The organism is Rhodanobacter sp. UC4437_H4 (genome assembly GCF_052978425.1).
The window spans coordinates 2,084,995-2,141,036 of sequence record NZ_CM129673.1 but is presented as its reverse complement, the minus strand read 5'-3'; the positions used below and the strand labels follow the sequence as shown (position 1 = coordinate 2,141,036).

The 56,042-nt window shown below is 69.4% G+C and carries 49 protein-coding genes and 1 riboswitch (1 of these 50 running past the window's edge); of the genes, 17 read left to right on the top strand and 32 right to left on the bottom strand.

What is annotated here, in order from left to right:
* The 7 genes from ACVCL3_RS09930 to ACVCL3_RS09900 all read right to left on the bottom strand — a co-directional run.
* Positions 1-597, bottom strand: partial view of a hypothetical protein gene (locus tag ACVCL3_RS09930; RefSeq protein ID WP_447101149.1) — the 5' portion only. It extends 417 nt beyond the left edge of the window; 597 of the gene's 1,014 nt are visible here — the first part of the coding sequence; it begins with the start codon at positions 595-597; its stop codon lies beyond the left edge, outside the window.
* 131 nt (positions 598-728) lie between these two features.
* On the bottom strand, positions 729-1,619 hold the full coding sequence (gene bioC, locus ACVCL3_RS09925) for a malonyl-ACP O-methyltransferase BioC (RefSeq protein ID WP_447101148.1): 891 nt from the start codon (positions 1,617-1,619) through the stop codon (positions 729-731).
* A complete protein-coding gene (bioH, locus tag ACVCL3_RS09920; protein ID WP_447101147.1) occupies positions 1,612-2,412 on the bottom strand; it encodes a pimeloyl-ACP methyl ester esterase BioH in 801 nt (266 codons plus the stop codon). The genes bioC and bioH overlap by 8 nt, the downstream gene beginning before the upstream one ends.
* Positions 2,409-3,155, bottom strand: a complete 747-nt coding sequence (locus ACVCL3_RS09915) for a sulfurtransferase (RefSeq protein ID WP_447101146.1) — start codon at positions 3,153-3,155, stop codon at positions 2,409-2,411. Before ACVCL3_RS09915 ends, bioH begins: the two co-directional genes overlap by 4 nt.
* A gap of 28 nt (positions 3,156-3,183) precedes the next feature.
* A complete protein-coding gene (gene bioF, locus ACVCL3_RS09910) occupies positions 3,184-4,383 on the bottom strand; it encodes an 8-amino-7-oxononanoate synthase (protein ID WP_447101145.1) in 1,200 nt (399 codons plus the stop codon).
* A 20-nt stretch (positions 4,384-4,403) separates the two neighbouring features.
* Positions 4,404-5,429, bottom strand: a complete 1,026-nt coding sequence (bioB, locus tag ACVCL3_RS09905; RefSeq protein WP_447101144.1) for a biotin synthase BioB — start codon at positions 5,427-5,429, stop codon at positions 4,404-4,406.
* A 104-nt stretch (positions 5,430-5,533) separates the two neighbouring features.
* Positions 5,534-7,516, bottom strand: coding sequence for a multicopper oxidase domain-containing protein (locus tag ACVCL3_RS09900; protein ID WP_447097509.1), 1,983 nt, complete (start codon positions 7,514-7,516; stop codon positions 5,534-5,536).
* Positions 7,517-7,656: 140 nt separating this feature from the next.
* On the opposite strand from ACVCL3_RS09900, the gene ACVCL3_RS09895 reads away from it, so the two are divergent.
* Positions 7,657-8,376: a ComF family protein gene (locus ACVCL3_RS09895; RefSeq protein WP_447101143.1), complete on the top strand. Its 720-nt coding sequence runs from the start codon at positions 7,657-7,659 to the stop codon at positions 8,374-8,376.
* 75 nt (positions 8,377-8,451) lie between these two features.
* Here the strand turns inward: ACVCL3_RS09895 and ubiA are convergent, their stop codons facing one another.
* The 3 genes from ubiA to ACVCL3_RS09880 all read right to left on the bottom strand — a co-directional run bounded on the left by ubiA (position 8,452) and on the right by ACVCL3_RS09880 (position 13,620).
* Positions 8,452-9,345 carry a 4-hydroxybenzoate octaprenyltransferase gene (ubiA, locus tag ACVCL3_RS09890; protein ID WP_447101517.1) on the bottom strand — a complete coding sequence of 298 codons (894 nt, stop codon included), beginning with the start codon at positions 9,343-9,345 and terminating at the stop codon, positions 8,452-8,454.
* Positions 9,346-9,538: 193 nt separating this feature from the next.
* Positions 9,539-10,927: a M28 family metallopeptidase gene (locus ACVCL3_RS09885; protein ID WP_447101142.1), complete on the bottom strand. Its 1,389-nt coding sequence runs from the start codon at positions 10,925-10,927 to the stop codon at positions 9,539-9,541.
* 158 nt (positions 10,928-11,085) lie between these two features.
* Complete coding sequence (locus ACVCL3_RS09880; protein ID WP_395121020.1) at positions 11,086-13,620, bottom strand: pre-peptidase C-terminal domain-containing protein; 2,535 nt, start codon at positions 13,618-13,620, stop codon at positions 11,086-11,088.
* Between the two features lie 756 nt (positions 13,621-14,376).
* Between ACVCL3_RS09880 and ACVCL3_RS09875 the strand changes: the two genes are divergently transcribed.
* Positions 14,377-15,555, top strand: coding sequence for a TIGR03862 family flavoprotein (locus ACVCL3_RS09875; RefSeq protein WP_447107257.1), 1,179 nt, complete (start codon positions 14,377-14,379; stop codon positions 15,553-15,555).
* A gap of 12 nt (positions 15,556-15,567) precedes the next feature.
* Here the strand turns inward: ACVCL3_RS09875 and ACVCL3_RS09870 are convergent, their stop codons facing one another.
* Complete coding sequence (locus ACVCL3_RS09870) at positions 15,568-16,335, bottom strand: glutaminyl-peptide cyclotransferase (RefSeq protein WP_447101140.1); 768 nt, start codon at positions 16,333-16,335, stop codon at positions 15,568-15,570.
* A gap of 16 nt (positions 16,336-16,351) precedes the next feature.
* Positions 16,352-17,731: an ATP-dependent RNA helicase DbpA gene (dbpA, locus tag ACVCL3_RS09865; RefSeq protein ID WP_447101139.1), complete on the bottom strand. Its 1,380-nt coding sequence runs from the start codon at positions 17,729-17,731 to the stop codon at positions 16,352-16,354.
* Positions 17,732-17,854: 123 nt separating this feature from the next.
* On the opposite strand from dbpA, the gene folB reads away from it, so the two are divergent.
* The 4 genes from folB (at position 17,855) to ACVCL3_RS09845 (ending at position 21,132) form a co-directional block, all read left to right on the top strand.
* Positions 17,855-18,214 carry a dihydroneopterin aldolase gene (gene folB / locus ACVCL3_RS09860; protein WP_395121318.1) on the top strand — a complete coding sequence of 120 codons (360 nt, stop codon included), beginning with the start codon at positions 17,855-17,857 and terminating at the stop codon, positions 18,212-18,214.
* A 147-nt stretch (positions 18,215-18,361) separates the two neighbouring features.
* A complete protein-coding gene (locus ACVCL3_RS09855) occupies positions 18,362-19,618 on the top strand; it encodes a mechanosensitive ion channel family protein (protein ID WP_447101138.1) in 1,257 nt (418 codons plus the stop codon).
* A gap of 4 nt (positions 19,619-19,622) precedes the next feature.
* Positions 19,623-20,111, top strand: coding sequence for a 2-amino-4-hydroxy-6-hydroxymethyldihydropteridine diphosphokinase (folK, locus tag ACVCL3_RS09850; RefSeq protein ID WP_447101137.1), 489 nt, complete (start codon positions 19,623-19,625; stop codon positions 20,109-20,111).
* 160 nt (positions 20,112-20,271) lie between these two features.
* The gene (locus ACVCL3_RS09845) at positions 20,272-21,132 is read left to right on the top strand and encodes a DUF6159 family protein (RefSeq protein WP_447097501.1); all 861 of its coding nucleotides are present in this window, start codon (positions 20,272-20,274) and stop codon (positions 21,130-21,132) included.
* 104 nt (positions 21,133-21,236) lie between these two features.
* On the opposite strand, the gene ACVCL3_RS09840 is transcribed toward ACVCL3_RS09845, so the two are convergent.
* Both ACVCL3_RS09840 and ACVCL3_RS09835 read right to left on the bottom strand, forming a co-directional pair.
* Complete coding sequence (locus ACVCL3_RS09840) at positions 21,237-21,983, bottom strand: pteridine reductase (protein WP_447097500.1); 747 nt, start codon at positions 21,981-21,983, stop codon at positions 21,237-21,239.
* Between the two features lie 54 nt (positions 21,984-22,037).
* The gene (locus tag ACVCL3_RS09835; RefSeq protein ID WP_395121029.1) at positions 22,038-22,721 is read right to left on the bottom strand and encodes a hypothetical protein; all 684 of its coding nucleotides are present in this window, start codon (positions 22,719-22,721) and stop codon (positions 22,038-22,040) included.
* 171 nt (positions 22,722-22,892) lie between these two features.
* Here ACVCL3_RS09835 and ACVCL3_RS09830 point away from each other — a divergent pair, with 171 nt between their 5' ends.
* Positions 22,893-25,070 carry a TonB-dependent receptor gene (locus ACVCL3_RS09830; protein WP_447101136.1) on the top strand — a complete coding sequence of 726 codons (2,178 nt, stop codon included), beginning with the start codon at positions 22,893-22,895 and terminating at the stop codon, positions 25,068-25,070.
* Between the two features lie 113 nt (positions 25,071-25,183).
* Entirely contained in the window at positions 25,184-26,371 is a 1,188-nt protein-coding gene (locus tag ACVCL3_RS09825) for a class I SAM-dependent methyltransferase (RefSeq protein ID WP_447097498.1), read from the top strand.
* Position 26,372: 1 nt separating this feature from the next.
* On the opposite strand, the gene ACVCL3_RS09820 is transcribed toward ACVCL3_RS09825, so the two are convergent.
* Both ACVCL3_RS09820 and ACVCL3_RS09815 read right to left on the bottom strand, forming a co-directional pair.
* Positions 26,373-28,598 (bottom strand): LTA synthase family protein, encoded by a 2,226-nt coding sequence (locus ACVCL3_RS09820; RefSeq protein WP_447101135.1) that lies wholly within the window; start codon positions 28,596-28,598, stop codon positions 26,373-26,375.
* Between the two features lie 59 nt (positions 28,599-28,657).
* Positions 28,658-29,893 (bottom strand): multifunctional CCA addition/repair protein, encoded by a 1,236-nt coding sequence (locus ACVCL3_RS09815; RefSeq protein WP_447101134.1) that lies wholly within the window; start codon positions 29,891-29,893, stop codon positions 28,658-28,660.
* 155 nt (positions 29,894-30,048) lie between these two features.
* Between ACVCL3_RS09815 and ACVCL3_RS09810 the strand changes: the two genes are divergently transcribed.
* Positions 30,049-30,987: a cupin-like domain-containing protein gene (locus ACVCL3_RS09810; protein WP_447101133.1), complete on the top strand. Its 939-nt coding sequence runs from the start codon at positions 30,049-30,051 to the stop codon at positions 30,985-30,987.
* A 12-nt stretch (positions 30,988-30,999) separates the two neighbouring features.
* Here ACVCL3_RS09810 and ACVCL3_RS09805 read toward each other — a convergent pair whose 3' ends face one another.
* The 3 genes from ACVCL3_RS09805 to trxA form a co-directional block, all read right to left on the bottom strand.
* A complete protein-coding gene (locus ACVCL3_RS09805; RefSeq protein ID WP_395121035.1) occupies positions 31,000-32,367 on the bottom strand; it encodes a glutamate--cysteine ligase in 1,368 nt (455 codons plus the stop codon).
* Positions 32,368-32,622: 255 nt separating this feature from the next.
* Positions 32,623-34,353, bottom strand: a complete 1,731-nt coding sequence (gene rho / locus ACVCL3_RS09800; RefSeq protein ID WP_447101516.1) for a transcription termination factor Rho — start codon at positions 34,351-34,353, stop codon at positions 32,623-32,625.
* 244 nt (positions 34,354-34,597) lie between these two features.
* Positions 34,598-34,924 (bottom strand): thioredoxin TrxA, encoded by a 327-nt coding sequence (gene trxA / locus ACVCL3_RS09795; RefSeq protein WP_008438536.1) that lies wholly within the window; start codon positions 34,922-34,924, stop codon positions 34,598-34,600.
* 383 nt (positions 34,925-35,307) lie between these two features.
* Between trxA and ACVCL3_RS09790 the strand changes: the two genes are divergently transcribed.
* The 5 genes from ACVCL3_RS09790 (at position 35,308) to ung (ending at position 40,474) form a co-directional block, all read left to right on the top strand.
* A complete protein-coding gene (locus ACVCL3_RS09790; RefSeq protein ID WP_447101132.1) occupies positions 35,308-37,032 on the top strand; it encodes a DEAD/DEAH box helicase in 1,725 nt (574 codons plus the stop codon).
* A gap of 116 nt (positions 37,033-37,148) precedes the next feature.
* Positions 37,149-37,826: a cell division ATP-binding protein FtsE gene (gene ftsE, locus ACVCL3_RS09785; RefSeq protein WP_136258070.1), complete on the top strand. Its 678-nt coding sequence runs from the start codon at positions 37,149-37,151 to the stop codon at positions 37,824-37,826.
* Positions 37,823-38,803, top strand: coding sequence for a permease-like cell division protein FtsX (gene ftsX / locus ACVCL3_RS09780; protein ID WP_447101131.1), 981 nt, complete (start codon positions 37,823-37,825; stop codon positions 38,801-38,803). The genes ftsE and ftsX overlap by 4 nt, the downstream gene beginning before the upstream one ends.
* A gap of 115 nt (positions 38,804-38,918) precedes the next feature.
* Positions 38,919-39,770, top strand: coding sequence for a response regulator (locus ACVCL3_RS09775; RefSeq protein WP_395121039.1), 852 nt, complete (start codon positions 38,919-38,921; stop codon positions 39,768-39,770).
* Positions 39,767-40,474, top strand: coding sequence for a uracil-DNA glycosylase (ung, locus tag ACVCL3_RS09770; protein ID WP_395121040.1), 708 nt, complete (start codon positions 39,767-39,769; stop codon positions 40,472-40,474). The genes ACVCL3_RS09775 and ung overlap by 4 nt, the downstream gene beginning before the upstream one ends.
* Here the strand turns inward: ung and thiD are convergent.
* Genes thiD through thiC form a run of 7 tightly spaced genes read right to left on the bottom strand, consistent with a single transcriptional unit; the run spans position 40,420 to position 46,624 of the window.
* Positions 40,420-41,253 (bottom strand): bifunctional hydroxymethylpyrimidine kinase/phosphomethylpyrimidine kinase, encoded by an 834-nt coding sequence (gene thiD, locus ACVCL3_RS09765; protein ID WP_447101130.1) that lies wholly within the window; start codon positions 41,251-41,253, stop codon positions 40,420-40,422. The genes ung and thiD overlap by 55 nt on opposite strands.
* A complete protein-coding gene (locus tag ACVCL3_RS09760; protein WP_447097492.1) occupies positions 41,250-42,236 on the bottom strand; it encodes a ThiF family adenylyltransferase in 987 nt (328 codons plus the stop codon). The genes thiD and ACVCL3_RS09760 overlap by 4 nt, the downstream gene beginning before the upstream one ends.
* Complete coding sequence (locus ACVCL3_RS09755; protein WP_395121043.1) at positions 42,233-42,841, bottom strand: thiamine phosphate synthase; 609 nt, start codon at positions 42,839-42,841, stop codon at positions 42,233-42,235. Before ACVCL3_RS09755 ends, ACVCL3_RS09760 begins: the two co-directional genes overlap by 4 nt.
* The gene (locus ACVCL3_RS09750; protein ID WP_447101129.1) at positions 42,838-43,608 is read right to left on the bottom strand and encodes a thiazole synthase; all 771 of its coding nucleotides are present in this window, start codon (positions 43,606-43,608) and stop codon (positions 42,838-42,840) included. The genes ACVCL3_RS09755 and ACVCL3_RS09750 overlap by 4 nt, the downstream gene beginning before the upstream one ends.
* A gap of 3 nt (positions 43,609-43,611) precedes the next feature.
* Entirely contained in the window at positions 43,612-43,809 is a 198-nt protein-coding gene (gene thiS, locus ACVCL3_RS09745) for a sulfur carrier protein ThiS (protein WP_447101128.1), read from the bottom strand.
* Complete coding sequence (locus tag ACVCL3_RS09740; RefSeq protein ID WP_447101127.1) at positions 43,794-44,780, bottom strand: FAD-dependent oxidoreductase; 987 nt, start codon at positions 44,778-44,780, stop codon at positions 43,794-43,796. Before ACVCL3_RS09740 ends, thiS begins: the two co-directional genes overlap by 16 nt.
* 5 nt (positions 44,781-44,785) lie before the next feature.
* Positions 44,786-46,624 carry a phosphomethylpyrimidine synthase ThiC gene (gene thiC, locus ACVCL3_RS09735; RefSeq protein ID WP_447101126.1) on the bottom strand — a complete coding sequence of 613 codons (1,839 nt, stop codon included), beginning with the start codon at positions 46,622-46,624 and terminating at the stop codon, positions 44,786-44,788.
* A gap of 69 nt (positions 46,625-46,693) precedes the next feature.
* A riboswitch (TPP riboswitch) is annotated at positions 46,694-46,794 on the bottom strand.
* A gap of 268 nt (positions 46,795-47,062) precedes the next feature.
* Here thiC and rpoH point away from each other — a divergent pair.
* Complete coding sequence (gene rpoH / locus ACVCL3_RS09730) at positions 47,063-47,923, top strand: RNA polymerase sigma factor RpoH (protein ID WP_447097487.1); 861 nt, start codon at positions 47,063-47,065, stop codon at positions 47,921-47,923.
* Positions 47,924-48,048: 125 nt separating this feature from the next.
* On the opposite strand, the gene ACVCL3_RS09725 is transcribed toward rpoH, so the two are convergent.
* From ACVCL3_RS09725 to ACVCL3_RS09715, 3 genes are all read right to left on the bottom strand, one after another.
* Entirely contained in the window at positions 48,049-49,335 is a 1,287-nt protein-coding gene (locus ACVCL3_RS09725; protein ID WP_447097486.1) for an NAD(P)/FAD-dependent oxidoreductase, read from the bottom strand.
* Between the two features lie 55 nt (positions 49,336-49,390).
* Entirely contained in the window at positions 49,391-50,746 is a 1,356-nt protein-coding gene (locus ACVCL3_RS09720) for a S41 family peptidase (protein WP_447101125.1), read from the bottom strand.
* 110 nt (positions 50,747-50,856) lie between these two features.
* Complete coding sequence (locus ACVCL3_RS09715; RefSeq protein WP_447101124.1) at positions 50,857-52,029, bottom strand: murein hydrolase activator EnvC family protein; 1,173 nt, start codon at positions 52,027-52,029, stop codon at positions 50,857-50,859.
* Between the two features lie 121 nt (positions 52,030-52,150).
* Between ACVCL3_RS09715 and ACVCL3_RS09710 the strand changes: the two genes are divergently transcribed.
* Both ACVCL3_RS09710 and ligB read left to right on the top strand, forming a co-directional pair.
* On the top strand, positions 52,151-52,924 hold the full coding sequence (locus tag ACVCL3_RS09710) for an NRDE family protein (RefSeq protein WP_447101123.1): 774 nt from the start codon (positions 52,151-52,153) through the stop codon (positions 52,922-52,924).
* Positions 52,925-53,024: 100 nt separating this feature from the next.
* Positions 53,025-54,704 carry an NAD-dependent DNA ligase LigB gene (gene ligB / locus ACVCL3_RS09705; protein WP_447101122.1) on the top strand — a complete coding sequence of 560 codons (1,680 nt, stop codon included), beginning with the start codon at positions 53,025-53,027 and terminating at the stop codon, positions 54,702-54,704.
* 3 nt (positions 54,705-54,707) lie between these two features.
* Here ligB and ACVCL3_RS09700 read toward each other — a convergent pair whose 3' ends face one another.
* The 3 genes from ACVCL3_RS09700 to ACVCL3_RS09690 are packed head-to-tail and all read right to left on the bottom strand — an operon-like array spanning position 54,708 to position 55,954.
* Positions 54,708-55,109: a YchJ family protein gene (locus ACVCL3_RS09700; protein ID WP_447101121.1), complete on the bottom strand. Its 402-nt coding sequence runs from the start codon at positions 55,107-55,109 to the stop codon at positions 54,708-54,710.
* A 37-nt stretch (positions 55,110-55,146) separates the two neighbouring features.
* A complete protein-coding gene (locus ACVCL3_RS09695; protein WP_447101120.1) occupies positions 55,147-55,743 on the bottom strand; it encodes a DUF938 domain-containing protein in 597 nt (198 codons plus the stop codon).
* 13 nt (positions 55,744-55,756) lie between these two features.
* On the bottom strand, positions 55,757-55,954 hold the full coding sequence (locus tag ACVCL3_RS09690) for a hypothetical protein (RefSeq protein ID WP_395121056.1): 198 nt from the start codon (positions 55,952-55,954) through the stop codon (positions 55,757-55,759).
* Positions 55,955-56,042 lie beyond the last annotated feature (88 nt).

The following is a 56,042-nucleotide window of genomic DNA, read 5'->3' as shown; positions in this document are numbered from 1 at the left end:
CTTGTCGATGGCCGCCTGGTCGGGTTCGAGCGGGACCAGCTCCACGAACGGCGCCTCCGCCACCACGGCGGGCGCAGGCGCCACCGGAGCCGGCGCCGGGGGCGGCAGGATGAATTCGAGATCCGGCTCGGGCGTCGGCCGCGCGGCGACCGCAGGCGGAGGCGCGGGTGCCGCCGTCGGCGTGACCAGCCTGACCGGCGCGACCTCGTCGAAAGCGGGGGCGCTCGACGCAGTCGCGGCCGCGGGCGTTGTCCGCGCCGCGGGCGGCGCCGTCTCCGCCGCCGTTGGCGCGGCCGGAAGGGGCGGCGGCGCGTAGGCCGACGGCGCGCGCGAGGCGGCGAAGTGCGCGCGTTCCTCGCCCTCGGTGACCGGTTCCAGTTCGAAACTGATGATGCGCTCGTGGGCATCCAGCGCCGCCGCCAGCGCGCGCTTTTTTCGCGGCGGCCCGCGCACCACCATGGTCAGCAGGATGCCGTGCGGGTCCTGGACCAGTCGCTGCCGCTGCAGGCTGAAACCGCTGGCCAGCACCAGCCGGCCCACTTCCATCAACAGGCCCTCGCGTCGTTCCGACAAGGCCTGGATTTCCAGCTCGATCATCAGGCCCCCCTGTATGCGTTGCTGGTCCACCGAGTTGTGGCCGATACCATGATCGCATCCGGCGCGAAAAAGCGTGCGCTGGTTGTTGAATCCGCGAAGTCAGCGCTGCATCGGCGCCCTCGGGGCATGTTTCATGCTTCGTCTTTCTGACGCCGCGAGCCGCGCAGCTTGTCGATCGAGAAGCTGGCGATCTCCATGCCGCCCACGCGTCGCGGCTGCCCCGTCGGCGGGCCCCATGCATGCGCGCTGACCACCTCCCAGGTGGCCGGGATGCGGCCGTCGCGGCGCATGGTTTCGTAGGCGGCGAGCATGCGCCGGTAGCGCGACTTGCCGGTCAGTCCGCGCTCGCGCTGGCGGTCGGCATTGGTGGCGCCCAGGCCTTGCAGCTCTTCCAGCAACTTGCGCGGCTCGCTGTAGGTCAGGGTGTAGCGGAACACGTCCAGCACCGGGTCGCGCAGACCGGCGGCGAGCATCGCGTCGCCCACGTCGTGCATGTCCAGGAAGCGGCTCACGTGGGCGCGCTCATCCGCCGCGGCCCAGGCGGCGCGCAGCTCCATCAGGGTGTCGGGGCCGAAGCTGGAGAACGCCATCAGCCCGCCGGGCTTGAGCACGCGCATGCATTCGCCGAACAGCGCGGGCAGGTCGTCGATCCACTGGAAGCAGAGGTTCGAATGCAGCACGTCCACGCTGTGGTCGGCCAGCGGCAGCGCGCATGCCTCGGCGCAGACGCGGTCGAACGGCCGGCGCCAGCTGCTGTGCCGTCTCGCCGCGCGCAGCATCGGCAGCGCCAGGTCGAACGCGATCACCTCGGCCTTGGGATAGCGCCGCTTGAGCGCGGCGGTGCCGCGGCCGGTGCCGGCGCCGATGTCGACCACCCGCTGCGGCGTGTCGAGGTAGAACGAGAGCCGCTCCAGCAGGTGCGTCTGCACTTCGCGTTGCAGCGCATCGTGCTTCTCGTAGGTGGTCGCCGCACTGGCGAAATTGCGTCGCAGTTGGCGTCGGTCGAGTTGGAACTCACTCATGGGCAAGGCTCGCGCTGGCCCGGCCACCGTGCCGGGCGAACAAGGGTTGCAGCGCCGCGACCACCGCGGCGGCATGGCTGAAGAACGGCGCGTGGCCGGCCTGGGCGATCTCGTGGCTGTCGCCGCCGCACTGGCTCGCCGACCAGGTCATCGCCTGCGGTGGCACCAGCCGGTCGCGGCGCCCGGCGATCCAGGCGCTGGGTACCGCCAGGTCGGGCAGGGCGGCGCGGCGGTCGCTGTCGTGCAGGATGCGGATGCCCTCCTGCAGCACGCGCGCGTCCGGTTCGCCGCGGGCGAACACCAGCTCGCGCAGATGGCGCAGCTCGCCGCGCGGGTCGGCGCTGCCCATCGCCTCCAGCGCCAGGAAGCGCTCGATGGTGGCGTGGTAATCGGTTTCCAGGTCACTGGCCAGTTGCTGCACCAGCGCCGGATCGCTGCCGTGCGGCCAGCCGGCGTCGCGCACGAATTTCGGTGTGGCGCACAGCATCGCCAGGCCATGCGCCTGATGCGGCAGGTCCAGCGCCGCGGTCAGCGCGATCAGCCCGCCCAGCGACCAGCCGAGCCAGAGCGCCGGCGGCGTGGCGGCGGCGATCGCGGCGGCGCAGGCGTGCGGTTCCAGCGGCAGGCCGCAGTCGCGCGAACGGCCGTGGCCGGGCAGGTCGACCACGTACATCGTGCACTGCTGCTCGAGTGCCTCGACCAGCGGCGCCAGCACGCCGCCGTGCATTGCCCAGCCGTGCAGCAGCACCAGCGGCAGCGGACCGTGGCCGGCTTTCCCGATGAAGAGGCTCATGCGCCCGCCTCCGGCGGAAGCGGAAGCAGATCGGCACCCACGGCGCCGCGTCCGTCGAACACGAAGCAGCCGCCCTGCCAGTGCGTGCCGTCGGTGAGTTCCAGGTATTTCAGGATGCCGCCTTCGAGCTGGTGCACGTGTTCGATGCCCAGTTCCTGCATGTAGATCGCGGCCTTCTCGCAGCGGATGCCGCCGGTGCAGTACGGCACCACGGTCTTGCCGGCGTAGCGTGTGCGGTCGGCGGCGAGCGCGGCGGGGAAGTCGGTGAAGCGGGCGATGCGATAGTCCACTGCCTGCGCAAAAGCGCCGGCGTCGGTCTCGTAGTCGTTGCGGGTGTCGAGCATCACCACCTCGCGGCCGGCGTCGTCGCGACCCTGGTCCAGCCAGCGCTTGAGCGTTGTCGCATCCACGCCGGGCGCGCGGCCCTCGGCGGGGCGCAGCGCGGGCAGGCGCAGGGTGATGATCTCGCGCTTGAGCCGCACGCGCAGGCGGCCGAAGGGCACGGTGTCGGACAACGATTGCTTCGCTTCCAGCGCGGCAAAGCGCGCGTCCTCGCGCAGCCAGGCCATGAAGGCGTCGGTGGCCGCGCGGGTGCCGGCGAGAAACAGGTTGATGCCCTCGTGTGCCAGCAGCACGGTGCCCTTGAGCGCCAGCGTCTCGGCGCGTTCGCGCACGCGCTCGCGCAGCGCGGACAGGTCGTCCAGCGCGACGAAGCGGTAGGCGGCGATATTGACGACGTTCATGGGGGAAAAGGCACAAGACAACGCGTCATTATACGGGGCCGCTCGCGCGCGGTTCCTGCGGCAGATCAGCCAGCGCGTCGAGCAGCTCATCCACCTGCGTTTCCTCGTGCGCCGCGGAGAGCGTGATGCGCAGCCGCGCCTGGCCGGCGGGCACGGTCGGCGGGCGGATGGCGACGACCAGCAGGCCGCGGCGCTCCAGCGCCTGCGCCGCGGCCAGCGCGGCGTCGGCGCCGCGCAGCAGCAGCGGCTGGATGGCGCTTGCCGAATCCGTCAGCGGCAGGCCGAGCTGCGCGGCGCCGGCGCGGAAACGGGCAATCAGCGCGGCCAGCTTGTCGCGCCGCCAACTTTCGCTCCGCGCCAGCCGCACCGCCTCCCGTGCGGCCGCGGCCAGCGCCGGCGGCATCGCGGTGGTGTAGATGTACGGCCGCGCGAACTGGACCAGCCCTTCGATCAGTGCCGCCGGCCCGGCCACGAAGGCGCCGCTGCAGCCGAGCGCCTTGCCCAGCGTGGCCATCAGCAGCGGCACTTCGTGCTGGCCCAGCCTGGCCGCGTCGAGGCTGCCGGCGCCGTCGTCGCCAAGCACGCCGAAGCCATGCGCGTCGTCGACCATCAGGGTGGCGCGTTCGCCGGCGCACAACTGCGCCAACTGCCGCAGCGGCGCGACGTCGCCGTCCATGCTGAACACGCCGTCGGTGGCGAGCATGGCGGCCGCCCCGGGATGGGCCGCCAGCTGGCGCGCGGCGGCGGCCACGTCGGCATGCGGATAGCGCTTCAGTTCGGCGCCGCTGAGCCTGGCGCCATCGAGCAGGCAGGCGTGGTTGAGCTTGTCCTGCACGCAGACGTCGCCGCGTGCCAGCAGCGCCTGCATCACGCCCAGGTTGGCCATGTAGCCGGTGGAGAACAGCAGCGCGCGCTCGCGTCCGGTCCACGCGGCCAGGGCTTCTTCCAGTTGCGCGTGCGCGGCGCGGTGGCCGCAGATCAGGTGCGCCGAGGTGCTGCCGACGCCCTGCTCGCCCGCAGCGCGAGTGAGCGCGGCGACCAGCGACGGGTGCTGCGCCAGACCGAGGTAGTCGTTGCTGCAGAACGAGAGCAGGCGCCGGCTGCCGCTTTGCAGCCAGGGGCCGTCGACGTGGTCGATGGTGCGCAGGCGGCGGCGCAGGTCGGCGCGCTCGCGCTCGGCCGTCTGGACGGCCAGCCGTTGCAGGAGGTCGGGGCGGAGCGTGCTCACGGTTCGGACAGGCTGAGGCGCTATGCCGCCGCACCGCAGCCGCAGCCGCGGTCGCAACCCGCGTTGCCGTGGTCGTCCATGGTTTCGCTCTCCGTGACGTCCATCGGATGCAGGTCGAGCCGGCGGAACAGCGCGCGGTCGGCTTCCACGTCCGGGTTGCCGGTGGTCAGCAACTTTTCGCCGTAGAAAATCGACCCGGCGCCAGCGAAGAAGCACAGCGCTTGTACCGCGTCGTCCATCTGCTGCCGGCCGGCGGACAGGCGCACGATCGAGCGCGGCATCAGAATGCGCGCCACTGCGATCGCGCGCACGAACTCGAACGGGTCCAGCGGTTCGGCGTTGGCCAGCGGCGTGCCCGGCACCGGCACCAGCTGGTTGATCGGCACCGAGTGCGGGTGCTCGGGCAGGTTGGCCAGTGCCTGCAGCAGGCCGGCGCGCTGCTCGCGCGTCTCGCCCATGCCGACGATGCCGCCGCAGCAGGTTTTCAGGCCGGCGTCGCGTACCTGTTCCAGCGTGGTGAGGCGATCCTGGTATTCGCGGGTGTGGATGATCTCGCCGTAGAACTCCGGCGCGGTGTCGAGGTTGTGGTTGTAGTAGTCGAGGCCGGCGTCCTTGAGCTGCTGCGCGTGGCCGTCGCCGAGCAGGCCCAGGGTGGCGCAGGTTTCCAGGCCCAGGTCCTTCACCGCGCGCACGATCGCGGCGACCTTGGGGATGTCGCGGTCCTTCGGCCCGCGCCACGCCGCGCCCATGCAGAAGCGGCTGGCGCCGGCGTCGCGGGCGGCCCTGGCGCGCGCCAGCACCTCGTCGACCTCAAGCAGTTTTTGCGGCAGCACGCCGGTGTCGTAACGCTGCGCCTGCGGGCAGTACGCGCAGTCCTCGGGACAACCGCCGGTCTTGATCGACAGCAGGGTCGACACCTGCACCGCGTTCGGATCGTGGTGTTCGCGATGCACGCCGTGCGCGCGATGCAGCAGGTCGTTGAACGGCAGCGCGAACAGCGCGGCGACCTCGTCGCGGCTCCAGTCGTGGCGGATGGCAGCGGGCATGGCGGGCTCCTGGGTCAGAGGCCGCGCAGTGTGGGCGGCGTACGCCGCTTCGTCAACCTTGGTAACTGTGTTTCAGGTTGACGAAGCGGCGGGTGCCCGCGTTGCTACTTGCTGCCGTCGCGCACGGCCTTCACCTGCTCCGCGGTCACCGGCTTGGCCTGGTTGCCCCAGGAGGTGCGCTCGTGGTTGGCGATGTCGGCGATGTCCGCGTCGTTGAGGGTGGCGGCGAACGGCGGCATCGCGCTGGGGTAGCTGACGCCGTCGATGGCCACGCCCTGCAGGCCGTGCAGCATCACGTCCAGATGCTTGGTGGGGTCGGCATCCAGCACCGCCGGGTTGCCCTTGAGCGGCGGAAACGCACCGGGCAGGCCCAGCCCCGTGGGCTGGTGGCAGGCGGCGCAGTAGGTCGCGTAGAGCTGCGCGCCGTGCGCGGGATCGAACGTGTACGGGCCGGTGGCGGCCGGTGGCGGCGCGGCGTTCGCATCCACCGGTGCCTTGGTGATCTGCGGCTTGGCAAGCGCCTCGCCTGGCGTGGCGATCTCCAGGATGCCCTGCGCGCCGAGCACGGCGTGCGCCATCGAGTGATCCACGAACGGATAGTGGCCCGCCTCGTCCAGGGTGAGGTCGAACACCGCGCCCTCGCCCGGCCCCACCGAGTAGGTGGAGACACCGTCGATGGCCTGCGCCGGATTGCCGCCGGGATAGACCTTGTCGAAGATCGCGCCGATCACGTGGAACGCGCTCCACAGGTTCGGACCGGCGTTCACCACATACAGGCGAACCAGGTCGCCCGGTTTGGCGGTCAGTGGATGCTGTGCGTACTGGAACGCGGCGCCGTTGAACACGACTTCATCCGGGCGGATCTGCTGCATCTTCTCGTAGCTGCCCGCCATCAGCGTGCCGGAGACCTGCTGGGTGTACCACTCGCCCTGCACCAGCACGTAGCTCTCGGCCGCCGGCGGCAGCGGCTCGGCCGGGTCGACGATGATCGCGCCGTACATGCCGTTGCCGATGTGCAGCAGCACCGGCGGCGTGCCGCAGTGGTAGAGGAAGGCGCCGGGCACCTTGGCCACGAACGAGAACTTGATCGACTCGCCCGGCATGATGTCCACGTAGTGCAGGCTCGGCGGCGTGATCGCCGAGTGGAAGTCGATCGAGTGCTGCATGGTGCCGCGGTTGGTGAGGGTGACGTTCACCGTCTGCCCCTGGCGCACGTGGATCACCGGGCCGGGCACGGTCTTGCCGAAGGTCCAGGCCTGGTACTGCACGCCGCTGGCGATCTCCACGGTGTCGTCGCTGGAGGTGATGTTCACCTCCACGCTGTCGCCCGGTTGCAGCGGCGGCAGGCGCGCGTCGCGGGCCTGCTTGATCGGCTGGTTGGAGGCCAGCGACAGCGGCGTCACCGCGGCGGCGGCGGCGGCGGGGCTGGCGCTGCGCACGTTCAATGCGCTGTGCAGGCCGGCCAGCAGCAGCGCTACCAGCAGCAGCACGCCGGCCAGCGCCGGTCCCTGCACGCGCCACGACACCGGCCGCACCTGTTCCAGCGGAACCCGCGTGTTCCATTCGGAGAACCGCCGCCAGCGCGGCCAGCGGCTCTCGATCAGGTAGTCCAGGCTGTACGGGCTGGGGCCGGCGCGCAGGTTGATCACGATCAACGCGGCAAAGATCAGCACGAAGCTGATCGCCGCGCCGATGTTGTTGGCGCCCACCGAATACGGCCCGCCGAAACCCTCGGCCGTGCTCCAGATCAGCAGGCTGAACAGGATGCCGACGACGTAGGTGATCTTGCGCGCGAAACCCAGCAGCAGGGCCAGCGCCAGCAGCGTCTCGGCGATCCGCGTGGCCCACACGAACAAGCCCGCGTGCGGCGTGACCACCGCGATCCACATGTCGAACCACCACGCCGACCACGCCGGCTGGCCGGTGGCGGCATTGTGCAAGTAGCCGACGTAGTGGTCGGCGAAGCCGTCGGTCCAGGTCAGCGCGGCGCTCACCGCCCAGATCACGCCGAAGGCCACCCGCAGCGCGGTGCCGGCGATCGCGGGCCAGGTCGATGGAGCAGGGTGGTCGTCGTGGATCGAGCTCATGCGAATCTCCAGGTCTTCGATGGGCGAAGTGCAGGCGTGGCAGGGCGCGCCACGGTTGGTGATCGAGTGTAGACCGCAGGTGCACTGCGCGCGACCCGCGGTTGCCGCTACCATCGGTCGAGGCGGGGACGGGGGAGACCATGCACAAGACCAGTCTGCTGCAATCCTGGCCAGCGCTGCAGCGATGGCTGCTGCCGCTGCGCTGTCTGTTGTGCGGCGCGCCGGGCCACGGCGGCATGGACCTGTGCGCGGATTGCGCCGCCGAGATGCCGCGCAACCGCAATTGCTGCGCACGCTGCGCCTTGCCGCTGGCGACCGCGGCGACGTTGTGCGGCGAATGCCAGCAGCACGCGCCGCCATGGGACGCGGCATGGGCGCCGTTCCGCTACGGCTGGCCGCTGGACCGGCTGGAATCGCGCTTCAAGTTCGGCCGCGACCTCGCCGCCGGCCGCGTGTTGTCCGGCCTGTGGCAGAACGAGCCACGGGTGATCGAGCGGCCTTCGCTGCTGATTACCGTACCGCTGCATCGCAGCCGGCTGCGCCAGCGCGGCTACAACCAGGCGCTGGAGCTGGCCCGGCCGCTGGCGCGTGCGCTGGGGGTGCCGCTGCGCCACGACGTGCTGCAGCGCTCGCGGCGCACCGAGGCGCAAACCGAGCTGGACGCGGTCGACCGTCGCCGCAACGTGCGCGACGCGTTCGTGCTGTGTCCCGGGCTGGCGCCGCCTGCGCACGTGGCGATCCTCGACGACGTGATGACCACCGGCGCCACGCTGGCCGAATGTGCCGGCGTGCTCAAGCGCGTCGGCGTGCCGCGGGTGGATGTCTGGGCGCTGGCGCGCGCGCCCTTGAGGCGGGAGTGAGTGGAGAGGAGTGAGAAGTGAGAGAAAGCATCGTCTCGCCACGCTCACTTCTCACTCCTCTCCACTCACTCCTCGCTATTTCACCGCCAGCGCCAACACGATGCCCACCCACAAGGTCAGGCCCAGCCAGTTGTTGTGGCGAAAGGCGGCCAGGCAGGCGTCGCGCCCGCGCTTGCGGATCAGCCACAGCTGGTAGCCGAACAGGCCGACGACGGCGAGCAGGGCCAGCCAGTACGGCCAGCCCAGGCCGGCACGCTGGCCGACGAACAGCAGGGCCAGCAGCAGGGTACCCATCAGCATGCCGAGGATCGGCACATCGGCATCGCCGAACAGGATCGCGGTGGATTTCACGCCGACCTTGAGGTCGTCGTCGCGGTCGACCATCGCGTACTCGGTGTCGTAGATCACCGACCACAGGATGTTGCCGAGGAACAGCAGCCAGCCCAGCGGCGGCACCGTGTGCGTCACTGCGGCGAACGCCATCGGGATCGACCAGCCGAACGCCGCGCCCAGCACCACCTGCGGCAGGTAGGTCCAGCGCTTGGTGAACGGGTAGATCGCCGCCAGCACGGCACCGGCGAAGGCCAGCTTGATCGTCAGCGCATTGGTGAACAGCACCAGCACGAAGGCGACCGCCAGCAGCACGGCGAACACCACCAGCGCCTCGCGCGGCGTCACCCGCCCGGCGGCGATCGGTCGCCCGGCCGTGCGCGCCACCTGCGGGTCGAGCTTGCGGTCGGCGTAGTCGTTGATCGCGCAGCCGGCCGCGCGCATCGCGAACACGCCCAGGGTGAAGATGATCAGCGGCTTCCACGGCGGGAAATCGCCGGCGGCCAGCCACAGCGCCCACCAGGTCGGCCACAGCAGCAGCAACGCGCCGATCGGCCGATCCATGCGGGTCAGCACCAGGTAGTCGCGTGCCTTTTCGCGGTGGCGTGCCGGCAGTTTCCGCAGCAGCCAGTCGAGCACGCGGGTGGCGCGGGTGGAGCTGTCCGCGGGGCGCGAGACGGCGGGCCTGGCGGCGGTCTTGGTTGCCGCCGGTCGCGCGCGCGGTCGCGCGACCGGCGCGGGTGCGCCGGTCTTGCGGGGCTTGCGTTTGCGCGGAGGCGTGGCCATCGCCCGGAAGTTTAGCGTGCGTCGCGCGGGCGCAGCGCCAAGCCCGTCACTTGGCGGACGGCTCCGGCGCGGGCGAGCGTTCGAAGCTGCCGGCGAAGCCGGGGAACACCACCGGGCTTTCGTAGCCGTCGGCCGAGACGGCCGACACCCCGAAGAACCAGTCGTCGATCACCACGTCGGCCAGCACGGCCTGGTCGACATCGCCGACCGCGCGCACGTACTGCCATTGCGACGCGGTGGTGTCGCGCCAGTGCACGCGGTAACCGGCGGCGCCGGGCACCTTGTGCCAGCTCACCGTGGTGTCGGTGGCCAGCGCGCCCTTGATCTCGACCTGCGTCGGCGGCGCCGGCGCGCGGCTCAGGCTGGCCATGGTGATGGCGTTGAGCGCGGTGACCCGTGCCAGGTAGCGGAAGTCGACGCCGTCGATGCTGTCGCCGTAATCGACGCCGCCTTCCTTGCGCAGGTCCTGGTGCTGGCGGGTGTAGTTCTCGTGCGCCTCGCTGACCCGCACGGCCGGATAGCCGGCCTGCAGGAACGGCACCTGGTCGCCGCCGCGGCCGAAGCGGTCGGTGCGGTAGATCATGCGCACGTCGAAATCGGGCAGGTACTGATCGGCAAGGCGGTCGATGTAGCGCGCCAGGTTGCGGGAGGGCGAATCCACCTCGCCGCCGTGGTAGCGGCGGTAGTCGGCCTGAGCCTGGCTTTCGTTGGTCTTGGTGCCCTCGGAGAACACCCGCACGGTGGTGTTGCCGATCACGCCGTTCTGGCCGTGGCTGTTGCCGACGATGTCGTTGTTGAGCTCGGCCTCCACCTTCCAGTCGTGCGCCACCGCGTAGTCGGCCAGCACCTTGCCGCCGTACAGGCCCTGCTCCTCGCCGGACAGCGCGGCGAACACCAGGGTGGCGCGGTTGTCCTGCCTGGACAGCAGCCGCGCGGCCTCGATCAGCGCCGCCACGCCGGAGGCGTCGTCGTTGGCGCCGGGGGCATCGCTGGTGGTGTCCATCACGTCGGTGACGCGCGAGTCCAGGTGGCCGGTGATCACGATGACGCGATCCGGGTCGGTGCTGCCGCGCTTGATCGCCACCACGTCCATTACCTCGGTCGGCGTGGGTGCGCGCTTGCCGGTGAACATCTGCGAGGGCGTGACGACCTCGATGCAGCCGCCGCAGTCCTTCGAGATCGCCTCGAAGCGCGACTTCACCCAGCGTCGCGCGGCACCGATGCCGCGGGTGTCGGACTTGGTGTCGGACAGGGTGTGGCGGGTGCCGAAGCCGACCAGGCGGGTGATCGTCATGCGCAGTTCGACCTGGCTCGGGGCATCGGCCAGCGCGTGTAGCGATGGTTGTTCGCGCGGCACCGCCGGCAGGCTGGTTGCCGCGACAGCGGGTACGCAGGCCATTGCGAACAGGGCACACGGCAGGATCAGGCGGCGCATCGGCGGGTTCCTCGGCGGGGAAAACTCCGACCATACAACCTCTGCGCCGATGCGCGCCGCAAAAAAAAGGCCCGTCCGTTGCCGGGCGGGCCCGAAGCGTCATCCGGTGCTTCCGTTGTGCGCTGCGCGTCCCTGCGCAACGGGTTGCCGTCGACCGCTTACGGCGTGTAGCTGCCGGTCAGCGTGACGCCGCTGTAGCTGCGGTAGGCGCGCACCATGATGTAGTAGGTGCCCGGGGTCGGTGCCGACGCAGTGCAGCTCTCGCTGTTGCCCGAAATGTAGGGGCGGCAGTCGTAGCTGCTGGTAGTCGGCGTGGAACCGAGCTTGACGTACAGGTCGGCGTCGCCGGTGCCGCCGGCGATCTTGATGTTGAGGTTGCTGGCCCCGCTCGGCACGACCATCGTGTAGTACACGGCGTTGCCCGTGCTCGCGCTGAGACCGGATACCGGCACGCCGTTCTGCAGCACGTTGCCGCCACCGCCACCGCCGCTGCTGGTGCTCCAGGTCGCCTTGACGCTGACGCCGGAGAACGCGGTGTAGCCGTTCAGCATGACGTAGTAGGTGCCGGCCTGCGGCGAGGCCACGGTGCAGCTCTCGTTGTTGCCGGTGATGTACGGACGGCAGTCGTAGCTGGACAGGGTCGGGGCGGAGCCGAACTTCGTGTACAGGTCCGCGTCGCCGGTGCCGCCGGACTCGGAGATCACCAGGTTGCTGGCGCCGGCCGGGATCACCACGGTGTAGAACAGCTGGGCACCCTGGGCGCCGGACTGGCCGGTGAGCGCCACGCCGTTCTGCAACTGGTTGCCGCCACCGCCGCTGGAGCTGACCGTCACCGATTGCGTCTTGGTGTTGGTCGCGCCGTCGTTGTCGGTCACCGTCAGCGACACGCTGTAGGTGCCGGCCGCCGCATAGGTGTGGCCGGGATTGGTCGCGGTGGAGGTGGCGCCGTCGCCGAAGTTCCACGAGCGCGAGGCGATCGAGCCGTCGCTGTCGGTGGAGCTGTCGGTGAAGTTCACGGTCAGGCCGCTGATCGAATCGCTGAAGTTGGCGACCGGCGGCACGTTGGCCGGCGGCGAACTGCCGCCGATGTCGCTGGCCGCGCCGCTGATGATCAGTTCGCCGCGACCGGTGGCCAGGTCATAGCCGGCGCTCGCCGTCTCGCCGCCGTTGTTGCCCGAGGTGATGTCGTGGAAGTCGGACGCGGGCAGCTGGTACAGCAGCGGTGCGGCAAAGCCGACGCCGGAACCCTTGATCGCGATGATCCGCGCCCACGCGCCGGCAAACAGCGGTGCCGACAGGCTGGTGCCGCCGTACTGCTGGGTGGCGCCGCTGACGATGATCTTCGCGCCCGAGTTCGGGTCGGCATCGTAGGCGATGTCCGGCAGGCCGCGTGTGCTGCCCGGGGCCACGCCGTTCTGCCAGCTCGGCTGCGGCTCGAAGGTGCTAGAGCTGCCGCCGCCGCTGGTCCACACGGTGGCGCTGTTCCAGGTGGTGGTCGATGCGTTCAGCGTGGTGCCGCCCACCGCCACCACGTATTGCGAGGCGGCCGGCCAGCTCGGCGTGACGCCGCCGTCGCCGCACTCGTCCGCGCCGGAGTCGCCGGTGGAGATCGAGAAGGTCTGCCCCTGCGCCACGGCCTGCTGGAAGATCTGGTCCTGCGCCGCGGCCGAGCCGTCGCTCTGCGCGCTGGTTTCGCACTCACCCAGCGAGACGTTGATGATCTTGGTCGCGTTGGCGTTGACGATGGTGTTGAAGTCCGCCGTCAGGTTGCTGTTGGACAGCGTGGGGATGTTGTAGAAGATCAGGCTGCCGACATGGCCGCCGGCCATGCCGACGATGTCCTGGCTGTCCAGGCTCCACTCGCCCAGGCCGCTGGTGTCGCTGCTGGTGCCGTTGGTGTTGACCGTCTGCGTGGTCACCGTCGGCAGGCCGTTCTGCGAGGTGAACGTGTTGAGGTCGGTAATCGTCTGGGTGATCTTGCCCTGGGTGACGATGCCCACCGGCACGCCGGCCGCCGTGGTCACGCCGCTGCCGCCGTAGATCGAGGCAAACTCGACCGGGTTGTGGCCGGTCACTGCCTGCGTGGTGTAACCCGATTGCATCGGCTTGGCGAAGGTGTGCGCCTGGTGCACGCTCTGCAAGCCGATCACCGACAGCACCACGTCCTGCAGCGAGGCAGGGATGTGCACGTCGTCGTTGTGCATGTACGCCATGCGGCCATCCTTGGTGCGCACCTGGGCAAACGTGGTCTTGAACGCGGCGCCGGCGGTATCGGCGCGGCCATCGGCCGACACCAGCATCCGGTTTGGCGAGATCTGCACGTTGGTGAAGCCGGCTGCGCGCAGCCAGGCCGCCACCCTGTTCGCCTGCGTGGCGGTGGGCGAATAGCTGGTGACGAACTGCGGCGTCGTCATCGAGCGCTGCACCATCGACAGCGGCGAGCTCTTGGCGGTGGCGATGAAGCTGTGCAGCTGGGCCGGGTTGCGCAGTTTCAGCGCCACCTCGATGTGCATCGGCTGTGCGCTGGACAGCGCGCCGCTGACCACGTCGCCCTGACGCAGCACGGTGGCGTGCTGGTTCAGCGCGACGAAAGTGGTGCCGCTGGTGATGCTGGCTGGCGTGGCGCCCAGCGCACCGGCTGCCGCGAAACTGATCGCGGCGGCCAGCAACTTGAGACGATGATGACTTGGCATGGTGACTCCCGAAGTTTTTTGAGGCAAAGCGCTGCCCTGAGACTGCCCGCGCCTCATTGGTTGATTTGCCGCGCGTGCACGGCATCCGTGATTTTTTGAAGCGGACCGACGATCCCGTACCCGCTTCGGTCGGCCCTCCCCTGGTGAGTCCTTGAGGGCCAGCTGCGGGCATGTCGCATGCCATTGACTGCAGGCCATGCGTCATTGCATGGCTGCTTGACAGGATCATTCGCCAAACTCCCCGTTGGCGAACCGCACGACGGTATGGCGCTGCGATTAATCCGGTCAATAGGACTTTTTCCGGCTCGCAGTGATTTTCGTCACAACGGTTCGAGCGTCATCGGGCGGTCCCGGATGGCGTAATTATTTGCGGTATGTTGCGCTGCGTCCGCTTGCTCGGGAGCCCGGCTGAAACGGCGCCATGAAAGGCATGGGCGGCAGCGCTGGTGATGAAGGATTCCATCAGGCAAGGTCTCCCTTCCTGGATTATTCAGCGATTTCACGTGGCCCGCGAACATAATCGCATTGTCGAATGAAATTACGTTTTCCGCAGCGCCGCGCGGCGAAAGAACTTGCCGAATGGAGTGTTGCCCGGAAGTGCGCCCTGCGACCCCGAACAGCATGCCGCGGTCAGTTTCGATTCAGACTGCACCGGCGGGCCGGCATGCGTCGTTTGGTGACGCGTGCGACCATGGCCGGATGTCTATCCCCGCAACGCCCCGACTCGCCGTCATCGGCGGTGGCCCCGCCGGCCTGATGGCGGCGGAGACCGCGCGCGCCGCGGGCGTCGAGGTGGACCTGTACGACGCGATGGGCTCGGTCGGGCGCAAGTTTCTCCTGGCCGGCAAGGGCGGCCTCAACCTCACCCACGGCGAGGCGCCGGATCGGTTCGTGGCCCGCTATGGCGCGCGCCAGGCGGAGGTCGGCCGCTGGCTGGCCGTGTTCGATGCGCCGGCATTGCGCGCGTGGGCGGCCGAGCTTGGCGTGGAGACCTTCGTCGGCAGTTCCGGTCGCGTGTTTCCGCAGGATCTGAAGGCGGCGCCGCTGCTGCGTCGCTGGGTTCGCCGCGTGCGCGACGCGGGCGTGGGTTTCCACATGCATCATCGCTGGCTCGGCTGGCAGGCGGATGGCGCGCTGCGTTTCGCCACGCCGCAAGGTGAGCGGATGATCCACGCCGGCGCGACGATCCTCGCGCTCGGTGGCGCCAGCTGGCCGCAACTGGGCTCCGACGGCGGCTGGGTGGCGCCGCTGCAACGCGCCGGCATCGACATCGCGCCGCTGCAGAGCGCGAACTGCGGTTTCGAGCTCGACTGGAGCGACCACCTGCGCAGTCGCTTCGCCGGCGCTCCGCTGAAACCGGTGGTGGCGCACTGGGTGGACCGCGACGGCACGGCCCGTTCGCGTCAGGGCGAATTCGTGCTCAGCGAATACGGCATCGAGGGCAGCCTGGTCTACGCGATCGGCGCCGAGCTGCGCGAGCAGATCGCCGCGCGCGGCGAGGCCGGCTTGATGCTGGACCTGGTGCCGGGCTACGCGCAGGCGGTGCTGGCCGAACGCCTCGCCGCACCGCGCGGCAAGCACAGCATCGGCGACTGGCTGCGCCGCCGCGCCGGGCTGGACGCGGCGAAGTGCGCGCTGGTGTTCGAGCTTGCCGACAAGGCCACGCTGGCCGATCCGCTCGCGCTGGCCGCGCAGCTGAAGGCCTTGCCGTTGCGGTTGCGCGGGCCGCGGCCGATCGCCGAGGCGATCAGCACCGCCGGCGGCGTGCGGCTCGAAGCGCTCGATGCCGGCCTGATGCTGCGCGCCCGCCCGGGCACGTTCTGCGCCGGCGAAATGCTGGACTGGGAGGCACCCACCGGCGGCTATCTGCTCACCGCCTGCTTCGCCGGCGGCCTGCTCGCCGGCCGCGCTGCCGCGCGCTGGCTGGGCCGCTGAGATCCCGCCGGCTCAACGCGCGGGCTGTATCACCAGCTCGATCTCGAACAGCTTCGGCCAGTGCTTGCCGGTGACGAACAGGCGCTTGCCGCGTGCGTCCCAGGCGATGCCGTTGAGTACGTCGTTCATCGGCACCGGCAAGCTGTTCACGTCGAACAGGCCGGTCAGGTCGATCCAGCCGACGACATGGCCGCTGGCCGGATCGATGCGCGCGATGCGGTTGGTCAGCCAGATGTTGGCGTAGATCTCGCCGTCCACCCATTCCAGCTCATTGAGGTTGGTCACCGGCGCGCCGTCGGCGGTGACGGTGATGCTGCCCACGCGGGCCAGCGTGGCCGGGTCGAGGATGCGCAGCACCGACGAACCGTCGCTCATGTAGATGTGGCGCTCGTCGCGGGTCAGCGCCCAGCCTTCGCCGGGATAGCTGAAGCTGCGGTGCAGCTTGAAGTCGTCCAGGCCGTAGACGAAACCGGTCCCGGCCTGCCAGGTAAGCTGGATCAGCTCGCCGTTCCACGCGACGATGCCTTCGCCGAAATACTGCGCGGGCAAGTCCAGTCGCTGCAGCACCTTGCCGGTTTCCAGCTGCACCTTGCGCACGCTTGAGGCACCTTTCTCGCCGGTGCTCTCGTACAGAAAGCCGTCCTTGTAGAACAGCCCCTCGGTGTAGGCCGAGGTGTCGTGCGGATAGGCACGCACCACGCGGTAGCCATAGGTCGGGATCGCCGCACCGCAGGCGGTAGTGGCAAGCAGCAGGGCAAGCAGGGTGAGCAGGCGTCGCATGCGGGCCTCCGTGGGGTCAGTTCAGCGCGCGCACGCGGAAGTTGCGGCCCTTGATCTTGCCGGCGCGCAGGCGCTCCAGCGCCTTGTTGGCCAGCGCTCGGCTGATCGCCACGTAGGCGCGGGTGGCGAACACGTCGATCTTGCCGATGTCCCTGGCGATGAGGCCCGCGTCGCCGGTGAGCGCGCCCAGGATGTCGCCGGGGCGCAGCTTGTCCTGGCGGCCGGCGTCGATCACCAGGGTCTTCATCGGCGCCAGGTGCAGGGCCTTGCCGCGTGGCGGCGCGATCTTCAGCGGGCGCCACGGCAGCGGCGTCCCGTTCAGCGCCTCGATGTTCGCCGCCTTCGGCCGCTCGCGCGGCGTGCACAAGGTGATCGCCAGGCCCGATTCGCCCGCGCGGCCGGTGCGACCGATGCGATGGGTATGGGTTTCCGGGTCGTGCGCGACGTCGTAGCTGACCACCAGCGGCAGCGCCACGATGTCCAGCCCGCGCGCGGCCACGTCGGTGGCCACCAGCACGGCGCAGCTGTGGTTGGCGAAGCGCACCAGCACCTCGTCGCGGTCGCGCTGTTCCATGTCGCCGTGCAGGGCCAGCGCGGAGTAGCCGCGGCGGTCGAGTTCCTGCGCCACCGCGTCGACGTCGCGGCGCATGTTGCAGAACACCAGTGCCTGCCCGCCCCGCTCGCCCGCCAGCAACTGCGCCAGCGCATCGGGCTTCTGCGCCGGCTCCACTTCGTGGAAGCGCTGCTCGATCGCGGGCCTCGCGTCGGCTGGCGCATCCACCGTCACTTCAACCGGATCGTTCTGCACGCGCTGGCTCACCGCGCGGATCTCGTCCGGGTACGTGGCCGAAAACAGCAGGGTCTGATGGTGCTTCGCGATGCGCGAGATGATGTCGTCGATCGCCTCGGCAAAACCCATGTCGAGCATGCGGTCGGCCTCGTCCAGCACCAGCACCTTGATGCCGCCGCCGTGCAGGCTCTGCCGCTTCAGGTGTTCCTGCACGCGGCCAGGCGTGCCCACCACGATGTGCGGGTCGTGCGTCAGCGAGGCGAGTTGCGGACCCAGCGGCATGCCGCCGCACAGGGTCAGCAGCTTCACGTTGGGGATGTTCGCGGCCAGCTTGCGGATCGCCTTGCTGACCTGGTCGGCCAGTTCGCGGGTGGGGCAGAGCACCAGCGCCTGCAGCCGGATCGTGTCCACGTCCAGTGCCTGCAGCAGGCTCAAGCCGAATGCCGCCGTCTTGCCGCTGCCGGTCTGCGCCTGCGCGATCACGTCGCGACCTTCGAGCATCGGCGGCAGGCTCTGCGCCTGCACCGGGGTCATGTCGGTGTAGCCAAGTGCGTCGACGCTGGCGAGCAGGGCGGGTTTGAGCGGGAGGGTGCTGAAGGCGGTCATGGGCGCATGATCGCATCTTGGGCGGGGGGTTCGCTGGGCGTGTGCCGTGGGGCACGCCGCCCGGGCTTGCATCCGCAAGCCGCGTACCCGACCCTGTACGGCCCCGCCACAGCAGTCACCGCCATGGATACCGTGTTCATCGAAGACCTGCGCATCGACGCCGTCATCGGCATCTACGACTGGGAGCGCCGCGTGCGGCAGACGCTGTCGTTCGACATCGAGATGGCTTTCGACAACACGGTGCCCGCGGCCAGCGACGACATTGCGCTGACGCTCAACTACAAGGACGTGTCCAAGCGGCTGATCGGTTACGTCGGCGCATCGAGCTTCGGCCTGGTCGAGACGCTGGCCGAGCGCTGCGCGGCGATCATTCGCGAGGAGTTCGGCGTGCGTTGGGTGCGCCTGAAACTGTCCAAGCCCGGTGCGGTGCGCGGCGCGAAGGCGGTGGGTGTGTGCATCGAGCGCGGCACGCGGTCGCCATAGCGCCTGCGTCGAAAGGCCCGCCGGGGTTGTTGCGTTGCCGCCTGGCCGCCATGCTTGTCAGGATTGGCCACGTGCCTTCCGCGGTCCATGCCGCCCCGTCCTGCCCGCTGACCATGGCGCGGGCTCCGAGCCGACAGGAACGAATTGATGCAGACCTTGCAGAACTTTCTCGACCTTCCCTGGATGCGCACCGCGCTGGGCGTCATCGCGCTGCTGGCGCTGGCCTGGCTTGCCGGTCAACTGGCGCAGCGACTGCTGCTGCGCGTGGTGCGCGGCATCGCCCGGCGCACGACATGGAAATGGGATGACGCCCTGTTCCGGCGCCACGCCTTCCAGTGGCTGGCGCGGATGGTGCCGGCACTGGCGATCCAGTACGGCATCATGCTGGTGCCGGGCGTATCGCCTCGTATCGAGGTGCTGGTCGGCAACCTGATGACGGCGTTGCTGGTGTTCTTCGTGGTGATGGCGATCAGTGCCGCGCTGTCGGCGCTGGAGGATCTCTACCGGGAGACCCCGCGCGGGCAGCAGCGATCGATCAAGGGCCTGGTGCAACTGGTGAAGCTCGGCCTGTTCGTTGTTGCCGGATTGATCATCATCGCGGCGGTCACCGGCAAGCACATTGGCCTGCTGCTGTCCGGGCTGGGCGCGATGTCGGCGGTGCTGATGCTGATCTTCAAGGACACCATCCTGGGCTTCGTGGCCGGCGTGCAGTTGTCGTCGAACGACATGCTGCGGGTCGGCGACTGGATCGAGATGCCGCAGCTCAATGCCGATGGCGACGTGATCGACATAGCGCTGCACACGGTCAAGGTGCGCAACTGGGACAAGACCATCACCAGCATCCCCAGCTGGCGCCTGATCAGCGACTCGTACAAGAACTGGCGCGGCATGCAGGAGACGGGCGGGCGGCGGATCAAGCGTGCGCTGTATATCGATGCGGCCAGCGTGCGCTTTCTCGATGCGGACACGCTGGGGCGGCTGGCCGAGTTGCGCCTGCTGGCCGACTACCTGCCCTCCAGGCAGCAGGAAGTGGCGCGGTGGAACGCAGCACTCGGCGAGGCCGGCGAAGTGGCCGGCAATCGTCGCCGGCTCACCAACCTGGGCACCTTCCGCGCCTATGCGCAGGCCTACCTCGACACTCATCCGGAAATCCACCACGGGCTGTTCTGCCTGGTGCGCCAGCTCGCCAGCGGCCCGCAGGGCATTCCGCTGGAGCTGTATTGCTTCACCGCCAGCGTGGCCTGGGCGGACTACGAGAACACCCAGAGCGATATCTTCGACCACCTGTTTGCGCTCCTGCCCGAGTTCGGCCTGGCGCTGTACCAGCAGCCGTCGGGGCAGGACGTGCGCGCCGCGCTGGCGTACCGGCAGGAACAGTCGCTACGCCTGGCGGCGGGTGGTTGAGACGATGGCGCGTGTCTACCTGAGTCTGGGGTCCAACCTCGAACCGCGGAAACATCTCGTCGCGGCCATCGACGCCTTGCGCGAACGCTTCGGCGAAATCACGGTGTCGCCGGCGTACCGCAGCGCGTCGGTGGGTTTCGATGGTGCCGAGTTCGTGAACCTCGCGGTGGCGCTGGATACCGACCTGACCCCGCAGGCGCTGAACGACTGGCTGCACGCGCTGGAAGATCGCCACGGTCGGCGCCGCGACGTGCCGCGTTATTCGGACCGCACGCTGGACATCGACATCGTGTTCTACGACGCGCTGGTCATCGACGGCCCCGGCCATCTGCAGATTCCGCGCAACGAGTTGCGGCATGCCTTCGTGCTGCGTCCGATCGCCGATATCGCACCGGATTTTCGCCACCCGGTCAGCGGCTTGAGCATGGCCGAGTTGTGGGCGGCGTTTCCACGACAGCGCGAACCCTTGCAGGTGGAATCGCTGGCGGATTGAACAGGTACACTGCAGCGCACGCGGTGTGGGTGCTGGCGGGGCGCATCACCGGCGCAGGGCGGGCACGGCCCGCCGGCTTTTTTCCCGGTGACGGCAAACAGCGGCGGACGGTGCGTGCCCTGCAAGACAAGTCGGATCCAGACACGAAGGGGAAACAATCATGGCCGGAAAATTCGCGCGCAGCTGGGCGTTGATGAAGGCGAGCGCGGCGGTGCTGCGCTCGGACAAGTCGCTGCTGGTATTCCCGCTGCTGTCGGGGTTGTGCACGCTGCTGGTGGCGGCCAGTTTCCTGGTGCCGGTCGCGGTCATGGCGATCGGCGGCGAGCATGCGGGGCAGGAGATCCAGGAGCGCCTGTCGGTGGGTGCCTACCTGCTGATGTTCGCGTTCTACCTGGTGCAGTACTTCGTGATCATCTTCTTCCAGACCGCGCTGACCGGCGTGGCGCTGATGCATCTGCGCGGCGAGCCGACCAGCGTGGGAGCGGGCTTCGCGCTGGCGCGCGCCAGGTTGCCGCAGATCCTCGGCTATGCCTTGATCGCCGCCACCGTCGGCCTGCTCCTGCGCATGGTGCAGGAGCGCCTGGGCCTGATCGGCCGCTTCGTGGTCGGCCTGATCGGCCTGGCCTGGACGGTGGCCACCTTCCTGGTGGTGCCGGTGCTGGCGAGCAGGGACATCGGCCCGATCGACGCGGTCAAGCACAGCGTGGAACTGCTCAAGCGCAGCTGGGGCGAGAACCTGATCGGCCAAGGCGGCATCGGCGTGGTGTTCGGCCTGCTGATGTTGGTGGCGGTGCTGGTCGGCGCGCTGCTGGTCGGCGGCGCCATCGCCATGCATTCGATCGTGGCGGCGGTGGCGGCAGTGGTGATTGTGGTGCTCGGCTTCATCCTGCTCGGGCTGATCCAGTCCGCGCTGCAGGGCATCTACGCGGCCGCGCTCTATCGCTATGCCGAGGCGGGCGAGGCCAGCGCGGGCTTCGACCAGGCCCTGTTGCAGCAGGCCTTCGCGCCGAAGAAGAAATGACGCTGCCGATTCACTCCGCCGGCACCTCGCAGGAGCCCGCTCGCGGGCGATGCTTTTGATCGGGATTCGGGATTCCAGGGTCGGAAAAGTATCGCCCGCGGTTCCTACACCGACAGCGTGCGCCCGCCGTCCACCCGGATGATCTGGCCGGTGACGAACGGCGCGTCGCGCAGCAGCCACAGCACGGTGCCGGCCACGTCGTCGGGCGTGCCGGCGCGCTGCAGGGGCGTGCGCGCGAGCATCGCCTGCTGGTCGGCGTAGGGCTTGCCGTCGCTGGGCCACATCACCGCGCCGGGGGCCACGCCGTTGACCCGCACCGCGGGCGCGAGGTCGAGCGCCAGCGAGCGGGTCATTGCCGCCAGTGCAGCCTTGGCCATGCAGTACAGCGGGTGGTCGGCGAGCGGGCGTTCGGCATAGATGTCGACCAGGTTGACGATGCTGCCGTGCGCGTCGCGCAGCGCCGGCAGCGCGGCCTGGCTCAGGAAGAACGGCGCCTGCGCATTGGAGGCGAACAGCGTGTTCCACTGCGCCGGCGTGACGCTGCCCATCGGCGTCGGAAAGAACGCGGAGGCGTTGTTGACCAGCGCGTCGAGTCGGCCGTAATGCGCCACGACGCTCTCGACGGATGCCGGGAGCGCGGCCAGGTCGGCGAGGTCGGCCTGCACCAGCAGCACGCTGTCGGCGCGTGATGTCCGCAGCTCGTCGGCCAGCGCGTGTGCCTCGTCCGCCGAATGGCGATAGTGCAGCGCCAGGTCGTAGCCGGCCGTGTGCAGGGTGCGCGCGATCACCGCGCCGACGCGGCGCGCGGCGCCGGTGATCAGCGCGACGGGGCGATCAGGGCGTGGCGTCATCGCGGGCATCCGGCAGCAGGTTGGGGACCAGCTTGCCGCAAAGCGGCGCGGGCGTCATCCGCGCGGCGATTTGCGCGACAGCGTGGCGGCATCGTCGCGCGGGTCTTCATCGTCGCGCGCATCCCCGTCGAGCTGCTCCATCACGATGTCGCTTTCGAACAGCGCGATCGCGGTGCCGGCCACCTGCCGGGTGTCGTAGTACGCGTAGGCGCCCACGCCGAGCGCGCCGATCGCCGGCAGCCAGCGCGAGGCGCCCTTGCCCAGCGTGCGCCGGGTCAGCTTGATGCCGATCTGCCGGGCGATGCGCTCGATCACGCCGTGCGACATGCGCCGGAACACCAGTCGATCGCCCATGCGCACCACCAGGTCGCGGAATGCCTGCGCCGCGGTGTGGCGGAACAGGCACCACAGCATCTGTTCGCGCCCCAGCGTGGCGTGGCGACCGTAGGCGGCGGCGATGTCGCTGACCATCTGCGCCTGGATCTTCCAGATCGCGATCAGTTCCGGCAGCAGGGTCAGCCAGCCCAGCGGCCCCGGCGGCAAGGCCAGCGAGCCGGCGGTGACTGCGGCGCGTCGGGCGGCGCGGTCGGCCAGCCGGCGGGCCTCGGTGGCTGGTTGCGGACTGTTGCCGACGGTGCTGTCGGGCACCTCGCTGACGAAATCCAGGATCGCGCCGGTGATCCGGCCGTGGGCGGTCGGCACGACGACGGCGGGTACCTGCTTGCCGGGTGGGGTCATGCGTGGCTCCGATGGCGGACGCCGGACGCGCCCCGCGCCTTCGCAGTCTAGAGGTCGCGCGTGAAGCGCGGGCCAACCGTGCTGTGACCGGCGTGACTTTCGGCCCGGGCGCCTCTTCTGCAGATACAGGAATGTTATAACATTACAAAAACTCCCCACCTCCGGTCTTCGATGAAAGCCTCCCCGATTGCCCTGGCCCTCGCCGCCGCCCTGCTGGCGAGCGGTATCCACGCCGCCGAGCCCACCCCGACCAGCACCGGCGCGCCGGTCGCCGACGACGCCACCGTGGCCGCCGAAGGCAGCGGCGGCCAGCCCCCGCTGCCGGTGCGGGAACTCGGTGAAGTGTCGGTTTCCGCCGCGCTGGACCAGGCGCGCAATGCGCTGTCGCCGGATACCGGCTCCAGCCAGTACGTGATCGACCACAAGGCCATCGTGCAACTGCCGCTGGGCGCGTCCACGCCGATGAACCAGGTGCTGCTGCAGGCGCCGGGCGTGGTGCAGGATTCCTACGGCGGCCTGCACGTGCGCGGCGACCATGCGAACCTGCAGTACCGTATCAACGGCGTGATCATCCCCGAGTCGATCGGCGGCTTCGGCCAGAGCCTCGACGCGCACATGATCGACACCGTGACGCTGCTCGATGGCGCGCTGCCGGCGCAGTACGGACTGCGCACTGCGGCGGTGGTCGATATCACCACCCGCAACGGCCACGACCTGGGCAACGGCGGCAGCGTCGGCATCACCGGCGGCAGCAACGCCACGCTGAACCCGAACGCGTCGGTGTGGGGCAGCAAGGATCGCTGGAGCTGGTTTTTCACCGGCAACTACCTGGAGAGCGACGCCGGGATCGAGAACCCCACGTCGAGCAGGAAGCCGATCCACGACTACACCAATCAAGTGAAGGGCTTCGGCGACCTCAGCTATCTGATCGACAACGACACCCGCCTGAGCTTGCTGTTCGGCGTCGCCAACAACCGCTACCAGATTCCCAACAACCCGGGGCAGATACCGGCCTTCGGCTATCTCGACACGGTCGATTTCAATTCCGCCGACCTCGACCAGCGCCAGCGCGAGACCACCCGTTTCGGCGTGCTGGCACTGCAGGGCAGGCTGGGTGCGACCGGCTACCAGCTTTCGCTGGGCCAGCGTGACAGCCGCCTAGCCTACACGCCGGACCGGATCGGCGAGCTGATGTTCAACGGCGTCGCCTCCAATGTCACCCGCAGCAACCGCGCCAGCACCTTGCAGGCGGATTTCTCCACGCCGCTGGGTGGGCGCCATACCCTGCGCTACGGCATCTGGGGCAGCTTCGAGCGTGCCGTCAGCGGCAACGATGCCTGGGTGTTCCCGGCCGATGCCGATGGCGAACAGGCCGGCACCACGCCGATCAACATCCTCGACGGCAGTCGCCTCGTCGCGAAAACCTGGTCGGCCTACGTGCAGGACGAATGGAGCCTCGCCGAGAACTGGACGCTGAACGTCGGCCTGCGCGGCGACCGCTACCAATTGGTGCGCAGCGAGAGCCAGCTGAGCCCGCGCCTGGGCCTGGTCTGGCAGGCCAGCGGCGGCACCACCGTGCACGCCGGCTACTCGCGCTACTTCACCCCGCCGGCGACCGAGATGATCGCGAGCTTCAACATCGCGAAGTTCGACGGCACCACCAACGCGGTGGCGGACAGCGGCAACAACACGCCGCTGGCCGAGCGTTCGGACTATTTCGACGTGGGCGTCCAGCAACGCCTCGGCGATGCCTGGACGCTGGGCGTGGATGCGTATTACCGCAAGGTGCGGCGCCTGCAGGACGAGGGCCAGTTCGGCTCCGCGCTGGTCTACTCCACCTTCAACTACGCCGAAGGACGGGTGAAGGGCGTGGAGTTCACCGCCAACTACGAGCAGGGGCCGCTGTCGGCATACTTCAATGCGTCGCTCGGCAAGGCCATCGGCAAACGCATCATCAGCAGCCAGTACAACTTCGCGCCGGACGACCTGGCCTGGGTCAACCAGCATTGGATCTTCCTCGACCACGACCAGAAACTCACCTCGTCCGGCGGCGTCAGCTACGCGCTGGATGACGCCACCCGCCTCGGCGCCAGCTACCTGTACGGCAGCGGCCTGCGCAAGGACGGCGCGGTGCCGAACGGCGCCTCGTTGCCGGCATACTTCCAGCTCAACCTCAACGTCACGCATGATTTCATGATCGACGACTTCGGCCCGTTGCATGTGCAGCTGGCGCTGATCAACGCGCTGGATCGCACCTACGAGCTGCGCGACGGCAGCGGCATCGGTGTCGGCGCACCGCAGTTCGGCCCGCGCCGCGGCGTGTACCTGAGCCTGCAGAAGGATTTCTGAGGGGCGGGGAACAGGGAATCGGGAACAGGGAATCGGAACGGCAAAAGCGGAGCCGGGCTGGCGGTTGCAGACCATCCGTTATGCTTGCCGCGTTTTCATCACCGGCAAGACCGATGCCTTCCCGCCTCCCCGAACCCGGCGCCGACGAACGCGCCCATGCCGACCGCCTGATGCAATTGCTGCGCGAGCAGATCGCCTCGCACGGGCCGATGCCGTTCTCGCAGTACATGGAGCGTTGCCTGTATGCGCCGGGGCTGGGCTATTACAGCGCCGGTCGCACCAAGTTCGGCGCGGCGGGAGACTTCGTCACGGCGCCGGAACTGGGTGAGCTGTTCGCACGTTGCGTGGTGAATGCGTTGCAGCCGGTGCTGGCGATGCTGGGCGGGGAGGCCGACTTCCTCGAACTCGGTGGCGGCAGCGGTGCGTTCGCCGAGGCGGCGTTGAAGACGCTGGCAGCGGGCGACACCTTGCCGCGGCGATACTTGATCCTGGAACCCAGCGCCGACCTGCGCGAGCGCCAGCGCGAACGCCTGCAGGCAAACCTGCCGGCGGAACTCAACGCGCGCGTGGCGTGGCTGGATCGCCCGCCCGAGCAGGACTGGCGCGGCGTGCTGTTCGCCAACGAGGTGATCGACGCGCTGCCGGCCACCCGTTTCGCGATGCGCGACGGCGAGGTGTTCGAGGAATACGTGGCGCTGGACGGCGAGGGGCGGCTGATGCGCGTCGATCGTCCGGCCGATGCGCTGGTCGCCGGCGCGGTGCGGCACGTCGAACGCGACCTCGGCGCCGAGTTCGCCGACGGCTACCGCTCCGAACTGCTGCCGCAGTTGCCGTACTGGATACAGGCCGTGGCCGGGGCGCTGGTCGCCGGCGTGATGCTGTTCGTCGATTACGGCTACGTGCGCCGCGAGTACTACCTGGCCGAGCGCGACGACGGCACCTTGATGGCGCACTACCGCCACCACGCGCACAACGATCCGCTGTACCTGCCCGGCTTGAACGACCTCACCGCATCGGTGGATTTCACCGCGCTGGCCGAGGCCGGCAACAGCGCGGGTTTCGGCGTGGCCGCGTACATGCCGCAGGCGCAATTCCTGATTGGCGCGGGCTTGCAGCAGGTGTTCGAGCAGCTGCAGCCGGCGGACGAACGCGGCCGCCTCCAGCTGGCGCAGCAGGTGAAGAAGCTGATGCTGCCCGAACAGATGGGCGAGCGCTTCCAGGCGATGCTGCTCGCGCGCGGCATGGAGGCGCTGCCGCTGCCGGCCGAGCTGCTGGCCGCCGACCAGGGCGGCCGGCTCTGAGCTAGCCCGCGACGGGTCCGGCGGTCGGCGGCGCAACGGTCGTCGACGTGGCCGGTGCCGGCGCCGATGCAGCTGGCGCGGGAACGGACGCGGCCGGCGCCGGCAAGGGCTCCACCTTCGTCGAATCCTCCGGCCGCCGCCGCATCGCGCCGCTGGCGAACTGCTCGCTGGCCACCTGGTAATACGCCACTGCGTCGTCGATCAGCGATTGCCGCAGTGGCTGCACCGGCGTGGCGTCGCCGGTGGCGTAGTCGGGCTTGAGCTGCTCCAGCCGGCGCCGCGGCTCCAGGATGGTGAGCACGTCGTCTTGCAGGTAGCCGAGCTTTTCGTAGGTGCCGGGGAAGGCGTGTTCGCGTTCCGGCGGCAGCGCGAACAGGTCGTGGCCGAAGAAGCGCGTGCGATAGCTGAAATTGAGCATGCCCAGCAGCGTCGGCGGGATGTCCAGCTGGCCCATCAGCCGGTGCACGCGTTCGGGCTTGAAGTGCGCCGGCGCGTAGATCCACAGCGGGATGTGGTAGCGGTTGATCGGCAGGCTGGTCTTGCCCGCGCTGGAGGCGCAGTGGTCGGCGGTGATCACGAACACCGTGTTGTCGAAGTACGGCTTAGCCCGCGCGCGCCTGATGAAGTCGCCGATCGCCCAGTCGGTGTACGCCACCGCGCCGGCGCGCGATTGGTTGGGAAACTTCACCCGGTTGTCGGGGAAGGTGTACGGCCGGTGGTTGGAGGTGGTCATCACGTGCAGGAAGAACGGCTTGCCCTCGGCGTGGATCTGGTCCATCTGGCCCAGCGCCAGGGTGTACAGATCCTCGTCTGCCACGCCCCACACGTTCTGGCCGTGGATGGTGGCGCCCTTGGGGATGTCGCGCCGGTCCACGTCGCGATAGCCGTTGTGGCCGAAGAAGTAGTTCATGTTGTCGAACTGGCCGTAACCGCCGTAGACGAAGTCCGACTGGTAGCCGCGGTCATTGAAGATGCCCGCCAGCGAGAACAGGTCCTCGTTGTCGTGCTCGCGGATCAGCGAGTCGCCCGGTGTCGGCGGCACCGACAAGGCCAGTGCCTCCAGCCCGCGCACCGTGCGCGTGCCGTTGGCGTAGAGGTTGTCGAAGAACACGCTGTGATCGACCAGCGAATCGAGATACGGGGTGAGCTGCTGCTGGTTGCCGAACGTGGCCAGGTAGTCGCCGGACAGGCTCTCCACGCTGATCAGCACCACGTTGAGATGCTTCTCCGGGCCGACGTGGCGGATTGCGCGGGTGAGGTCGCGCGGGTCGTCGCTGATGAAGGTGGCGTCCGGCGTCTGCAGCAGTTCGCGCAGTCGCGCATAGGCCTGGTCGTCGGGCAGCGTGCGGTAGAACTTGGCGTAGTCCAGGTGCGAGGAGCGGAACGCGGCGAAGAACTGGTAGATGCCGTTGCCGGCCAGCTCGTCGACATAGGTGTTGCCAGTGCGATCCTTCATGCCGCCGTTGACGGCGAACACCGAGACCACCGTCAGCACCAGCCACAGCAGCACCAGCTTGCCGCGCTGCCACAGCCGGCTGCCGCTGTCGCGCGCGCGCAGGCCGCGGCGGCCGATGAAGAAAATCACCAGCGCCAGCACCACCAGCAGCGCCAGCCAGCGCCAGATCGGGTAGGATTCCCGGATGTTGCCGATCACCTCGGTGGTGTAGACCAGATAATCCACCGCGATGAAGTTGAAGCGCACGCTGAATTCGTTCCAGAACACCAGTTCGGATGCAGCGATGAACAACAGGGCGTAGACCAGCAGCAGCCCGAAGCCGTACACCACCCACTGGCCGGCGCGCGAGGTGTAGGTGAACCCCGCCAGCGGCAGCACGAACAGGAACGGCAGGATCGCCGGCCAGGTCACCTTGAGGCTGGCGTGGTAGATCAGGTGCAAGGCGCCGACGCACAGCACGCCGGCCAGCGTCACCCCCACCGCGTACAACAGCCAGCGCAGCAGCGGCGACGTGCGGCCCGAGCGGGTCGGCACCAGCCACAGCAGCAGCACCATCGGCCAGGCCAGGTAGATGAAGGTCACCAGGTCGTAGCCCAGCCCCACGCCGAACGCGTAAAGCAGGTTCAGCGGGGTATGCGGCACGTTGCTGCCGGACATCACCAGCAGCACCACGCGGGTGACGAAGCTGATCGCCAGGTAGGTGATGCCCAACCACCACAGCGGTCGGAAGCGCTGGCGCAGCGGTGAGGGCGCGGTGAACAGGTCGGACACGGACGACTCCAGCGGGTTGGCCGATCCCCCGATCGGCAATCCGCTCTTTATACCGCGGATCAGCTTTTCGGATGCTTTGTCTTCACCGCGGCGATCGCGTCGATGCGTGCCGCCGCCATCGCCTGCCCGATCGCCGGGCCGGTCAGGCCGGCGGCGACGAAGCCGGCCGCGTCGATCGCCGCGGCGGCATCGCGGCAGGCGCGCAGGTAGTCGGCCTGCGGATACGCGTCCAGCGCATGTCCCGTGCGACCGCGCTTGTCCGCCATGCAGGCAGCCAGGAACTTGTCCAGCCGTGTCGGGCGCCGCAGGGCGTCGAGCGCGGTCAGCAACTTCAACACCGTCGCGGGCTTCAGCTCGAACGCCCGGTGGGCGTTCAGGTGCTCGCGGCAAACCAGCTCGGCCAGCGCGGCATGTTCGGTGGGTACCTTCAGTCGTGCGGCCAGCGCGCGCAGCGGCTTCACGCCGTGCTGCTCGTGGCCGATGTGGCGCGGCAGTTCGTGCGCCGGGGTCAGCGCCTTGCCCAGGTCATGAGTCAGCGCGCAGAAGGCGACCAGGTCGTCGCCCGGCGCCAGTTGTGCCGACTGGTCCAGCACCAGTTCCAGGTGAACGCCGCTGTCGATCTCCGGGTGGAACTCGGCGCGCTGCGGCACGCCGTACAGCGCGTCGACCTCGGGAAACAGCACCGCCAGTGCGCCGCACTCGCGCAGCACGCGCAGGAACGCCGAGGGCTGCGCCTCGCCCAGTGCCTTGCGCGTCTCCGCCCAGACCCGCTCCGGCACCAGGTGATCGATCTCGCCATCGCGCACCATCTGCTGCATCAGCGTCATCGTCTCCGGCGCCACCGTGAAACCCAGCGGGGCGAAGCGCGCCGCGAAGCGTGCCGTGCGCAACACGCGCACCGGATCTTCGGCGAAGGCCGGCGACACATGCCGCAGCACCCGTACGGCGATGTCGCGCACGCCGCCGAACGGATCGGTCAGCACGCCTTGCGCATCCTCGGCGATCGCGTTGATGGTCAGGTCGCGCCGCGCCAGATCCTGCTCCAGCGTCACGTTCGCGTCGGCCTGGAACACGAAACCGTGATAGCCGCGCCCGCTCTTGCGCTCGGTGCGCGCCAGCGCGTACTCCTCGCCCGTCTCCGGGTGCAGGAACACCGGGAAATCCCTGCCCACCGGTCGATAGCCGCGCGCCAGCAGGTCCTCGGGCAGCGCGCCGACCACCACGTAGTCGCGGTCACCCGCCGCCCGCCCCAGCAACTTGTCGCGCACCGCGCCGCCGACCAGATAGGTTTGCATGCGGGCATGATGCCATGCGGAAAGCGTTACGCCGTGCGTTGACCGTCGCAGACGAGGGGTGGAACATGCGCTCGGCGACATGGTACGGACCGTGAGTCCTTCTTGTCCGCGCTTGACCGCGCCACCGCCATGAATGGCCGCAACAAGGGGGCATCATGCTGGGCAGCTTCATTTCCTCCCGTCATTACGCCGAACTGCTCGCCCGAGGTCGTCAAGCCGGGCCGCGCATGCTCGAGCTCGATCCCGCGCAACTGGCACGGCACTACAATCGGCAGCCGTTTGTGTTCGCCCATGCCTTGGCCGGCAACGAATACTTCGCGCTGCCTCACCTGTTCGACCTGTGCCGGCGCATGGATTCCCGGAAGATCCGCTACCGGATCGGCGAGATTCCCGACGACGCACACTTCGACAGTTCGTTCGATCGGTACAAGGCGGGCCTGAGTCTCGAAGACGCGATCGATCGATTCGAAGAAGAGCGTGCCTACGTCGTCATCTACAACCCCGAGCTGGACCCGGAATACCGGGTGGTCATCGAAGGCGTGCTGGCCGAAATCGCCGCGGACACCGCGTCCCTCGATCCGGAAATGACCTGGTATTCGACCTACATCTTCATTTCCACGCGCGACGCCGTCACGCCCTATCACATGGACCGGGAGATGAACTTCCTGTGCCAGATCCGCGGTACCAAGCGCGTGCAGCTGTGGAATCCGGCCGACGAGGAGGTGATGACCGACGCGCAGAAGGATCTGCTGCTCGCCCACGTCGGCGAGCGACCGACGTTCCGGGATGCGCTCGAGAACAAGGCGAGCACGTTCGACCTCGGCCCGGGCATGGGCGTGCATCATCCGTTCATCGCCCCGCACCGCGTGTACACCGGACGGGACCTGTCGGTGTCCTTGGCCGTCACCTACCGCACGCGTCGTTCGGACGTCTGCACGGCTGCCCACGTCTTCAATGCGAAACTGCGTCGACTTGGCTGGCGACCTCTGCCGGTCGGCCGCTCCCGCGCGCTCGATCGCTGCAAGGCAGCGGGCTTGCGTCTGTTCCGGCGTGGACGCGGCCTGATCCGGGGCAGGGGCGACGGACGGGCGTGAACGCCGCGGCGCTCAGTACGCGAACTCGCGGAACACCGGGTCCACGCTGCCGCCCCACGCGCCGTGGAACAGTTCAAGTTTGCGCTCGGCCGGGGTCTGGTTGGTGGCGACGATCTCGAGCAGCGGTTCCAGGAAGATGCTTTCGTCGGCACCGTTCTTGTTGAGGCAAGCGCGGCGCTTGAGCCCGTGGGCGGCGATCTTCAGCGCCTCCTCGGCGAGGTCACGCACCGTGCCGCCACGGAACGGCAGTTTCAGCGCGTGCTTCGGTACGCCGTCGCGCAGGGCGTGGCGCTCGGCGGTGCTGAAATCCTTGACCAGGTCCCAGGCTGCGTCCAGCGCCTGCTGGTCGTACAGCAGGCCGACCCAGAACGCGGGCAGCGCGCACAGCCGGTTCCACGGGCCGCCGTCGGCGCCGCGCATCTCCAGGTACTGCTTCAGGCGCACCTCGGGGAAGGCGGTGGTGAGGTGGTCCGCGAAGTCCTTCATGGTGGCGCGCACGCCCGGCAGCGCGGGCAGTTCGCCGGCCATGAACTTCCTGAAGTCCTGCCCCGCCAGGTCGAGGTACTGGCCGTTCTGCAGGCTGAAGTACATCGGCACGCCGAGGATGTAGTCGACGTAGCGCTCGTAGCCGAAGCCGTCGGCGAAGACGAAGTCGAGCATGCCGGTGCGATCCGCATCGGTATCGGTCCAGATGTGCGAGCGATACGACAGATAGCCGTTTGGACGTCCCTCGGTGAACGGCGAGTCGGCGAACAGCGCGGTGGCGATCGGCTGCAGCGCGAGGCTGGTGCGGAACTTCTTCACCATGTCCGCTTCGGACGAGAAGTCCAGGTTCACCTGCACCGTGCAGGTGCGCGTCATCATGTCCAAGCCGAGCGAGCCGACCTTGGGCATGTACTCGCGCATGATCTTGTAGCGGCCCTTGGGCATCCATGGCATCTCGTCGCGGCGCCACTTCGGCTGGAAGCCCATGCCGAGGAAACCCACGCCCATGCTCTCGGCGACCGAGCGCACGTCCTTCAGGTGCGAGTTCACCTCGGCGCAGGTCTGGTGGATGGTCTCCAGCATGGCGCCGGACAATTCCAGTTGCCCGGCCGGCTCCAGCGTGATGGAGGCACCGTTGCGCGACAGCGCCACCGGGTTCTCGCCTTCGCGGGCGACGTCCCAGCCATAGCGGATGGCCAGGGTCTCCAGCAGCACCTTGATGCCGCGCTCGCCCTCGAAGGTGGGCGGACGCAGCGTGTCGGTGAGGAAACCGAACTTCTCGTGCTCGGTGCCGATGCGCCAGGCCTCGCGTGGCTTCTCGCCAGCCGCCAGGTAATCGGCGAGCTGCTGGCGCCCCGCGATCGGGGTGCTCTTGACGGCGCTGGGTATGGACACGGGGGAAGCCTCGCTGGGAGTGCGCACCATGTTGGGGCTGCGGCGCGAGCACAAAAGGGGGTGACGGAAAATAATTGTACGCGACGGTACAGATGAGCCGGGAATCGGGAATAGGGAATCGGAGGAGCGTCGCCTGGCCGGTATGTTTGTCCGGTGGAAGAATCCGGGGACCGGAAAACAACAGGGCCGGCATGAAGCCGGCCCCGTCGCGACGCTTTTCTATTCCCTATTCCCCATTCCCGATTCCCGGCTCTTTCACCGCTTCATCGAATTGAAGAACTCGTCGTTGGACTTGGTGTTCTTCATCTTGTCGAGCATGAACTCCATCGCGGCCAGCTCGTCCATCGGGTGCAGCAGTTTGCGCAGGATCCAGATCTTGGCCAGCAGGTCCGGGTCGATCAGCAGGTCCTCGCGGCGGGTGCCGGAGCGGTTGATGTCGATGGCCGGGTAGACGCGCTTCTCGGAGATGCGCCGGCTCAGGTGTACTTCCATGTTGCCGGTGCCCTTGAACTCCTCGTAGATCACCTCGTCCATCTTGGAGCCGGTTTCGATCAGCGCGGTGGCGATGATGGTCAGCGAACCGCCTTCCTCGACGTTGCGCGCGGCGCCGAAGAATCGCTTCGGGCGCTGCAGCGCGTTGGCGTCCACGCCGCCGGTGAGCACCTTGCCGGAGCTGGGCACCACGGTGTTGTAGGCGCGGGCGAGGCGGGTGATCGAGTCGAGCAGGATCACCACATCCTTCTTGTGCTCGACCAGGCGCTTGGCGCGCTCGATCACCATCTCGGCGACCTGCACGTGGCGCACGGCCGGCTCGTCGAAGGTGGAGCTGATGACTTCGGCGCGCACGGTGCGGGCGATCTCGGTGACTTCCTCCGGCCGTTCGTCGACCAGCAGGATCATCACGTGCGCTTCGGGATGGTTGTAGGTGATCGCCTGAGCGACGTTCTGCAACATCATCGTCTTGCCGGACTTGGGCTGCGACACGATCAGGCCGCGCTGGCCCTTGCCGATCGGCGCGATCAGGTCGAGGATGCGGCCGGTGATGTCCTCGCTCGACCCGTTGCCGCGCTCCAGCTTGAACGCCTTGCGCGGGAACAGCGGGGTGAGGTTCTCGAACAGCATCTTGTTCTTCGATGCTTCCGGCGGGTCGCCGTTGATCGTCTCCACCCGCAGCATGGCGAAGTAGCGCTCGCCTTCCTTCGGATGCCGTACGCGGCCGGTGATGTAGTCGCCGGTGCGCAGGTTGAAGCGACGGATCTGGCTGGGGCTGACGTAGATGTCGTCGGGGCCGGCCAGGTAGCTCTCGTCGGCCGAGCGCATGAAGCCGAAGCCGTCCTGCAGGATTTCCAGCACGCCCTCGGCCCAGATGCCGCCGCCGGAGCGGGCGTGCGCCTTGAGCACGTTGAAGATCACGTCCTGCTTGCGCGCGCGGGCAATGCCTTCGTGCAGGCCCAGCGATTCGGCGAACTCCAGCAGCTGCGGCGCCTTCATGCGCTTGAGCTCGGTGAGGTTGATCAGGCGGGTGTCGCTGCCCGGATCGGCGTTGTCGTCGTCCATCGGCAGGCCGTTCGGGTTCGGGCGCGGGTGGCGCTCGCCCTGCGGCCGCTGCTGGTTGTTGCGCTCGCCGCGCTCGTTGCGGCGGCGCCGGCCGCGACCGTCGCGACCTTCACGGGGGCCGTTCTGGCCCTGGTTGGAACCCTGGCCCTGGTTCTGGTTCTGGCCCTGGTTCTGGTTGGCATGGGGGTTGGCGGCGCCGGATTCCGTGTTCACCGGGGTGTTGTTGCCCGTTGCGGCCCCGGCTTCCGTGGCGGCCGGGACGGGTGCCGGAGTTGGAGCCGGTGCGGCGGGCGCAGGCTGTTCGCTGGCGGGCGCCTTGTCGGCTGCGCCTGCCTTGGCGCTGGTGCCGCCGTCGTCGGTGGTCGCGGCGGATTTCGCGGCGACCCGGCGCGGGGCTCGGGCGCGGGGCTCGGGCTTGCCTTCGGTCACGGTGCTGGCATCGGCGCCCCGGGTTTCGGGCGGAGTCTGGTTATCGGTATCGGACACGGGCAATCCTCGCGGGGCGCCGTTGAGTTGCAGGAGGGAGGGTGTGCGTCGCGCGGAGGCGCAAGGGGACAGGACTGTCCCGACGGACGCAGATCAATCTAGCACCCGTCGTGGGGCGGCGTAAAGCGGCGCAGGCCTGCCGGACCATGCCGGACAGGCTGCGACGGACGGGTGGCTTGCGGGAAAGTCAGATGGCCTTGTCGATCATCTGGGTCAGCTGGCCCTTGCTGACGGCGCCGATCTGGGTCGCCTCGACCTTGCCGTTCTTGAACACCATCAGGGTCGGGATGCCGCGCACGCCATAGGCTCGCGGGGTCTGCTGGTTCTGGTCGATGTTGACCTTGACCACGCGCAGCTTGCCTTCGTACTGCTGGGCCAGCTCGTCCAGCATCGGCGCGATGGCCTTGCACGGGCCGCACCATTCGGCCCAGAAATCCAGCAGCACGGGGGTTTCGGATTTGAGCACCTGCTGTTCGAAGGCGTCGTCGTTCACATGGGTAATCAGGTCGCTCACCGGGGATCTCCGTGGCTGGGGGTACGCAAAAACTGCAGGCAGGGAACAATGGGGTGGCCAGCGCCACAATACAAGGAGTGGCGTCATCGGCTACACTCGGGCGCCCATGAAGCATGGGTTGAGCTGAGAGGGAGGCGGGCCGGCACGGCCAGCGTCCATTCCAGCGCAACCCCGGGCACGATTCAAGAGCGGCCCTTGCAGGCCGCTTTCGGGCCGCCGTCAAAACCGGCGTCGCACGCCGCGGCGCGACCTTGCCGACCCCCGGGATTGCACGCTTCACTGCGCCACGCGCACCCGTCCTGCACCGTTTCGCGCCGGTTTTCGGCCGCCAAAGCGGGTGCAGCGCATTACGCCGCCCCAAGGCAAGGTTCCCAGTTACCCATATGTCACAAACCGTACTCACCGATACCTTTTTCACCAACTTCGATCTTCATCCGCTGCTGCAGCAGGGCCTCGACGACAGCGGTTTCACCCGCTGCACGCCGATCCAGGAAATGACCCTGGCGCCGGCGCTGGCCGGCCGCGACGTCGCCGGCCAGGCGCAGACCGGTACCGGCAAGACCTGTGCCTTCCTGGTCGCGCTGATGAATCGGCTGCTCACCACGCCGGCCGTGGCCGAGCGCAAGGATTCGGACCCGCGCGCGCTGATCATCGCGCCGACCCGCGAGCTGGCCATCCAGATCGACAAGGATGCCCAGGCGATCGGCCGCCACACCGGCCTGAAAACCGCGCTGATCTACGGCGGCGTCGACTACGACAAGCAGCGCCAGCAGCTGAAGGACGGCTGCGACATCATCATCGCCACGCCGGGCCGCATGCTCGACTACCACAAGCAGGGCGTGTTCAGCCTCAACAGCGTCGAGGTGGTGGTGATCGACGAGGCCGACCGCATGTTCGACCTCGGCTTCATCAAGGACGTGCGCTTCATCTTCCGCCGGCTGCCGCCGCGCGAGCAGCGCCAGGTGCTGCTGTTCTCCGCCACCCTGAGCCATCGCGTGCTGGAGCTGGCCTACGAGCACATGCACGAGGCCGAGAAGCTGGTGGTCGAGAGCGACCACGTCACCGCCGACAAGGTGCGCCAGGTGGTCTACTTCCCGGCCAAGGAAGAGAAGATGCCGCTGCTGCTGAACCTGATCGACCAGCACAAGCCCACGCGCAGCATCATCTTCGTCAATACCAAGGCCGCCGCCGAGCGCGTCACCGAGCGCGTCAAGCGCCACGGCTGCCGCGTTGGCGCGATCTCCGGCGACGTGCCGCAGCTGAAGCGGCAGAAGCTGCTGCAGCGCTTCCAGGAGGGCCAGCTCGACATCCTGGTGGCCACCGACGTGGCTGCGCGCGGCCTGCACATCCCGCATGTCAGCCACGTGTTCAACTACGACCTGCCGCACGAGGCCGAGGATTACGTGCACCGCATCGGCCGCACCGCGCGGCTGGGCGCCGAGGGCGACGCGATCAGCTTCGCCTGCGACCTGTACGCGATGTCGCTGCCGGACATCGAGGCCTATATCGGCCAGAGCATCCCGGTGGCGTCGATCGACCCTGCCTGGCTGGTGATGCCCAAGCCGCATGCCGTGGACGCGGAGTTCGCCGCGAACGCGGCGGCCGACAGCGCGGCGTTCGGCGACGTGGTCCCGCCGCGGCCGGGCGAGAAGCCGCGCCGTACCGGTGCGGGCGGCCGCGGTGGTCGTGACGGTGAGCGTGGCGCGTCGAGGCCGCGGCGCGAACACAAGCCGGCCGTGGCGGAAGCGCCGGCCGTGGCGGTCGCCGCGGCGGCGCCTGCCGCCGAGGCTGCACCGGCCAGCGACAACACCGAGGGCACGCGCAAGCCGCGTCGCCGTCGCGGCGGACGCAATCGCCGCCGCGACGGCGCGCCGGTGGCCGGCGCCGAGGTGACCACGCCGACGCAGGCAGCGCCTTCGGGCCACCACGGCGGTCGCGGCGAACGCCGTCCGCCGCGCGAGCGCACCGCGGGCGAAGCGTCCGCCGCCGTCCACCACGCCCGCCCGTCGCGCCAGGTGGCGGTGACCTCCGGCAAGGCGGTCGAGCATGCGCGTCCGGACAAGCCCGGCCTGTTCCGCCGACTGACCCGGCTGTTCACCGGCAAGTAGCCGCGCACGCTCCGCGCAGACGACACGCATTCGGCGATGCCGGCAGCCGCACCTGGTTGCTTCGCTTCCCTTATCCTTGGGGTCGGCATGACCACATCCAGGTGCGGGGAGCGGCGGTGATCCAGTTCGATCAAGTCAGCAAACGCTACGAAGGCGGCCACGAGGCGCTGTCGCAGCTGTCCTTCGAGGTGCCCGACGGCGAGATGGCGTTCGTCACCGGCCACTCCGGCGCCGGCAAGAGCACCTTGCTCAAGCTGCTCGGGTTGATCGAACGCCCGTCGCACGGTTCGATCAGCATGGACGGCAAGAAGCTGTCGAAGATCCGCGCCAGCGGCGTGCCGAAGTGGCGCCGGCGGGTCGGCATGGTGTTCCAGGACCATCGGCTGCTGATGGATCGCACGGTGTTCGCCAACGTGGAGTTGCCGCTGGTGATCGGTGCGGTGGCGCGCGCCGAGCGCGCCCGCCGCGTTCGTGCGGCGCTGGAGAAGGTCGGCCTGCTCGCCTACGAACGGCAACTGCCGGCCACGCTGTCTGCCGGCGAGCAGCAGCGCGTGGGCATCGCCCGCGCGATCGTGGCCCGACCGGCGCTGCTGATCGCCGACGAGCCCACCGGCAATCTCGACCCGCAGCTGGCGCTGGAGATCATGGCGCTGTTTGCCGAGTTCCAGCAGGTCGGCACCACCGTGCTGGTGGCCAGCCACGACCTGCCGCTGATCAAGCGCATGAAGAAACGCGTGATCGTGCTCGATCACGGTCGGCTGGTGGCCGACCTCGCCGCGCAGGAGGTCTTGTGAACAAGGCACCCGAGCAGCGCGCCGCGCCCGCCGACGCACCGGCGCGCAACGAACACAGCCGCGGCCGGCGCTTCGCCAGCTGGCGCGAGCACCACGGCTGGAGCGCCGCGGCGAGCCTGCGCCGTCTCGCCGCGCGCCCGCTGGGCAGCGTGCTGACGATCGCCGTGATGGGCCTGGCGCTGGCCTTGCCGCTGGCGTTCTACCTGCTGCTGGGCAACGTGCAGCGGCTGGGCGATGCGCTGGGCCAGAACCCGGCGATCAGCGTGTTCCTGAAGGCGGACCAGGGCGCGCAGCAGGCGCAACTGCTGGCCAGCGACCTCGGCGCGCGCGCCGAAGTGGCCTCGGTGGCGATCAAGACGCCCCAGCAGGGCATGGACGAGCTGGCGAAGATGCAGGGTTTCTCCGGCGCGCTGCAGGCGCTCGGCGACAACCCGCTGCCCTACGTGCTGCAACTGCAGCCGCGCGACGGCGCCAGCGCCGCGACGCTGGAACAGCTGGTGGCCGACGTGCGCGCGATGCGCAGCGTCGAACTGGTGCAGGACAGCGGCCACTGGCGCCAGCGACTGGAAGCGCTGCTGGGCGTGGGCAATCGCATCGTGCTGATCGTCGCCTCGCTGCTCGCGCTGGCGGCGCTGCTGGTGGTGGGCAACACGGTGCGGGTGGACATCGCCAGTCGCAGCGAGGAGATCGGCGTGCTGCTGCTGGTCGGCGCCGGCAAGGCGTTCGTGCGTCGGCCTTATCTCTATGCGGGGATCTGGTACGGCCTGTTCAGCGGCATCCTCGCCGCCGCGCTGGCGGTGGCGATCGAGCTGGCGCTGGCACGGCCGGTCGCACGACTGAGCGCGGCGTACGATGGCCAGTTGCAGGTGGGCGGGTTGCCGGCCTGGCTGTTGCTGGCCGTGCCCGTGGCGGCCGCGTTGCTGGGCTGGCTCGGCGCGCGCCTGGTCAGCGCCTGGCAACTGCGCACGGTGGCGTGATGGCGCGGCGCGGCGGTGACGTGAATCGCAGCCCGCGGCGCCCTGCTTCGGGCATCATCGACGGATCGGGGTGCGCTCTTCGGCACGGATCGCGGGTCAGTCGGGTGAGTGAGGCATGAGTACAAACATCAGCGGTCGTCTGCTGACCGAGGCACCGCGCGTGCTGGTGGTCGACGGGTCGCGCGTGGTGCGCAAGTTGATCGGGCGTGTGCTGAACGAGGAGCTGCCGGGCGTGGAGGTGGTCGGTTGCGACACCGGCGCCGAGGCGCAGCAGGTGCTCGGCGAGGGCGCCTTCGACTTCGTCACCATCGCGCTGCGCCTGCCGGACATGGACGGGCTGGAACTGGCGAAGTTCGTGCGCGAATCCGGCGCGCAGGCCTACGTGCCGATCGTGGTGGTGTCCGGCGACGTGGACGCGCGCCTGCACCGCCGCTCGCTGGGCGAGCACGTCACCGACTATTTCGACAAGGCGCTGGGTTTCCAGGCACTGGCCGAATTCATCCGCGGCTACGTCAGCCCGCAGGTCAGCGCCGAGGGCAGCGTGTTGTACGTGGAAGACAGCCGGGTGGTGGCGCTGGCCACCCGCCGCATGCTGGAGAAGATCGGCCTGACCGTGCGCCACGTGGTCAGCGTGGAGGATGCGATCGCCCTGCTGGAAACCGACCGCGCGCTGGGCTGGATCGGCGCCGACGTGGTGCTGACCGATGTCAGCCTGAAGGGCGAGCTGACCGGCGGCGACTTGCTCGAACACATCCGCACCGTGTTCGGCTACGGCAAGGGCCGCCTGCCGGTGCTGGTGATGACCGGCGACGAGAACCCGGCCAACCAGACCGCGCTGATCCGCGCCGGCGCCAACGACCTGGTCGAGAAACCGGTCGAGGAAAAATTGCTGATCACCAAGTTGCTGTTCCAGCTGCGCGTGGCGCGCCACCTGCGCGAGCGCGAGCGGGCCGACAAGGACGCATGAGCGGGCATCCGGTCAGGCTGGAGCCGTCCTGGAAGGCGCGCATCGGCGATTACCTGCAGCGGCCGGACATGCAGGCGCTGGCTGCCTTCCTGCGCGAGGAGAAAGAGGCCGGCAAGCGCATCTATCCGCCCGGGCCGGAGATCTTCGCCGCGTTCGCGCACACCCCGTTCGACGCCGTGCGCGTGGTGATCCTGGGCCAGGACCCGTACCACGGCCCCGGCCAGGCGCACGGCTTGTGCTTCTCGGTGCGCCCCGGCGTGCGGGTGCCGCCGTCGCTGGAAAACATCTTCAAGGAAATCCAGCGCGATCTCGGCATTGCGCGCCCTGACCACGGCTGCCTCACGCCGTGGGCCGACCGCGGCGTGTTGCTGCTCAACAGCGTGCTGACGGTGGAAGAGGGCCGCGCCGGCGCGCACGCCAATCGCGGCTGGGAAGGCTTCACCGATGCGGCAATCGACGCCTTGAACCGCGAGCGCGAAGGGATCGTGTTCCTGCTGTGGGGCAGCTACGCCCAGCGCAAGGGGCAGCTGATCGACGCCCGCAGGCATTGCGTGCTGAAGAGCGTGCATCCGTCGCCGCTGTCGGCGCATCGTGGCTTCCTCGGCTGCGGCCATTTCTCCGCAGCCAACCGCTATCTGGAAAGCCGCGGTCAAGCACCCATCGACTGGTCGCTGCCGCCGCGGGCTTCGTTTCCCGCCGGTTGAGATGCAGACGGTCGGTGCTGTCGACCGACCAGCACGGCTCGCACGTGGGCTTTCGCGCGACAGACGGCGTCACCCAATGGATAACCCCGGGCGACGTTGGCCGCGATGCCGGCCGCGAGCATGCAACCGGTGCCGTGCAGGCGGCGGGCAGCCACCCACGGCGCGGCGAAGCGCTGCGTGCCTTCGCCGGTAACCAGCAGATCGACCGCTTCCGGCAGCGCGGCATGGCCGCCCTTCATCAGCACCGCGTGCGGCCCGAGGGCGAGCAGGGCGCGGCCCTGTGCCGCCATGTCCGACTCGCTGCCGGCGCAGGGCGCGTCCAGCAGCGTGGCGGCTTCGGCCAGGTTCGGCGTGAGGCAGTCGACCTGCGGAAGCAGGCGCGCGCGCAGCAGCTCCAGCGCTTCGGCATCGAGCAGCCGGGTGCCCGAACTGGCGTGCAGCACCGGATCGAGCACCACGAACGACGAGCGCCGGCATTGCAGGTGCTCGGCCGCGACCGCGACGATCTCCGCGTTCGCCAGCATGCCGAGCTTGACGGCACGGATATCCATCGCCTCGAACACGGACTCCAGTTGCGCCCGCACCATCGCGGCGGACATCACCTGGATGGCGCGGATGCCGTTGGCGTTCTGCGCGGTGACTGCGGTCACCACGGTGGCGCCGTCGACGCCGAAGGCGGCGAAGGTCTTCAGGTCGGCCTGGATGCCGGCGCCGCCGCAGGAGTCGGAGCCGGCGATCGAGAGCACGCTGACCGGCGGCGGCATGCGTCTGCGCGTCATGATGGCAGGCCGGCAAGAGTCACCAGTGCCAGCTGCCGGTAGCCGCGGGATTGCAGCTGCCGCGCGGCACGCCATGCGCGCAGACCGCTCTGGCAGCACAGCACCACCCGGCGGTCGGTGGGCGGGTGTTCGGCAGTGAACGCGGCGAGGCGTTCCGGAGTGAAGCGCAAGGCGTTCGCCAACGGCGAGGTCGGCGCTTCGTCAAGACCGCGCAGATCGATCACGACGTCGCGGGGCGTGACCTCGTCGACGTCGATGAAGCGCAGCACCTCGCCTGCGGGTTCGCCGGCGTGGTGGAAGTCGAAGCCGCCGAACGCCAGTCGGCCGGCGTCGAAACTCGTCAGTCGACCCAGCGGCGACGGCTCGATGCCCAGCAGCCACTGCAGCACGAATTGCGCCTGCAGGCTGCCAAGCAGGCCGACGACGCTGCCGAGCACGCCGGCGCTGCTGCAACTGGGCGCGCGTGCGGGCATCTCGGAAAATACCGCGCGGTAGCTGGGCGCGCCGGCACAGAAGCCGCCGACGTAGCCGGCCAGGCCGACCGCCGACGCGCTGATCAGCGGCGTGTGCTGTTGCAGGCAGGCGTCGCTCAAGACGTAAGTGGCGGCGAGGCTGTCCGCGGCATCGACGACGATGTCGGCCGTGGCGACCAGCGCCGCTGCGTTGCCTGGTGTCAGCCGCTGCGGCCGTGCTTCCACGGCGATGGTCGGATTCAGGCGCAGCAGGGCCGCGTGCGCCGCTTCCACCTTGCGAGCGCCGATGTCGGCCATCGTGTAGAGCGGTTGCCGGTGCAGGTTGCTCTCTTCGACGCGGTCAGGGTCGACGACGATCAGCCGGCCGATGCCGGCGGCGGCCAGGTAGTGCAACACGGGACAGCCGAGACCGCCGGCGCCGATCACCAGCACCCGCGCGGCCGCGAGTCGGGCCTGGCCGGTCGGGCCGACGTCGGGCAGGGCGATCTGACGCGCGTAGCGATCGGTCATGCGCGCGCACCGGCGAAATCGACCCAGTCCGTGACGCGGAGGGTCGGGTCCGGATGCCGGGTCACGTCGCTGACCATGGCGACGCTGTCCGCGCCGGCATCGAAACAGCCGGCGGCGCGTTCCAGCGTGATGCCGCCGATCGCCACCAGTGGCCGCGCGCCGATCCGCCGCTTCCACTCGCCAATGCGCGGCAAACCCTGCGGCGCCCACGGCATCGCCTTGAGCGTGGTCGGATAGATCGGGCCCAGCGCGACGTAGTCCGGGGCGAGAGCCAGCGCCCGCTCCAGCTCGGCGTGATCGTGCGTGCTGATGCCGAGCTTCACGCCGCGCGCGCGGATCGCCGGCAGGTCCGCCGCGAGCAGATCCTGCTGGCCGAGGTGGATGAAGTCGGCGCCTTCGTCCAGCGCGATCTGCCAATGGTCGTTGACCACCAGTTGCACGTGTCGCGCGCGGCAGATCGCCAGCGCCGCGCGCACTTCACGACGGATCAGCTCCGGCGGCTGTTCCTTGATGCGCAACTGCAGCAGCCGGACGCCGAGCGGGGCGAGTCGACCCACCCAGTCGGCGCTGTCCACGATCGGGTAGAACGCGGGGAACGCGTTCATGCCAGCCACGCCGTGCCCGCGACCGGCGTCGAGGGCACGGCGAGATCGCGCGGCTCCATCGGTTGCGCCTCGAAGCCGGCGCGGCCCGCCTCGATCGCCCGTGCGAACGCGCCGGCCATCGCCACCGGATCGCCGGCCATGGCCACCGCGGTGTTCAGCAGCACGCCGTCGACGCCCAGCTCCATCGCCTGCACCGCGTGCGACGGGCGGCCGATGCCGGCGTCCACGATCAGCGGCACGTCGGGGAAGTGCGCGCGCAGCGCACGCAGGCCGAACCCATTGTTGAGGCCGCGGCCGCTGCCGATCGGCGCACCCCACGGCATCAGCACGCGGCAGCCGGCCTGCAGCAGGCGATCAGCCACCACCAGGTCTTCGGTGGTGTACGGAAACACCTCGAAGCCGTCGGCGGCCAGTTCGGCCGCGGCCTCGACCAGGCCGAACACGTCGGGCTGCAGCGTGTCGGCATCGCCGATCACTTCCAGCTTGATCCATGCGGTGTGGAAGATGTCGCGCGCCATCTTCGCGGTGGTCACCGCCTCCTTCGCCGAGTGGCAGCCGGCGGTGTTCGGCAGCACGCGCACGCCGAGGCCGCGGATCAGCGACCAGAAGTCCTGGCCGCTGCGCTGCGTGCCGGCTTCGCGACGCAGCGAGACGGTGACCACCTCGGTACCCGAGGCGCGCACCGCGTCGGCGAGGATCGCCGGCGAGGGGTAGCGTGCGCTGCCCAGCAACAGGCGCGATGCCAGTTCGACGTCGTAGAGCTTCATCGCTCAGCCGCCCTGCATCGGGGCGAGGATTTCCAGCGCATCGCCATCGGCAAGAAGCAACTCTTCGCGTGCGTCTGCCGGCACGAACACGCCGTTCACGGCGGTGGCGACGGCGGCCTGCCGATAGCCGAGCACTTCGAGCGCCTGTGCCAGGCGGGCCACCTGCAGGTCGTGGCTGACGCCATTCACGCGGATATGCATGCGGGAGTTTCCGTGGTGTGGGGGAAAATCAGCCGTGCGGCCTGTTGCGCCATGGCGGGCGCCAGCAGGAAGCCATGGCGGTAGAGTCCGTTGAGGTACACGGTGCGGCCGCGCCTGAGCACGCGCGGCAGGTTGTCGGGGAAGGCCGGGCGCACGCCCACGCCCAGTTCCAGGATCTCGGCCTCGGCGAACGCCGGGTGCAGCGCATAGGCGGTGTTGAGCACGTCCATCGCCGAACGCACCGTCATCGGATCATGGCTGCTGCTTTCCAGCAGCGTGCCGCCAAGCATGAATACGCCGTCGCCGCGCGGCACCACATACAACCCGAAACGCGGATGCAACAGGCGCACCGGGCGCGACAACTGGATGTCAGGCGAGCGCACGACGATCATTTCGCCGCGCACGCCGCGCAGATCTTCCAGCGTGTCGCGCGCCGCAAGGCCGCGGCAATCGACTATCCGGTCCGCATCGATGCGCGCGGCATCGGCGTCCACGCCGTAGCGGATCGTCACGCCCGCGGCGGTCAGTTGCGCGGCCAGTGCGGGCAGCGCACGACGCGGATCGAGGTGGGCTTCGTCGGGGAAGAACAGACCCTGGCGGAAACGCCCGGCCAGCTCCGGTTCCAGCGCGCCGATGCGTTCGGCACCGATCGGTTCGAAGCGTTCGGTACGCCGGCCGAACAAGGCCAGCTCGCCGGCGTCGCGGGTGGCCGCGACGACCAACGTGCCGCGCTGCACGGTCCCGTCGAAATGGCGCTGCCACCACGCGACGGCGGGCGCGCCCAGCGTCGCCACCTGCGGTTCGGCGGTGGCCTGCTCGCACCACGGCGCCAGCATGCCGCCGGCGACCCACGCGCAAGCCTCGGCGTGGTCTGGCGCGCGCTCGATGATCTCCACCCGGGCGCCGCGCCCGGCCAGCTCGATCGCCGTGACCAGGCCGGCGACGCCCGCACCGAGAATGCCGATGCGCATGGCCCCTACTCCCCGGTCGGCACGTAGAGCGTGGCGCCGCGCTCGACGAACTCGCGCGACTTGCCGTCCATGCCGGCGCGCAGCGCGGTCTCCTCCATCTCGCGCACCTCGCGGCGCAGGTCCTGGGTGATCTGCATCGAGCAGAATTTCGGCCCGCACATCGAGCAGAAATGCGCGGTCTTGTGCGCCTCCTTCGGCAGGGTGGCGTCGTGGTAGGCGCGCGCCGTGTCGGGATCGAGCGACAGGTTGAACTGGTCCTCCCAGCGGAATTCGAAGCGCGCGCGCGACAGCGCGTCGTCGCGGCGCTGCGCGGCCGGGTGGCCCTTGGCGAGGTCGGCGGCGTGCGCCGCGATCTTGTAGGTGATGACGCCGGTCTTGACGTCGTCGCGATTCGGCAGGCCGAGATGTTCCTTCGGCGTGACGTAGCAGAGCATGGCGGTGCCGAACCAGCCGATCATCGCCGCGCCGATGCCCGAGGTGATGTGGTCGTAGCCCGGTGCGATGTCGGTGGTCAGCGGGCCCAGCGTGTAGAACGGCGCCTCGGCGCAGTGCTCCAACTGCTTGTCCATGTTGAGCTTGATCTTGTGCATCGGCACATGGCCGGGCCCTTCGATCATCACCTGGCAGCCGTGCGCCCACGCGATCTTCGTCAGCTTGCCCAGGGTTTCGAGTTCGGCGAACTGGGCCGCGTCGTTGGCGTCGGCGATCGAGCCGGGGCGCAGGCCGTCGCCCAGCGAGAAGGCGACGTCGTAGCGGCGCATGATCTGGCAGATCTCGGCGAAGTGCTCGTACAGGAAACTCTCGCGGTGGTGGCTGAGGCACCAGCGCGCCATGATCGAGCCGCCGCGCGAGACGATGCCGGTGACCCGCCGTGCGGTCAGCGGCACGTGGTGCAGGCGCACGCCGGCGTGGATGGTGAAATAGTCCACGCCCTGCTCGGCCTGCTCGATCAGGGTGTCGCGGAAGACTTCCCAGCTCAGCCGCGCCGGATCGCCGCCGACTTTTTCCAGCGCCTGGTAGATCGGCACGGTGCCGATCGGCACCGGCGAGTTGCGGATGATCCAAGAGCGGATGTTGTGGATGTTGCGGCCGGTGGACAGATCCATGAGGGTGTCCGCGCCCCAGCGGATCGCCCACACCAGTTTCTCGACCTCCTCGGCCACGCCGGAAGACACCGCCGAATTGCCGATGTTCGCGTTGACCTTCACCAGGAAGTTGCGCCCGATCACCATCGGCTCCAGCTCGCCGTGGTTGATGTTGGCCGGGATGATGGCGCGCCCCGACGCGATTTCGCTGCGCACGAATTCGGGCGTGACAAAGGCGGGCAGGGCTGCGCCGAACGCCTCGCCATCGGCCAGCCGGGCGGCGGCATCTTCATGCATCTGCGCGCGCCCCAGGTTCTCGCGCTGGGCGGCGTAGATCATTTCCTCGGTGATGATGCCGGCGCGGGCGAATTCCAGCTGGGTCACCGGCTGGCCGGCTTCGCCCATGCGCAGCGTACGTTGCGCGGGACACGGCGCCACCAGCCGTTCCGCGCCGACCCCGCCGTTGTCCTCCGGGCGGGCGGCGCGTCCTTCGATGGCCGGAAAGCCGCGCGCCTCGATCCACGCGTCGCGCACCGGCGGCAGGCCCGCGGCGAGATCGATCCGTGCGTCGTCGTCGGTGTAGGGTCCGGACGGATCGTAGACGTGCAGCGCCGGCGTCAGCGGGTCCTTCAGCGCGATCTCGCGCATCGGCACGCGCAGCGACGGATGCCCGGGCGGGCTGACGTAGACCTTGCGCGAGCCGCGGATCGGGCCGGTGGTAACCGTCGAGGGTGCGGTGGCAGCGGCGGGATGGTTCATGGATCTCCTCCTTGGATGGAGATCCGGGGCGTGACGCTGCAACGGCGCACGGACGCGCCGATTGGGGCCGCCCGTGGTGATTCCCGTTCCTACGCCGGCATGACCCGGATCAGGTTCAAGGGTCAGCTCGCGCTATCTCAGCCCCTTGCGGGGCACCCCTCGGAATGCGGCGGAGGATGGCGGCGCGGGTTGGTGGCTGTCAAGCCGGCACGGCCGGATCGCGGACACGGCGCGGAGGGTTTGTGCGGCGGCTGACACGGTGCCATGACACGTTTTGAACGGCGTGCCGGGCAAGCTGGTCTTTACTCCCGGGACGGCTGGACAGTCGTCGCAAATATATGTACCATGCAGTTCATTAAAAGCCCGGAACCAAAGGCCGGGCTTAGCACTCCAATCACCCGAGTGCTAAACTTCGACGTCTTGCAGGAGGTTCCACCCATGTCCCAAGCCCTGGTGACCGCCAACTTCCCCTTGCCCAGCGTGGTTGGCAGCCTGGATGCCTACATTTCCGCAGTGCATCGCATCCCGGTGCTCAGCGTGGAAGAGGAACAGGCGCTGTCGCGTGATTATCTGCAGCAGGACAACCTGGACGCGGCCAAGAAGCTGGTGATGTCGCACCTGCGTTTCGTGGTGCACGTGGCGCGCGGCTACTCCGGCTACGGCCTGCAGCTTGCCGACCTGATCCAGGAAGGCAACATCGGCCTGATGAAGGCGGTCAAGCGTTTCGACCCGGACATGGGCGTGCGCCTGGTCAGCTTCGCGGTGCACTGGATTCGCGCCGAGATGCACGAGTTCATCCTGAAGAACTGGCGCATCGTGAAGGTCGCCACCACCAAGGCGCAGCGCAAGCTGTTCTTCAACCTGCGCAAGAGCAAGAAGCGCCTGGGCTGGATGAACGCCGCCGAGGTGAGCACGGTGGCGAAGGATCTCGGCGTGCCCGAGGCGACCGTGCGCGAGATGGAGTCGCGGCTGTCCGGTCGGGACGTGGGTTTCGAGGCGCCGGTGGATGCCGACGACGACGCCAAGCCGGCACCCGCCGCGTTCCTGATCGACCACGGCGCCGACCCATACGAGAACGTGGCCGACGAAGACCAGGCCGACAGCCAGTTGCAGACGCTGACCGATGCGCTGGGCCACTTGGACGCCCGCTCGCGCGACATCATCCAGCGTCGCTGGCTGGACGACGAGAACAAGGCCACGCTGCAGGATCTGGCCGACGAGTACGGCGTCTCGGCCGAGCGCATCCGCCAGGTCGAAGCCAACGCGATGAAGAAGATGCGCGCGTTGTTCGCGATGTAATGTCCCTCACAAGAGCCCGCACATCCATGTGCGGACTTCCGGAACGAGCGGCGATGTTGGCCTTGCTGCGCGGAGTTCCTGCAACGGCATCGACGGCCCGGGAAACCGGGCCGTTTTGCATGGGCTCATTCGTCGTGCGGCGGCGCCGTGCCGCTGACGATGCGGGCCTGGCGCTGGTGCGTCCAGTAGGCCCAGGCCCAGTCCAGCATCACCGCCAGGCGGTTGCGGAAGCCGATCAGAAAATAGATGTGCACCAGCAGCCAGACGATCCACGCCGGCAGCCCGGACATCTGCAGCTTGCCGAACTGCGCCACCGCCGCCATGCGGCCGATGGTGGCCAGCGAGCCGGCGTCGCGGTAGCGGAATGGCGGCCGCGGGCGGTCATCGCCGCGCAGTCGCCGCGCGATCGTGGCGGCCACGTACTTGCCCATCTGCTTGGCCGCCGGCGCCACGCCGGGGACCGGCGAGCCATCCGGCCGGAGCACGCTGGCGAGATCGCCGACGACGAACACCCCGGCGTGGCCGGGCACGCCGAGATCCTCGTCGACGCGCACGCGGCCAGCCTTGTCCAGCGGCACCCCGAGCATGGCGCCCACCGTCGAGGCAGCCACGCCCGCGGCCCACAGCACGGTGCGCGCGGGCAGGCGGCGCTCGCCGAGCTTCACGCCTGCGGCGTCGATCATCGTCACCGGCACACCGGTATGCACTTCCACGCCCAGGCGTTCGAGTTGGCGGCGTGCCTTGTCCGACAGCACCGGGTCGTAGCCGGCCAGCAGCCGCGGCCCTGCTTCCACCAGCCGCACGCTGGCATTGCGCGAATCGAAGTGGCGGAACTCCCCGCGCAGCGTATGCCGCGCCAGCTCGCCCAGCGTGCCGGCCAGTTCCACGCCGGTGGAACCGCCGCCGACCACGACGAAATTCAGCCACGCCTGGCGCCGCTCCGGATCGTCTTCGCGCTCGGCCTGTTCGAATGCGAGCAACACCCGGCGGCGAATCGACTGCGCGTCGTCGAGCGTCTTCAGCGCCGGCGCGAACGGCGCCCATTCGTCGTGGCCGAAGTAGGCATGGGTGGCGCCGGTGGCGATCACCAGCCAGTCGTAGTCGAGCCAGCGCGAGCCGCAGCCCACCCGACGGGCGGCCAGGTCGACCGCGGTCACCTCTTCCATCAGCACGGTGAGGTTGCGTTGCCGCCGCAGGATGTGCCGCAGCGGTGCGGCGATCGAGGTGGCGGAAAGGCTGGCGGTGGCCACCTGGTAAAGCAGGGGCTGGAACAGATGGTGGTTGCGGCGATCGATGAGCGTGATCTGCGCGTCTGCGCCTGCCAGCCGTCGCGCCGCGCTCAACCCGCCGAAGCCTCCGCCGAGAATCAGGATGCGGGGCTTGCCCGCATCGGCAACACGTGGATCGCTCATCGCTGCAGCATGCGCGCCGTGCCGTGCACGCCGCGTCGACCGCGCAGGCGCCGGCTCACGGCTGCCGCGTCGCCGGCATGCGCAGCGCCATGCCCTTGAGCACGTTCAGCGCCTGCGCCAGCGCGTAATCGCTGGTGGCCAGCCTGGCGTCGGCGGCGCTGCCGTCGTCGTCGATGTCGGTTGCAGTGGCTGCCTTCTCGTTGGCGAGGTGGTTGGGCAGATCCGCCTCGGAGCTGATCAGCACCGGCGGGTGGTCGGCCTGGCTCACCGCGAGGTCGGCCAGCGCGATGTCCGGCTTGATTCCCTCGGCCTGGATGGAGGTGCCGTTGGGCGTGTAGTAGCGCGCCGTGGTGATCTTCACCGCATGGTCGGCATCCAGCGGCAGCACGGTCTGCACCACGCCCTTGCCGAAGCTGCGCTGGCCCATGGTCAGCGCGCGGTGATTGTCTTTCAGCGCGCCGGAGACGATCTCGGCGGCCGAGGCGGTGCCGTGGTTGGTCAGCACGATCATCGGCGCGCCGTCCAGCAGGTCGCCGGGGTGGGCGCTGAAGCTCATGTTGGCGTCGGGCAGCCGCCCGCGCGTGGTCACGATGACGCCGCTGTCGAGGAAGTCGTCGCCGACGGCCACGGCCGCGGTGAGCAGGCCGCCGGGGTTGTTGCGCAGGTCCAGCACGGCGCCCTTCTGCGGGCCGTCCCTGGTGACCAGCTCGCCCAGTTTCTTCTGCAGGTCGGCGGCGGTGTCATCCTGGAACTGGCTGATGCGGATGTAGGCGTAGCCGGGTTCCAGTTCGCGCACCTTGACGCTGCTGACCGAGATCAGTTCGCGCACCAGCGGCATGTCGACCAGCTTGTCGCTGCCCTCGTGCATGATGGTGAGGGTGATCTTGCTGCCCGGCTTGCCGCGCAGCCGCTGGAACATCTCGTTGACGTTCTGCGGGTCCACCAGCTTGCCGTCGATCTTGACGATGTTGTCGCCCGGCTTGATGCCGGCGCGCGCGGCGGGCGTGTCGTCGATCGGCGAGACGATCCTGAGCCCGCCATCCACCTGCAACACCTCGATGCCCAGACCGCTGTACTGGCCGGAGGTGTCCTCGCTGAGCTGCTGCAGGCCCTCCTTGTCGAGGTACTCGCTGTGCGGGTCGAGCCCGGCCAGCATGCCGGTGATGGCCGCCTTCATCAGGGTCTTGTTGTCGACCTTCTCGACGTAGGCCTGGCGCACCATCTGGTAGACGCGGCTGAAATTGCGGATGTCCTGCAGGTCCACCGGATCGGCCGCGGCGGTGCTGCCGGCGCGCGCCGGTTCGCCCGCGCTGGCCGCGCTGGCGGGGGTGGTCTGCGCCTGACCGGCGCCGACGGCCAGCAGCGACAGGAAGGCCATGCAGGCGGCCGCTCTACGGTGGGAACAAGGCATGCAGTTGACTCCGCTCGACGGAAAGACGGCGCGCCGCAGCGCCGCCGAAGTATGGCAGGAGGTGGGACCGCCGGATCGCGCAACAATTCACCACGCCGTGCGGCGGTGCCTCAGCCGTGCTTGCGCAGCCAGCTGGCCGGGTCCACCGGCTGGCCGTTCTTGCGCAGCTCGAAGTACACGCCGGTGTTGACGCCGGTGACCGCGCTGGCGGTGCCGATCGCCTCGCCGGCCTCGACCTCGTCGCCAACGCCGTGCAGCAGGCTTTCGTTGTTGCCGTACATGCTCATCCAGCCGTTGCCGTGGTTGAGGATGAGCAGCATGCCGTAGCCGCGCAGGAAGCCGGCGTAGATCACCCGCCCGCGCGCCACCGCGTGCACCTCGCTGCCGGCGGCGGCCTTGATCAGCACGCCGTTGCCGAACGGGTTGACCGCGCCGCTGGCCGGCCACGGCAGCTTGCCGCGGATGTCGGCCGCGCGCGACGGCGGCGGCTGGCCGCGTTGCGGCGCGGCGGCCTCGTCGATGGCCTTCTGCAATTTGTCGAGCAGCTGGTTGAGCGATTGCGCGTTCTGTTTCATCGCGGCCAGGCGCTGCGCCTGGTCCTTGTACTTCGCGTCGGTTTCCGCGGCCAGCTTCTGCCGCGCCGCGCGTTGCCGCGCCAGCTGCTGCGCCTGCTGTTCTCGCTGGGCCTTCGTCGCCTGCAGCGTCTGCTGCTGGGCCGCGATCGAGCTTTCCAGTTCCTGCAGGCGGGCCAGGTCGCCCATCAGTTTCTCCACGCGCTGCACGCGATCGCGCTGGAAATACTGCGAGTAGACCAGCGCGCGGGCGATCCGCGCCACGTCCTCGTCGCCGAGCAGCAGGCGCAGGTCCGAGCCGTGGCCCAGGGTGTAGGTGGCGCGCAGCAGGTCGGCGATCGCGGCGCGCTGGTGCTGCAGTTCGCCTTGCAGCGTGTCGCGCTGCTGTTGCAGCTCGTCGAGCTGCTTTTGTCCCGCCGCCAGCGCGGCATCGGTCTCGCGCACGGCCCTGGCCGCGGCGGCCAGCGCATTGGCCTGCTTCGCCAATTCCGCGTTCATGCTGTCGCGCCTGGCCGCGGTGTCGGCCTGCTCGGCGGCCAGCGCCTCCATCTTGCGGCGCAGGTCGGCCAGCTTCTGCCTGGCGGCGGCCTGTTCGGCGCGGCTCCCGTGCTGGCCGGCCGGCGCGGCGGGTGCGGCGTACGTCACGCCGAGGCAGGCAACGATGAGCAGCGCGCCGAGCACGCGGCGGATCGAACGGGATGGATTGCGCATCGGTCGATTATCACCGAGCCCGCGGCGCGGGGCGAGCGTGCCGGCGACGGTGCTATGTTGGCGCGATATCCGCGGCGCCACGGTGCGGCGCCGACGAAACGTCGAGAGAGGGTGTGGGTGCATGTGCGTGATCGCGTTTGCCTGGCAAGTCCATCCACGCTGGCGCCTGTTGCTGGCCGGCAACCGCGACGAGTTCCATGCGCGGCCCAGCGCCGCGCTGGCGCGTTGGGACGATGCGCCTATTCTCGCCGGGCGCGATCTGCAGGCCGGCGGCAGCTGGCTCGGCGTATCCGATGCGGGGCGTTGCGCGGTGGTGACCAACGTGCGTGATCCGCGCGACCCGCAGCTCGGCGCCTCGCGCGGCCTGCTGATCCGCGACTACCTGACGGGCGCCGAGGATGCCACCGCGCATGCGGAGCACCTGCTGCGCGTGGCTGCGGACTATCGCCCGTTCAACCTGCTCACCTTCGATGCGCAGGCGGCGTTCTATCTCGGCAACCGGCCGCAGCCGGAGGCGCAGGCGGTCACGCCCGGCGTGCACGGCCTGTCCAACGCCGACTTCAATACGCCGTGGCCGAAGACGCGCGCGCTGATGCAACGCCTGCAGCGCTGGATCGACGATGGCGACGACACCGACTTCGCCGCGCTGTTCGCCGCGCTGGCCGACGAGCAACTCGCGCCGGACGAGCATTTGCCGGACACCGGCGTCGGCCTCGAGCAGGAGCGCCGGCTCTCCAGTGCCTTCATCCGCGGCGCCGATTACGGCACCCGTGCCAGTACCGTGGTGGCGATCGACCATGACGGCGCCGGCGTGATCGCGGAGCGTCGCTTCGGTCCGCACGCGCGCTACCTCGGCGAAACCTTGCTGCGTTTCGGTGGCCGATTGCCGGCCTGAGCGGACAGCGTTCACCTACGCAGCCCGGCGGCGCAGCCGGCTGGGTGGGCCGCCGGGCGGCGGGCAGGCTGGTTCCCTGGTCCGGGTCGAGGGGATGGGCATGCGCAAGGGATGGCTTCTGCTGGCGGCGATCGTGTCGCTCGCCCACGGCGTGCACGCGGGTTGCCCGGACTGGCCGCCCGCGCGGGCGCAACACGAGTTGCTGGCGCTGCACGATCGCCTCGACGGCTGGAACCACGCCTATCGCGTCGAGGGCGCCGCGCCGGTGGACGATGCGGTGTACGACCAGGCCTTGCAGCGGTTCGAGCAATGGCGCCGCTGCTTCCCCGGGCAGGCGCCGGCGGCGCTGAACCACCTGGGTGATGCCGGTGGCCGGGTCACTTCGCCGGTGGCGCAGACCGGCCTGGCCAAGCTGCCCGATGCCGCCGCCCTGGCGCAGTGGATGCGCGCGCGCGGCGACCAGGATCTGTGGGTGCAACCGAAGGCGGACGGCGTCGCGGTCACGCTGCTCTACGTCGATGGACGCCTGCGCCAGGCCAGCAGTCGCGGCGACGGTTTGCACGGCTCGGACTGGACCGGACAGGCGCGGCGGATCGCCGCGATCCCCAGGTACCTGCCGCATGCGCCGGCGCGTGTGGTGCTGCAGGGCGAGCTGGTCTGGCGCCTGCCCGGCCACGTGCAGGCCACGGACGGCGGCCTCAACGCGCGTTCGGCGGTGGCCGCGGCGATGGCGCGCGATGAGCTCGGCGATGCGGCCGCGCACATCGGCCTGTTCGTGTGGGATTGGCCCAGCGGCCCGCCCGACATGCCGGCGCGGCTGGCAGGATTGCAGGCGATGGGGCTGGCCGACAGCGTGCGCTACACGCAACCGGTCGCCTCGCTGGCCGAGGTGGAGCGCTGGCGTGAGCAGTGGTATCACCACGCGATGCCGTTCGCGGCCGATGGCACCGTCGTGCGCCAGGGCCGGCGGCCAGCCGCCGCGAGCTGGCGTGCCGCGCCGCCGGAGTGGGCGGTGGCATGGAAGTATCCGGCCGCCTCCACGTTGGCCGAGGTGCGCGCGGTGGAATTCACCGTCGGTCGCAGCGGCCGCATCACGCCGGTGCTGCAGCTTGAACCGGTGCAACTGGACGACCATCGGGTGCAGCGCGTCAGCGTGGGCTCGCTCAAGCGCTGGCGCGAGCTCGACATCCGTCCCGGCGACCAGGTCGAGGTGGTGCTCGCGGGCTTGACCATTCCGCGCCTGCAGTCGGTCGCCTGGCGCGCGCTGCAGCGCGCGCCGGTGACGCCGCCGGACCCGCGCATGCACGGGCCGCTGACCTGCTGGCAGGCCACGCCGGGTTGCGAGCAGCAGTTTCTCGCCCGGCTGGCATGGCTCGGCGGCCACCACGGACTGCAGCTGGAAGGGTTGGGCGAGGGCACCTGGCGGGCGCTGGTCGACGCGGGCCTGGTACGTCATCTGCTGGACTGGATGAGTCTCACGCCGTCGCAGCTGGCCGCCGTGCCCGGCCTCGGCGCGAACCGCGCGGCCGCGTTGGCGCGGGTCTTCGCCAGTGCGCGCGAGCGTCCGTTCGCGCGCTGGCTGCAGGCGCTGGGCGTGCCGGCCGCACAGGCGCGCGGAGCGGCCGACTGGCCGACGCTGGAGGCGCGCGGAGCAGACGATTGGCAGGCGCAGGAGGGCGTCGGTGCCGGCCGCGCGAACCAGCTGGTGGCGTTCTTCGATTGCGCCGAAGTTCGCGAGCAGGCCGTGCGCCTGCATGCAACCGGCGTGCCCGGCTTCTGAAGCTCAGCTCTTCAGTTCGCCGTCGTGGTAATACCAGCGGCCGTCTTCGCGCACGAAATGGCTGGTCTCGTGTTGCCGCTGCGCGCGACCGCCGCCGAGGCGATAGCGGGCGACGAATTCCACCGTGGCGTGGTCGGCATCGATCATCTGCTGGCGCCGCACCTCCAGCCCCAGCCAGGTCGGCGCAGGTTGCTGCGCGGCCAGCCGCAGCGAGGCGGGCCGGGTGTCGGCGTGCCAGCTGGCCAGCAGGTAATCCTCGCGCTTGAGCACGTAGGCGCTGTAGCGCGAGCGCATCAGCTGCTCGGCGCTGGCAGCGGGGGCGCCATCGTGCAGCGGGCCGCAACAGGCGGTGTAGCCGGCGGAGTTGCCGCAGGGGCAGGGGGTCAGCGTGTCGATCGACTTCATGCGGCCTTTGTACCTGCTTCGGCCCCGACTTGCAGGTTCAGCCGTGCATGCGCTGCCATACGCGGCAGCGGTTGTGCGCCGGCATCGCGACGTCGAGCAGCAGGTGGAAGCCCGCGGCCTCGGCCAGCGCGTCCACCGCCTCGGCGTTGCGGATCGCCATGTGCGCGCCGCGCGTGCGCAGCCAGGCGTCGAACGCGGCGTTGCTGGCGCTGGTGTAGCGGCCATGCTGGTTGAACGGCCCGTAGATCGCCAGCACCGCATCGGCGGTGGTGACCGCGGGCAGCCGGGCGAACAGCCGCTGCACTTCCGCCCAGCTCATGATGTGCAGCGTGTTGGCACTGAACACCGCATCGAAGGGGCCGGCCGGCCAGTCGCCATTGACGTCCAGCTCCAGTGGCGGCGGCGTATTCGGCAATGCCGCCTCATCCAGCCAGGCGCAGATGCCCGGGAGATTCTCGGCGCGGTCGGAGCATTGCCAGTTCAGCCAGGGCATCGCCGCGGCGAAGTGCACCGCGTGCTGGCCGGTGCCGCTGCCGATCTCCAGCAGGTGCCGGCATCCGGCGACGTGCCGGCGCAGCACGCCGAGGATGGATTCGCGGTTGCGTTCGCACGCAGGCGAGTGGGGTTTGTCCACGCCCGCGCCACGCTCAGGCGGGGCGACCGCGCAGCACGCGCGCCGGCAGCATCAGCAACGCGCCGAGGAAGGCGAACACCGCGCTCACGGTGATGCCGACCAGCCGCAGCGGCAGCAACACCAGCCACACGATCGGGTACAGCACCAGGGCGAGCAGGGCGATCGGCCAGCAGAACACCAGCAGCAACAGCCAGAGCAGGAAACCGACCATGCGTTGATCCTCCGCAGGGGTGGGGACGCCGGCACTGTAGCGCAGCGCGCGGCGCGCGCGCAGATGACTCCCGACACCCCCCGCCGCG

Excerpts from the sequence above, each read along its gene's own strand:
- ACVCL3_RS09875 (WP_447107257.1), top strand. The coding sequence starts at position 14,377 with ATGGCGGCGGAGACCGCGCGCGCCGCGGGCGTCGAGGTGGACCTGTAC.
- ACVCL3_RS09830 (WP_447101136.1), top strand. The coding sequence starts at position 22,893 with ATGAAAGCCTCCCCGATTGCCCTGGCCCTCGCCGCCGCCCTGCTGGCG.
- ACVCL3_RS09810 (WP_447101133.1), top strand. The coding sequence starts at position 30,049 with ATGCTGGGCAGCTTCATTTCCTCCCGTCATTACGCCGAACTGCTCGCC.
- thiC (WP_447101126.1), bottom strand. The coding sequence starts at position 46,624 with ATGAACCATCCCGCCGCTGCCACCGCACCCTCGACGGTTACCACCGGC.
- ACVCL3_RS09715 (WP_447101124.1), bottom strand. The coding sequence starts at position 52,029 with ATGCGCAATCCATCCCGTTCGATCCGCCGCGTGCTCGGCGCGCTGCTC.
- ligB (WP_447101122.1), top strand. The coding sequence starts at position 53,025 with ATGCGCAAGGGATGGCTTCTGCTGGCGGCGATCGTGTCGCTCGCCCAC.
- ACVCL3_RS09690 (WP_395121056.1), bottom strand. The coding sequence starts at position 55,954 with ATGGTCGGTTTCCTGCTCTGGCTGTTGCTGCTGGTGTTCTGCTGGCCG.
- ACVCL3_RS09790 (WP_447101132.1), top strand. The coding sequence starts at position 35,308 with ATGTCACAAACCGTACTCACCGATACCTTTTTCACCAACTTCGATCTT.
- ACVCL3_RS09915 (WP_447101146.1), bottom strand. The coding sequence starts at position 3,155 with ATGAACGTCGTCAATATCGCCGCCTACCGCTTCGTCGCGCTGGACGAC.
- ACVCL3_RS09845 (WP_447097501.1), top strand. The coding sequence starts at position 20,272 with ATGGCCGGAAAATTCGCGCGCAGCTGGGCGTTGATGAAGGCGAGCGCG.
- ACVCL3_RS09900 (WP_447097509.1), bottom strand. The coding sequence starts at position 7,516 with ATGAGCTCGATCCACGACGACCACCCTGCTCCATCGACCTGGCCCGCG.
- ACVCL3_RS09815 (WP_447101134.1), bottom strand. The coding sequence starts at position 29,893 with ATGCAAACCTATCTGGTCGGCGGCGCGGTGCGCGACAAGTTGCTGGGG.
- rpoH (WP_447097487.1), top strand. The coding sequence starts at position 47,063 with ATGTCCCAAGCCCTGGTGACCGCCAACTTCCCCTTGCCCAGCGTGGTT.
- ACVCL3_RS09720 (WP_447101125.1), bottom strand. The coding sequence starts at position 50,746 with ATGCCTTGTTCCCACCGTAGAGCGGCCGCCTGCATGGCCTTCCTGTCG.
- ACVCL3_RS09750 (WP_447101129.1), bottom strand. The coding sequence starts at position 43,608 with ATGAAGCTCTACGACGTCGAACTGGCATCGCGCCTGTTGCTGGGCAGC.
- ACVCL3_RS09885 (WP_447101142.1), bottom strand. The coding sequence starts at position 10,927 with ATGCGCCGCCTGATCCTGCCGTGTGCCCTGTTCGCAATGGCCTGCGTA.
- folK (WP_447101137.1), top strand. The coding sequence starts at position 19,623 with ATGGCGCGTGTCTACCTGAGTCTGGGGTCCAACCTCGAACCGCGGAAA.
- ACVCL3_RS09895 (WP_447101143.1), top strand. The coding sequence starts at position 7,657 with ATGCACAAGACCAGTCTGCTGCAATCCTGGCCAGCGCTGCAGCGATGG.
- thiD (WP_447101130.1), bottom strand. The coding sequence starts at position 41,253 with ATGACGCGCAGACGCATGCCGCCGCCGGTCAGCGTGCTCTCGATCGCC.
- ung (WP_395121040.1), top strand. The coding sequence starts at position 39,767 with ATGAGCGGGCATCCGGTCAGGCTGGAGCCGTCCTGGAAGGCGCGCATC.
- ACVCL3_RS09725 (WP_447097486.1), bottom strand. The coding sequence starts at position 49,335 with ATGAGCGATCCACGTGTTGCCGATGCGGGCAAGCCCCGCATCCTGATT.
- ACVCL3_RS09870 (WP_447101140.1), bottom strand. The coding sequence starts at position 16,335 with ATGCGACGCCTGCTCACCCTGCTTGCCCTGCTGCTTGCCACTACCGCC.
- ACVCL3_RS09700 (WP_447101121.1), bottom strand. The coding sequence starts at position 55,109 with ATGAAGTCGATCGACACGCTGACCCCCTGCCCCTGCGGCAACTCCGCC.
- bioH (WP_447101147.1), bottom strand. The coding sequence starts at position 2,412 with ATGAGCCTCTTCATCGGGAAAGCCGGCCACGGTCCGCTGCCGCTGGTG.
- bioB (WP_447101144.1), bottom strand. The coding sequence starts at position 5,429 with ATGCCCGCTGCCATCCGCCACGACTGGAGCCGCGACGAGGTCGCCGCG.
- ACVCL3_RS09880 (WP_395121020.1), bottom strand. The coding sequence starts at position 13,620 with ATGCCAAGTCATCATCGTCTCAAGTTGCTGGCCGCCGCGATCAGTTTC.
- dbpA (WP_447101139.1), bottom strand. The coding sequence starts at position 17,731 with ATGACCGCCTTCAGCACCCTCCCGCTCAAACCCGCCCTGCTCGCCAGC.
- ACVCL3_RS09740 (WP_447101127.1), bottom strand. The coding sequence starts at position 44,780 with ATGCGCATCGGCATTCTCGGTGCGGGCGTCGCCGGCCTGGTCACGGCG.
- folB (WP_395121318.1), top strand. The coding sequence starts at position 17,855 with ATGGATACCGTGTTCATCGAAGACCTGCGCATCGACGCCGTCATCGGC.
- ACVCL3_RS09775 (WP_395121039.1), top strand. The coding sequence starts at position 38,919 with ATGAGTACAAACATCAGCGGTCGTCTGCTGACCGAGGCACCGCGCGTG.
- ACVCL3_RS09835 (WP_395121029.1), bottom strand. The coding sequence starts at position 22,721 with ATGACCCCACCCGGCAAGCAGGTACCCGCCGTCGTCGTGCCGACCGCC.
- bioC (WP_447101148.1), bottom strand. The coding sequence starts at position 1,619 with ATGAGTGAGTTCCAACTCGACCGACGCCAACTGCGACGCAATTTCGCC.
- ACVCL3_RS09710 (WP_447101123.1), top strand. The coding sequence starts at position 52,151 with ATGTGCGTGATCGCGTTTGCCTGGCAAGTCCATCCACGCTGGCGCCTG.
- ACVCL3_RS09855 (WP_447101138.1), top strand. The coding sequence starts at position 18,362 with ATGCAGACCTTGCAGAACTTTCTCGACCTTCCCTGGATGCGCACCGCG.
- ACVCL3_RS09760 (WP_447097492.1), bottom strand. The coding sequence starts at position 42,236 with ATGACCGATCGCTACGCGCGTCAGATCGCCCTGCCCGACGTCGGCCCG.
- ACVCL3_RS09755 (WP_395121043.1), bottom strand. The coding sequence starts at position 42,841 with ATGAACGCGTTCCCCGCGTTCTACCCGATCGTGGACAGCGCCGACTGG.
- thiS (WP_447101128.1), bottom strand. The coding sequence starts at position 43,809 with ATGCATATCCGCGTGAATGGCGTCAGCCACGACCTGCAGGTGGCCCGC.
- ACVCL3_RS09825 (WP_447097498.1), top strand. The coding sequence starts at position 25,184 with ATGCCTTCCCGCCTCCCCGAACCCGGCGCCGACGAACGCGCCCATGCC.
- ACVCL3_RS09840 (WP_447097500.1), bottom strand. The coding sequence starts at position 21,983 with ATGACGCCACGCCCTGATCGCCCCGTCGCGCTGATCACCGGCGCCGCG.